The organism is Micromonospora sp. URMC 107, from assembly GCF_051386315.1.
Lineage (GTDB): Bacteria > Actinomycetota > Actinomycetes > Mycobacteriales > Micromonosporaceae > Micromonospora.
The window spans coordinates 1-54,765 of sequence record NZ_JBPQTK010000032.1 but is presented as its reverse complement, the minus strand read 5'-3'; the positions used below and the strand labels follow the sequence as shown (position 1 = coordinate 54,765).

The 54,765-nt window shown below is 74.3% G+C and carries 44 protein-coding genes and 4 pseudogenes; 13 read left to right on the top strand and 35 right to left on the bottom strand.

Annotated features, from left to right (window positions below):
* The first annotated feature begins 138 nt into the window (after window positions 1-138).
* On the top strand, window positions 139-1,734 hold the full coding sequence (locus tag ACSNN9_RS10535) for a phytoene desaturase family protein (RefSeq protein WP_436672848.1): 1,596 nt from the start codon (window positions 139-141) through the stop codon (window positions 1,732-1,734).
* 158 nt (window positions 1,735-1,892) lie between these two features.
* Here ACSNN9_RS10535 and ACSNN9_RS10530 read toward each other — a convergent pair whose 3' ends face one another.
* Window positions 1,893-3,485 (bottom strand): Rieske 2Fe-2S domain-containing protein, encoded by a 1,593-nt coding sequence (locus ACSNN9_RS10530; RefSeq protein WP_436672847.1) that lies wholly within the window; start codon window positions 3,483-3,485, stop codon window positions 1,893-1,895.
* Window positions 3,486-3,754: 269 nt separating this feature from the next.
* Here ACSNN9_RS10530 and ACSNN9_RS10525 point away from each other — a divergent pair, with 269 nt between their 5' ends.
* Window positions 3,755-3,976 carry a DUF2631 domain-containing protein gene (locus ACSNN9_RS10525; RefSeq protein WP_357872096.1) on the top strand — a complete coding sequence of 74 codons (222 nt, stop codon included), beginning with the start codon at window positions 3,755-3,757 and terminating at the stop codon, window positions 3,974-3,976.
* Between the two features lie 100 nt (window positions 3,977-4,076).
* On the opposite strand, the gene ACSNN9_RS10520 is transcribed toward ACSNN9_RS10525, so the two are convergent.
* The 8 genes from ACSNN9_RS10520 to ACSNN9_RS10485 form a co-directional block, all read right to left on the bottom strand.
* On the bottom strand, window positions 4,077-5,456 hold the full coding sequence (locus tag ACSNN9_RS10520; RefSeq protein ID WP_436672846.1) for a DivIVA domain-containing protein: 1,380 nt from the start codon (window positions 5,454-5,456) through the stop codon (window positions 4,077-4,079).
* A 31-nt stretch (window positions 5,457-5,487) separates the two neighbouring features.
* Window positions 5,488-6,639, bottom strand: coding sequence for a 23S rRNA (adenine(2503)-C(2))-methyltransferase RlmN (gene rlmN / locus ACSNN9_RS10515; protein ID WP_358084409.1), 1,152 nt, complete (start codon window positions 6,637-6,639; stop codon window positions 5,488-5,490).
* A 104-nt stretch (window positions 6,640-6,743) separates the two neighbouring features.
* Window positions 6,744-7,946, bottom strand: coding sequence for a phosphatidate cytidylyltransferase (locus ACSNN9_RS10510; RefSeq protein ID WP_436672845.1), 1,203 nt, complete (start codon window positions 7,944-7,946; stop codon window positions 6,744-6,746).
* Between the two features lie 294 nt (window positions 7,947-8,240).
* Window positions 8,241-8,798, bottom strand: coding sequence for a ribosome recycling factor (gene frr / locus ACSNN9_RS10505; protein ID WP_089001534.1), 558 nt, complete (start codon window positions 8,796-8,798; stop codon window positions 8,241-8,243).
* A 79-nt stretch (window positions 8,799-8,877) separates the two neighbouring features.
* On the bottom strand, window positions 8,878-9,645 hold the full coding sequence (gene pyrH, locus ACSNN9_RS10500; protein WP_091096741.1) for a UMP kinase: 768 nt from the start codon (window positions 9,643-9,645) through the stop codon (window positions 8,878-8,880).
* A gap of 161 nt (window positions 9,646-9,806) precedes the next feature.
* The gene (gene tsf / locus ACSNN9_RS10495; protein ID WP_436672844.1) at window positions 9,807-10,637 is read right to left on the bottom strand and encodes a translation elongation factor Ts; all 831 of its coding nucleotides are present in this window, start codon (window positions 10,635-10,637) and stop codon (window positions 9,807-9,809) included.
* A 134-nt stretch (window positions 10,638-10,771) separates the two neighbouring features.
* The gene (gene rpsB, locus ACSNN9_RS10490; RefSeq protein WP_436672843.1) at window positions 10,772-11,650 is read right to left on the bottom strand and encodes a 30S ribosomal protein S2; all 879 of its coding nucleotides are present in this window, start codon (window positions 11,648-11,650) and stop codon (window positions 10,772-10,774) included.
* A gap of 268 nt (window positions 11,651-11,918) precedes the next feature.
* Window positions 11,919-12,929 carry a hypothetical protein gene (locus ACSNN9_RS10485; RefSeq protein ID WP_436672851.1) on the bottom strand — a complete coding sequence of 337 codons (1,011 nt, stop codon included), beginning with the start codon at window positions 12,927-12,929 and terminating at the stop codon, window positions 11,919-11,921.
* A gap of 713 nt (window positions 12,930-13,642) precedes the next feature.
* Here ACSNN9_RS10485 and ACSNN9_RS10480 point away from each other — a divergent pair.
* The 3 genes from ACSNN9_RS10480 to ACSNN9_RS10470 are packed head-to-tail and all read left to right on the top strand — an operon-like array spanning window position 13,643 to window position 16,780.
* Window positions 13,643-14,002, top strand: a complete 360-nt coding sequence (locus ACSNN9_RS10480) for a YraN family protein (protein ID WP_358084421.1) — start codon at window positions 13,643-13,645, stop codon at window positions 14,000-14,002.
* Between the two features lie 52 nt (window positions 14,003-14,054).
* Window positions 14,055-15,575, top strand: a complete 1,521-nt coding sequence (locus ACSNN9_RS10475) for a YifB family Mg chelatase-like AAA ATPase (protein ID WP_436672842.1) — start codon at window positions 14,055-14,057, stop codon at window positions 15,573-15,575.
* Window positions 15,572-16,780, top strand: a complete 1,209-nt coding sequence (locus ACSNN9_RS10470; protein WP_436672841.1) for a DNA-processing protein DprA — start codon at window positions 15,572-15,574, stop codon at window positions 16,778-16,780. Before ACSNN9_RS10475 ends, ACSNN9_RS10470 begins: the two co-directional genes overlap by 4 nt.
* Window positions 16,781-16,786: 6 nt before the next feature.
* Here the strand turns inward: ACSNN9_RS10470 and ACSNN9_RS10465 are convergent, their stop codons facing one another.
* Window positions 16,787-17,122 (bottom strand): hypothetical protein, encoded by a 336-nt coding sequence (locus ACSNN9_RS10465; RefSeq protein WP_436672840.1) that lies wholly within the window; start codon window positions 17,120-17,122, stop codon window positions 16,787-16,789.
* 611 nt (window positions 17,123-17,733) lie between these two features.
* Between ACSNN9_RS10465 and ACSNN9_RS10460 the strand changes: the two genes are divergently transcribed.
* Entirely contained in the window at window positions 17,734-18,879 is a 1,146-nt protein-coding gene (locus ACSNN9_RS10460; protein ID WP_436672850.1) for a tyrosine-type recombinase/integrase, read from the top strand.
* 356 nt (window positions 18,880-19,235) lie between these two features.
* Here ACSNN9_RS10460 and ACSNN9_RS10455 read toward each other — a convergent pair whose 3' ends face one another.
* Window positions 19,236-19,820: a GNAT family N-acetyltransferase gene (locus tag ACSNN9_RS10455; RefSeq protein WP_357872119.1), complete on the bottom strand. Its 585-nt coding sequence runs from the start codon at window positions 19,818-19,820 to the stop codon at window positions 19,236-19,238.
* A gap of 147 nt (window positions 19,821-19,967) precedes the next feature.
* Here ACSNN9_RS10455 and ACSNN9_RS10450 point away from each other — a divergent pair, with 147 nt between their 5' ends.
* Entirely contained in the window at window positions 19,968-21,149 is a 1,182-nt protein-coding gene (locus ACSNN9_RS10450; protein WP_436672839.1) for an aminotransferase class V-fold PLP-dependent enzyme, read from the top strand.
* Window positions 21,150-21,392: 243 nt separating this feature from the next.
* Here the strand turns inward: ACSNN9_RS10450 and ACSNN9_RS10445 are convergent.
* Window positions 21,393-22,097, bottom strand: a pseudogene (locus tag ACSNN9_RS10445) (murein hydrolase activator EnvC family protein); the annotation flags it as partial.
* A 328-nt stretch (window positions 22,098-22,425) separates the two neighbouring features.
* Here ACSNN9_RS10445 and ACSNN9_RS10440 point away from each other — a divergent pair.
* A complete protein-coding gene (locus tag ACSNN9_RS10440; protein WP_436672838.1) occupies window positions 22,426-23,532 on the top strand; it encodes a sulfite oxidase in 1,107 nt (368 codons plus the stop codon).
* A gap of 106 nt (window positions 23,533-23,638) precedes the next feature.
* Here the strand turns inward: ACSNN9_RS10440 and ACSNN9_RS10435 are convergent, their stop codons facing one another.
* The 12 genes and pseudogenes from ACSNN9_RS10435 to proS form a co-directional block, all read right to left on the bottom strand.
* Window positions 23,639-23,962: a DUF2469 domain-containing protein gene (locus ACSNN9_RS10435; protein WP_007075222.1), complete on the bottom strand. Its 324-nt coding sequence runs from the start codon at window positions 23,960-23,962 to the stop codon at window positions 23,639-23,641.
* Entirely contained in the window at window positions 23,959-24,771 is an 813-nt protein-coding gene (locus tag ACSNN9_RS10430; RefSeq protein ID WP_436672837.1) for a ribonuclease HII, read from the bottom strand. Before ACSNN9_RS10430 ends, ACSNN9_RS10435 begins: the two co-directional genes overlap by 4 nt.
* Complete coding sequence (locus tag ACSNN9_RS10425) at window positions 24,765-25,259, bottom strand: NUDIX hydrolase (protein ID WP_436672836.1); 495 nt, start codon at window positions 25,257-25,259, stop codon at window positions 24,765-24,767. The genes ACSNN9_RS10430 and ACSNN9_RS10425 overlap by 7 nt, the downstream gene beginning before the upstream one ends.
* A 48-nt stretch (window positions 25,260-25,307) precedes the next feature.
* Complete coding sequence (gene lepB / locus ACSNN9_RS10420) at window positions 25,308-25,928, bottom strand: signal peptidase I (RefSeq protein WP_436672835.1); 621 nt, start codon at window positions 25,926-25,928, stop codon at window positions 25,308-25,310.
* A gap of 9 nt (window positions 25,929-25,937) precedes the next feature.
* Window positions 25,938-26,812: pseudogene (gene lepB, locus ACSNN9_RS10415) on the bottom strand (signal peptidase I).
* A 184-nt stretch (window positions 26,813-26,996) separates the two neighbouring features.
* Entirely contained in the window at window positions 26,997-27,353 is a 357-nt protein-coding gene (rplS, locus tag ACSNN9_RS10410; RefSeq protein WP_089001547.1) for a 50S ribosomal protein L19, read from the bottom strand.
* 142 nt (window positions 27,354-27,495) lie between these two features.
* Window positions 27,496-28,269, bottom strand: coding sequence for a tRNA (guanosine(37)-N1)-methyltransferase TrmD (gene trmD / locus ACSNN9_RS10405; protein ID WP_436672834.1), 774 nt, complete (start codon window positions 28,267-28,269; stop codon window positions 27,496-27,498).
* Between the two features lie 20 nt (window positions 28,270-28,289).
* Entirely contained in the window at window positions 28,290-28,895 is a 606-nt protein-coding gene (rimM, locus tag ACSNN9_RS10400; RefSeq protein WP_436672849.1) for a ribosome maturation factor RimM, read from the bottom strand.
* 2 nt (window positions 28,896-28,897) lie between these two features.
* The gene (locus ACSNN9_RS10395) at window positions 28,898-29,158 is read right to left on the bottom strand and encodes an RNA-binding protein (protein ID WP_172862164.1); all 261 of its coding nucleotides are present in this window, start codon (window positions 29,156-29,158) and stop codon (window positions 28,898-28,900) included.
* Window positions 29,133-29,600 carry a 30S ribosomal protein S16 gene (rpsP, locus tag ACSNN9_RS10390; RefSeq protein WP_357872139.1) on the bottom strand — a complete coding sequence of 156 codons (468 nt, stop codon included), beginning with the start codon at window positions 29,598-29,600 and terminating at the stop codon, window positions 29,133-29,135. The genes ACSNN9_RS10395 and rpsP overlap by 26 nt, the downstream gene beginning before the upstream one ends.
* 272 nt (window positions 29,601-29,872) lie before the next feature.
* The gene (locus ACSNN9_RS10385) at window positions 29,873-30,520 is read right to left on the bottom strand and encodes a DUF402 domain-containing protein (RefSeq protein ID WP_436672832.1); all 648 of its coding nucleotides are present in this window, start codon (window positions 30,518-30,520) and stop codon (window positions 29,873-29,875) included.
* A 115-nt stretch (window positions 30,521-30,635) separates the two neighbouring features.
* Window positions 30,636-32,042 carry a proline--tRNA ligase gene (proS, locus tag ACSNN9_RS10380; protein WP_436672831.1) on the bottom strand — a complete coding sequence of 469 codons (1,407 nt, stop codon included), beginning with the start codon at window positions 32,040-32,042 and terminating at the stop codon, window positions 30,636-30,638.
* 104 nt (window positions 32,043-32,146) lie between these two features.
* Here proS and ACSNN9_RS10375 point away from each other — a divergent pair, with 104 nt between their 5' ends.
* Complete coding sequence (locus ACSNN9_RS10375; protein ID WP_436672830.1) at window positions 32,147-32,752, top strand: TetR family transcriptional regulator; 606 nt, start codon at window positions 32,147-32,149, stop codon at window positions 32,750-32,752.
* 141 nt (window positions 32,753-32,893) lie between these two features.
* On the opposite strand, the gene ACSNN9_RS10370 is transcribed toward ACSNN9_RS10375, so the two are convergent.
* A complete protein-coding gene (locus ACSNN9_RS10370) occupies window positions 32,894-33,973 on the bottom strand; it encodes an amidohydrolase family protein (protein WP_436672829.1) in 1,080 nt (359 codons plus the stop codon).
* Window positions 33,974-34,250: 277 nt separating this feature from the next.
* On the opposite strand from ACSNN9_RS10370, the gene ACSNN9_RS10365 reads away from it, so the two are divergent.
* Window positions 34,251-37,796, top strand: a complete 3,546-nt coding sequence (locus tag ACSNN9_RS10365) for a S8 family serine peptidase (RefSeq protein WP_436672828.1) — start codon at window positions 34,251-34,253, stop codon at window positions 37,794-37,796.
* A 69-nt stretch (window positions 37,797-37,865) separates the two neighbouring features.
* On the opposite strand, the gene ACSNN9_RS10360 is transcribed toward ACSNN9_RS10365, so the two are convergent.
* The 7 genes and pseudogenes from ACSNN9_RS10360 to ftsY all read right to left on the bottom strand — a co-directional run bounded on the left by ACSNN9_RS10360 (window position 37,866) and on the right by ftsY (window position 46,652).
* On the bottom strand, window positions 37,866-38,444 hold the full coding sequence (locus ACSNN9_RS10360) for a Uma2 family endonuclease (RefSeq protein WP_436672827.1): 579 nt from the start codon (window positions 38,442-38,444) through the stop codon (window positions 37,866-37,868).
* A 67-nt stretch (window positions 38,445-38,511) separates the two neighbouring features.
* On the bottom strand, window positions 38,512-40,071 hold the full coding sequence (ffh, locus tag ACSNN9_RS10355; protein WP_358084464.1) for a signal recognition particle protein: 1,560 nt from the start codon (window positions 40,069-40,071) through the stop codon (window positions 38,512-38,514).
* Window positions 40,072-40,209: 138 nt separating this feature from the next.
* Window positions 40,210-42,519: pseudogene (locus ACSNN9_RS10350) on the bottom strand ([protein-PII] uridylyltransferase); the annotation flags it as partial.
* 82 nt (window positions 42,520-42,601) lie between these two features.
* Window positions 42,602-42,940 carry a P-II family nitrogen regulator gene (locus ACSNN9_RS10345; protein ID WP_176733926.1) on the bottom strand — a complete coding sequence of 113 codons (339 nt, stop codon included), beginning with the start codon at window positions 42,938-42,940 and terminating at the stop codon, window positions 42,602-42,604.
* Window positions 42,941-42,965: 25 nt separating this feature from the next.
* Window positions 42,966-44,396 (bottom strand): ammonium transporter, encoded by a 1,431-nt coding sequence (locus ACSNN9_RS10340; RefSeq protein WP_436672826.1) that lies wholly within the window; start codon window positions 44,394-44,396, stop codon window positions 42,966-42,968.
* Window positions 44,397-44,593: 197 nt separating this feature from the next.
* The gene (locus ACSNN9_RS10335) at window positions 44,594-45,457 is read right to left on the bottom strand and encodes an aminoglycoside phosphotransferase family protein (RefSeq protein WP_172896564.1); all 864 of its coding nucleotides are present in this window, start codon (window positions 45,455-45,457) and stop codon (window positions 44,594-44,596) included.
* Between the two features lie 7 nt (window positions 45,458-45,464).
* Entirely contained in the window at window positions 45,465-46,652 is a 1,188-nt protein-coding gene (gene ftsY / locus ACSNN9_RS10330; RefSeq protein ID WP_358084472.1) for a signal recognition particle-docking protein FtsY, read from the bottom strand.
* A 150-nt stretch (window positions 46,653-46,802) separates the two neighbouring features.
* Between ftsY and ACSNN9_RS10325 the strand changes: the two genes are divergently transcribed.
* Together ACSNN9_RS10325 and ACSNN9_RS10320 are read left to right on the top strand one after the other, a co-directional pair.
* Window positions 46,803-48,515 (top strand): alkaline phosphatase D family protein, encoded by a 1,713-nt coding sequence (locus ACSNN9_RS10325; RefSeq protein ID WP_436672825.1) that lies wholly within the window; start codon window positions 46,803-46,805, stop codon window positions 48,513-48,515.
* Between the two features lie 99 nt (window positions 48,516-48,614).
* Window positions 48,615-49,136, top strand: coding sequence for a DinB family protein (locus tag ACSNN9_RS10320; RefSeq protein ID WP_436672823.1), 522 nt, complete (start codon window positions 48,615-48,617; stop codon window positions 49,134-49,136).
* A gap of 13 nt (window positions 49,137-49,149) precedes the next feature.
* Here the strand turns inward: ACSNN9_RS10320 and ACSNN9_RS10315 are convergent, their stop codons facing one another.
* The 3 genes from ACSNN9_RS10315 to ACSNN9_RS10305 all read right to left on the bottom strand — a co-directional run bounded on the left by ACSNN9_RS10315 (window position 49,150) and on the right by ACSNN9_RS10305 (window position 53,911).
* Window positions 49,150-49,770, bottom strand: coding sequence for an HAD family hydrolase (locus ACSNN9_RS10315; protein ID WP_436672822.1), 621 nt, complete (start codon window positions 49,768-49,770; stop codon window positions 49,150-49,152).
* Window positions 49,770-53,381, bottom strand: a complete 3,612-nt coding sequence (gene smc, locus ACSNN9_RS10310) for a chromosome segregation protein SMC (protein ID WP_436672820.1) — start codon at window positions 53,379-53,381, stop codon at window positions 49,770-49,772. Before smc ends, ACSNN9_RS10315 begins: the two co-directional genes overlap by 1 nt.
* Window positions 53,382-53,716: 335 nt before the next feature.
* Window positions 53,717-53,911: a hypothetical protein gene (locus tag ACSNN9_RS10305; protein WP_091096806.1), complete on the bottom strand. Its 195-nt coding sequence runs from the start codon at window positions 53,909-53,911 to the stop codon at window positions 53,717-53,719.
* A 375-nt stretch (window positions 53,912-54,286) separates the two neighbouring features.
* On the opposite strand from ACSNN9_RS10305, the pseudogene ACSNN9_RS10300 reads away from it, so the two are divergent.
* Window positions 54,287-54,765, top strand: a pseudogene (locus tag ACSNN9_RS10300) (CAP domain-containing protein); the annotation flags it as partial.

The following is a 54,765-nucleotide window of genomic DNA, read 5'->3' as shown; positions in this document are numbered from 1 at the left end:
CACCTACGCGCTGGTCCAGCTGCGGGCCGCCGACAAGGACGACAAGGCCGCCGCGTACGAGGAGCTGCGGCCCGCCCCCGGCGTTCGGAGCGGCGAAGGGCTGACCGCCGGCGCCCACGGGCAGTAGGCTCCCCCGGCATGGGTGACGAGCTGCCGACCCGGGCCGACGTGGTGATCGTCGGCGCCGGGCACAACGGTCTGGTGTCCGCGATCCTGCTCGCCCGCGCCGGGCTCGACGTGCTGGTGCTGGAGGCGGCGGACGTGATCGGCGGGGCCACCCGCACCGAGGCCCCGTTCCGCAGGGTGCCCGGGCTTCGCCACTCCACCGGGTCGTACCTGCTCGGGCTGATGCCGCCGGAACTGCTCGCCACGCTGGACGTGCGCATCCCGGTGCTGCGCCGCGACCCGCACTACTTCCTGCCCACCCCGGGCGGCCCCGGCTCGCCGTACCTGCTCTTCGGCAGCGACACGGCGGCCACCCGGGCGCAGCTCGCGGAGTTCTTCTCCCCCGCCGACGTGGCCGCCGACGACGCCCTCCAGGCCGAGCTGGCCGCGCTGCGCGACGACCTCGCCCCGGCCTGGCTCGCCGAGCCGCTGCCCGTCGAGGAGACCGCCGAGCGGCACGTCCGACCGGCGCTGCGGCGGGTCTTCGTCGACCTCGTCCGCGGCTCGGTCGCCGACCACCTGGCCCGCTTCGACTTCCGCTCCGAACTGCTGGTCAGCATGTACGCGGTCACCGACGGCCTCTCCGGGCTGAACGCCGGCCCCGACGACCCGGGCACCGGGCACAACTTCCTCGTGCACAACATGTGCCGGCTGCCCGGCTCCGACGGCACGTGGATGATCGCCGAGGGCGGGATGGGCACCGTGTCGCGCGTCTTCGCCGACGCCGCCCGTGCCGCCGGCGCGACGATCCGCACCGGCACGCCGGTCAGCGCGATCACCCTGGACGGCGGCGCGGCCGGCGGGGTGGTGCTCGCCGACGGGCGGGAGGTCGCCGCCCGGGTGGTGCTCGGCGCCTGCGACCCGTACCGGCTGATGGACCTGCTGCCCGACGGCGCGCTCCCGGCGCCGCTGGCCGATCGGATGGCGGCGGTCCGCCGCCCCGGCACCACGCTCAAGCTCAACCTGGCGCTCACCGGCCTGCCCCGCTTCTCCTGCCTGCCCGGCGACGCGCCGAGCCCGTTCGGCTCGACGATCCACCTGCTGCCCGGCTCGGACTCGCTGACCGGCTCCGGCGGCGAGCCGCCGATGGCGGCGCTGCGCGCCATGTGGGCGGACGTGCAGGCGGGGCGACTGCCCGACGAGCCGACCATCGAGTGGTACCTGCACACCACCGTCGACCCCTCGCTGTCCGACGGCCGGGGGCACCACTCGTCCGCGCTCTTCGTCCAGTCGGTGCCGTACGAGCTGGCCGGCACCACCTGGGACGAGGCGCTGCCCGGCTACGTCGACCGCCTCATCGCGATCTGCGAGCGGTACGCCCCCGGCACCGGGGACCTGGCCGCCGACGCGGTGCCGCTGCCGCCGCCCGGCATCGAGGCGCACTTCGGCATCACCGGCGGGCACATCCACCACGTCGACAACACCGTCTCGTTCACCGACCGGATGCCGTACGCCACCGGCGTCGACGGCGTCTACGCCGGCAGCGCCGGCTGCCACCCGGCCGGCAGCGTCATCGGCGCCGCCGGCCACAACGCGGCCCGCCGCATCCTCACCGACCTCTCCCGCTGACCACCCGCTCCCCTGCTCGCCCGCCGCCCCCTCGGAGCGCCGATCATGCAGTTGTGGTGCCCGATTCGGGCCGCTCAGGGGGTTTTGTCACCCACCACAACTGCATGATCGACGCGGGAGTGGGGCGGGAGTGGGGCGGGGGCACCGGGGAACCGCCGTCAGCTGGGCGTCTCGCCCGCCGGGGCGGGGGTCTGCTGCTCGCCGGCCCGGTGGGCGCGGACCTTGTGGCCCACGCTGGTCAGGCAGCGGCCGCTGGCCAGGTCGAACTTCCAGCCGTGCAGCTGGCAGGTGAGCTGGTCGCCCTCGACGATGCCGAACCGGGTCAGGTCCGCCTTCAGGTGCGGGCAGCGCCGCTGCACCACCCAGTCGCCGAGGGTGATGTCCTCGGCGTCGCTGGTCCGCTCGTGCTCGTCGTACCAGCCCTCGGCGTACTGGAGGCGCTCGGTGGAGAGGCACTTGAAAAAGGCGTAGACGAACTCGTTGTACTGTCCGATCCGGGCCGCCGAGAAGCGGCAGGAGAGGAAGAGGGAGTTGACCCAGTCCACCTCGCCGATGTGCAGCAGGTGCTCGATCAGCGCCCGCTCGGTACGGAACCGGTAGCGCACCTTCTCGTCGGCGTACGGCCGGACCTGCTTGCCCGGGAAGTCCACCACGATCGACTCAATCGTCTCGCCGCCCGAGTCGTCGGTGCCCACCAGGTCGAAGCGGACGGGGCCGCCGACCCCCTTGGCCAGGTAGATCGACTCCTCCAGCAGGGGCTCGACCCGGCGCTGCATCTCCTTGAGCACGTCCACCTCGGGGTGCCGCCAGGACGCCTTCTCGGCCTCGATGACCGGCCGCTTGCGCTCGCGCATCTCCTCCAGGTGGGCCACCTTGTTGGCGAAGAACTCCTCGACCGGCACCGGGTGGCTGGTCTGGCAGCTCTCGGTGGTGATCTCGGCGACGCTGCCCGGGAGCAGCACCACGCCGTTGGTGCCGCCGACCTTGGCGTACTCGCTCAGGAACACCGACTGGTCGGGGAAGATGTTGCCCTCGTCGCCGTGGATGTCGTTGAACTGCCACAGCTCGTCGTCGAGGAAGCAGGGCGGGCCGGCGATCGGAAAGACGTGGTCGGCCTTCAGGTCGTCGATGTAGCGCCAGGTGCGGTCGAACTGCCGGTCCCGCTTCTGCTTGCCGAACGCCGTCTTCGCCGCCTGCGGCAGCTCGTAGACCATCGGGTACCAGATCGCGCCGGAGAACTGGAGCAGGTGCGCGTGCACGTGGCCCAGCTCGGCGAAGACGCCCAGATCGGTGGGGCGGGCGTCGTTCTGGTTGAGCAGCCGGACCCCGTCGTACTCCACCCACAGCGAGGAGTCGCCGATCGGGCCGTCGGTCGGGCTGGTCAGCGCCTGGATCATGATCTTCAGGCCGCCGTCCAGCTCCACGACCTGCTCGTTCGGCGCCTTCAGGAACTTGGTGAAGCCCAGCTCCCGCAGCTCGTCCTCCATCTCGGAGGTGGGGAACGCGGGCAGCAGCACGGTGGCCGACTTCGACACGAAGCGCTTCAGGTGCGCCGCGTCGAAGTGGTCCCGGTGCAGGTGGGAGACGTAGAGGTAGTCGACGTCGCCGAGGGTCTCCCAGTCGAGCAGGGAGTTGTCGGGAAACGGAAACCACGAGGCGAAATAGGCCGGATTGACCCACGGGTCGCACAGGATACTGCCCGCGGCCGTGTCGATCCGCATGCTGGCGTGCCCCGTACCGGTCACTCGCACCGCAGTTCCCCCTCAAAACGACAGACAAGGTGTACGCCAGAAACGCTACCGGAGGGAGTCTGGCCACCCACCCGCGACGCCGGTAGTGCCGATGCGCCCGAACGGATCCGGGACCTTGGTCCCCGCTGCGGCCCTCGTACGTCCTCCGACCGACGCCCGCCCCGCCCGGGCGGATCGTGCGGTCCGCCCCACCGGTCGGACCCAGCGCCGGGCCCGGCACGGGGCGTGCCAGACTAACCGGAGATCCGATCGCGAGGGAAGGACCGACAGTGGCAGGAAGCGAGCCGGTAACGTCGCCAGACCAGCACAAGCCCGGGCACCGCAAGTCCGGGCGCATCGGCGCGGTGGTCTCCGCGCTGGCCCTGCTGGCGATGCTCTGCGGCAACCACGAGGGCAGGGTCGAGAACATCTGGCTGGTCGGCCTGGCCGTGCTGCTGCTGCTCATCGTCATCGGCGACACCGTGCTGCGGCGCAACGGCCTGCGGTCCTGACCCCACCCGCGTCAACCGGCGTCGCACCGGTCCGCGCGCCGGAGGTCACACGCACGAGGGCCCGCCCCCGACCGGGGAGCGGGCCCTCGCCGTACGCGGATCAGCGGCCGAACAGGATGTCCTGCACGTCCTTGAGCGCGGCGTCGACCTCGGCCTCGAAGTAGCCGCCGGGCACCAGCCCGAAGCGCAGCGTGTCCAGCTCCTTCGGGTTCACCGGCATCGGGTTGCGCCCCTGCATGCCGCCCAGCAGGGTGTCGAAGAACCGGTCGACCTGGTCCGGGTCGTACCCGCTGCCGAACCGGCGCACCTGGAAGCTGCGACGGATCTGGTCGACGCGGTAGAGGTCGCTGCCGGGCGGGCCGGCCATCGGGGGGCCGGCCATCGGGGGGCCGGCCATCGGCGGCGGACCCCCGACCGGCGGACCCCCGACCGGCGGACCTCCCACCGGCGGGCCGGCGTTCGGTGGGCCGCCGAAGCCCTGCTGCGGAGGCGGCCCGGCCGGGCCCCGGCCCCGCAGTTCACGCAGCTCCCGCTCGGGCATCCGGATCTCGGCGGTCATGTCGGCGCGGGCCCGCCGGCCGGCCTCGAACCCGTCGAAGCGCGGCTCGTCGCCGTAGCCACCGGGGCCGTCGTAGTTGCCCGGACCGTCGCCGTAACCGCCGCCCGGGCCGTCGCCGTACTTGCCCGGGCCGTCGCCGTAGTTGCCGGGACCGTCGCCGTAGCCGCCCGGGCGGTCGCCGTAGGTGCCGGGACCGTCGCCGTAGCCGCCGGGGCCGGCGGGCAGGCCGCGCGGCGGCGGGGCCCCGTGGCCACCCGGGGCGCCCGGGCCCATCGGGCCGGGGCCGCCCGGGCCGCGCGGCGGCTCGTAGCCGCCCCGGGGGGCGTCGTAACCACCGGCGAAGGCGCCGGTGGGCTCGTCGTAGCGGCCGTAGCGGTCGGCGGGCGGGCCGGCCTGCGCCGGCATCGCCCGGGGCGGCATCGGCTGCGCGACCGGCGACATGCCGCGGTCGTCGCGCATCGGCGGGCCCATGCGGTCGGGCGGACCCATCCGGTCCGGCGGACCCATCCGGTCCGGCGGACCCATCCGGTCCGGCGGGCCCATCCGGTCCGGCGGGCCCATCCGGTCCGGCGGGCCCATCCGGTCCGGCGGGCCCATCCGGTCGGGAGGGCCCATCCGGTCGGGGGGGCCGAGGCGGTCGGCGTCCCGGGGGTCGCCGCCGCGGCCGCCAGCGCCACCGCGCTCCTCCAGCTCGGCCAGCTGCCGCTCGACCCGGTCGAGGTGCAGGTCGACCTGCCACTCGTCGTAGCCGTTGAAGCGGACCCGGAAGACGACGTCGTGGACCTCCTGGGAGGCGACGGGGGCACCCACCGGCCGGCCGTCGAGCGTCGCCTCGACCCGGTCCAGGAAGGCGTCGACCTCGTCGACCTTGTATCCCCGGCGGAGCGCCTTACGCCGGAAACGCTGACCCTGACTCGCCACTATGTCTCCTGGTCTCGTTCGCTACGCCCGGTCACGCCTTCTCCCCGGCCCGGTCGGTGTCGGTGTCCATGTCCTCGGCGGCGGCGAGCTGCCCACACGCTCCGTCGATCTCGCGACCCCGGGTGTCCCGCACGGTCGTCGACACCCCGGCCTCGCGCAGCCGCCGGACGAACTCGCGCTCGACCGGCTTCGGGCTGGCGTCCCAACGGCTGCCCGGAGTCGGGTTGAGGGGGATGAGGTTCACGTGGGTCAGCTTCCCGGCCAGCAGCCGCCCGAGCAGATCGGCTCTCCACGGCTGGTCGTTCACGTCCCTGATCATCGCGTACTCGATCGACACGCGACGCCCCGTGCGGGCCGCGTAGTCCCACGCCGCGTCCAGCACCTCGGACACCTTCCAGCGCTGGTTGACCGGCACGAGTTCGTCGCGCAGCTCATCATCGGGGGCGTGCAGCGACAGCGCAAGGGTCACCGAGAGGTCTTCGCTGGCCAGTCGGCGGATGGCCGGGACCAGCCCCACCGTGGAGACCGTGATGTGGCGCTGTGACAGCCCGAGCCCCTCGGGCGCCGGGGCGACCAGCCGACGGATCGCCGCGACCACCCGGGAGTAGTTGGCCAGTGGCTCGCCCATGCCCATGAAGACCACGTGCGACAGCCGCGGCGGCGAACCCGCCACCGCGCCGGAGGCGGCCACGCCGGCCAGGTAGACCGCCTGGTCGACGATCTCGGCGGTGGAGAGGTTGCGGGTCAGCCCCGCCTGACCCGTGGCGCAGAACGGGCAGGCCATGCCGCAGCCGGCCTGGCTGGAGATGCAGACGGTGACGCGGTCCGGGTAGCCCATCAGCACGCTCTCCACCAGCGAGCCGTCGTGCAGCCGCCAGAGCGCCTTGCGGGTCGCGCCGTCGTCGCAGGCCAGCTCACGGACCGGGGTGAGCAGCCGGGGCAGGAGCCGGTCGGCGAGCTTCTCCCGGGTGGCGGCCGGCAGGTCGGTCATCTGCCCCGGATCGCGCACCAGTCGACCGAAGTAGTGGGTGGAGACCTGCTTGGCGCGGAACGCCGGCTCCCCCAGCTCGGTGACCAGGGCCCGGCGGCCGGCGAGGTCGAGATCGGCGAGGTGGCGGGGAGGCATCGCGGGCCGCCGCCCGGGGGCGTCGGGGTCTGCGGGAATCAGGGGCAGGCTCGTCATGGCGCGTCCAGTCTGTCACGCCGGATGGTCGACACACCCGTCCGGAGGTGCCGAATCGCCCCCCGCCGCCCGGGCGGAACCGCTGACGACGGGTGATTCACGCCTCACTCCAGAACCGGGACGAAGACCGCCAGGAGCAGGTACGCGGTCGGCAGCGCGAAGAGGATCGAGTCCAACCGGTCCATCAGGCCGCCGTGCCCCGGGAGCAGGTTGCTCATGTCCTTCACCCCGAGGTCCCGCTTGATCATCGACTCGGCGAGGTCACCGAGGACCGCGGCGCCGGAGACGGCCAGCCCGAAGAGCGCGCCCCACCACGGGGCCACGTCGAGGAGCAGCCAGAGCAGCAGGGCGCTGCCCAGCGCCGCGGCGGTGACCGAGCCGGCGAAGCCCTCCCAGGACTTCTTCGGGCTCACCGAGGGGGCCATCGGGTGCTTGCCGAAGCTGACGCCGGCCGCGTACCCGCCGGTGTCGGAGAGGACCACCGCGGCCAGCGTCACCAGCACCCGCAACTCGCCGTCCTCGGGCACCGCCGCCAGCAGCGCGGCGAACCCACCGAGGAACGGCACGTACACGGCGATGAGGGTGGCGGCGGTCAGGTCCCGCTGGAAGCCGCCCGGCCCGTCGCCGAGCCGCCAGACCATGGTGCCCAGCACGGTCACCAGCAGGCCGAGGCTGAGCGCGTCGGGGCCGGAGAACCAGGCCAGCCCGACGGTGAGCACCCCGCCGGCGACCAACGGCACCAGCGGCGGATGGGCGCCGCTGCGGCGTACCGCCCGGGCCATCTCCCAGATGCCGACGCCGACCGCCGCGGCCACCACCACCAGGAAGGCGGGCGGATAGAAGAACAGCGGCACCACGATCAGGGCGCCGAGACCCACGCCGACGGCGATGGCCGCCGGCAGGTTGCGCCCGGCCCGGCTCGGGACGGGCTGCTGGGTCGGGGGCCGGTCGACGCCGGCCCGGCGCCGGCCGCGCTGCCGGCGGCCCAGCGGCCGCGCGGGCGCGGGCTCCGGCTCGACGTCCCGGACCGGTTCGAGCTGGGTGGTCGGGTACTCGGAGTCGTCGGGCTGGCCGCGGTGGCCGTTCATCGCGGCCGGGTCACCGCCGGTCACCACGTCGGCGGGCGGGCGGGGCTGCGCCGGCGCCTCGGCGTACGCGTCGGGGAGAACGGCGGGACGGCGGTGCCACTGGCCCGGATCGATCTCGGGCTCCGGCCAGGGGAGGCCGGGCGCCGGTGCGGGAGTGGGGGCGTCGGGGCGGTCCCAGCCGCGGGGCTCGGCGCTGCCGTGGGGATCGAGGTGGGCCATCACGCACCGAGCGGGACCGGCACGAGATCCATCAGATGACGCACAACCACAACCATTCCCCTACCCGCGCGACTGTTCCGTCCGGTTGACCCGCCCGACGGCCGGCCGATCCCCACCGTTCACCGCAGGGTGGCCGGGAATCCTGCCGAGCCTACTGCACCCACCGGTCCCTCACGTCGGACCGGCCCCGCGCCGCCCTCCGACGACGGTGGCACCGGACCCTGCCGCCCGGAAGCGGACGGCGGAGCGCCGGTGCCACGATGCCGTCGTCACCGGTGGAGGCCGGCGTACGGCTCACACCTCGAGAAGCTCGTTCTCCTTGTGCTTGACCAGGTCGTCGACGGCGGCGACGAAGCGCTGGGTCAGGTCGTCGAGTTCCTTCTCGGCGCGGCGGCCGTCGTCCTCGCCGACCTCGCCGTCCTTGACGAGCCGGTCCAGCTCCTCCTTGCCCTTGCGGCGGATGTTGCGGATGGCCACCTTGGCCTCCTCACCCTTGTGCCGGGCGACCTTGATCATTTCTCGGCGGCGCTCCTCGGTCATCTGCGGCAGCAGGATGCGGAGCTGGTTGCCCTCGTTGTTCGGGTTGGCGCCGAGGTCGGAGTCGCGGATCGCCTTCTCCATGGCGTTGATCTGCGAGTTGTCGTACGGCTTGATGATCACCATGCGCGGCTCGGGCACCCCGATGGACGCCATCTGGGGCAGCGGGGTGGGGCTGCCGTAGTAGTCAATGATGATCTTGGAGAACATGGCGGCGTTGGCGCGACCGGTGCGGATCGCGCCGAACTCCTCCTTGGCGTGCTCGATGGCACGCTCCATCTTCTCCTCGGCCTCGAGGAGGGTGTCGTCGATCACCGGTCTCCTCGCCTCCTTCTGTGCTCGTCGTGGGCTTGTCGTGTCGGAGGGACCGCTGAGGTCGGGGTCACGCGACCGCTCAGGCGGTGATCAGGGTGCCGATCTTGTCGCCACCCACGGCCCGGATGATGGTGTCGTCGCCCTGCGCGCCGAAGACCAGCATCGGCAGGCCGTTCTCCATGCACAGGCTGAACGCGGCGGCGTCGGCGACCCGCAGGTTGCGCCGCAGCACCTCGGAGAAGGTGATCGAGTCGAACTTGCTGGCGGTCGGGTCGACCCGCGGGTCGGCGGTGTAGACGCCGTCCACGCCGTTCTTGCTCATCAGCACCACGTCGGCGCGGATCTCCAGGGCCCGCTGGGCGGCCACGGTGTCGGTGGAGAAGTACGGCATGCCGGCGCCCGCGCCGAAGATCACCACGCGGCCCTTCTCCAGGTGCCGGATGGCGCGCAGCGGAATGTACGGCTCGGCGACCTGGGCCATCGTGATCGCGCTCTGCACGCGCGTCTCGATGCCCTCCTTCTCCAGGAAGTCCTGCAACGCGAGGCAGTTCATCACGGTGCCGAGCATGCCCATGTAGTCGGCCCGGGCCCGGTCCATGCCGCGCTTCTGCAGCTCGGCGCCCCGGAAGAAGTTGCCGCCGCCGACCACCACCGAGACCTGCACGCCGCGGCGGACCACGGTGGCGATCTGCCGGGCGATGGCCTGCACGACGTCCGGGTCGACCCCGATCGCGCCCCCGCCGAACACCTCACCGGAGAGCTTCAGCACCACCCGGCGGGCCCGACCGGGGGGTGGCGCCGTCGGATCGTCCGCCGCCAGACTCCGGTCACTCACAACCTGCGTCATCCGCCCCGCCCTTCCCCATGCGCACGTCCCGTACGCCCCGTACCGCGAAACTGCCGTAGCCGACCCTATGTGACGAGGAGGCCGCGGTGCCTGTCACGTACACCGGCGGCCTCCTCGTCGACGTTTCCCTGCCCGCGGCGCGCGAAGCGCCCGGGGGCGGCTCAGGCCTGGCCGACCTCGAACCGCACGAAGCGGGTGACCTCGATGCCGGCCTCGGCCAGCAGCTGCTTCACCGTCTTCTTGTTGTCGGCGACCGACGCCTGCTCGAGCAGGACGTAGTCTTTGAAGAACGCGTTCACCCGGCCCTCGACGATCTTCGGCAGGGCGGCCTCGGGCTTGTTCTCCTCGCGGGCGGTCTGCTCGGCGATGCGCCGCTCGGACTCGACGACGTCGGCCGGCACCTCGTCCCGGGTGAGGTACTTCGGCCGCATGGCGGCGATCTGCATCGCGACGCCCCGGGCGTCCGAGTCGGACGCCTCGTCGCTGGCCGTGCCGGTGTACTGCACCAGCACGCCGACCGCCGGGGGCAGGTCCTGGCTCTTGCGGTGCAGGTAGACGGCGGTGGTGCCGTCGAGCTTGGCGAACCGGTTGAGGACGAGCTTCTCGCCGATCTTGGCGGACTGCTCCTGCACCAGGTCGGCGACGGTCTTGCCGTCCAGCTCGGTGGCGAGCAGCTCCTCGGCGGTGCCGACGCCGCTGCGCTCGCCGTGCTCCACCAGCTGCTGGGCCAGCTCGATGAAGGCGTCGGTCTTGGCGACGAAGTCGGTCTCGCAGTTGAGCTCGAGCAGCGCCTTGCCGGAGTGGGCGATCAGACCGTTGGCGGCCGTACGGCCGGCCCGCTTGCCGACGTCCTTGGCGCCCTTGACGCGCAGGATCTCGACGGCCTTGTCGAAGTCGCCCTCGGCCTCGGTCAGCGCCTTCTTGCAGTCCATCATGCCGGCGCCGGTGAGGTCGCGGAGCTTCTTGACGTCCGCGGCGGTGAAGTTGGACATGGCTCTCTCTTCGGTGTTGAGACTGCGGGTGGGTTGGTCCTGGTGCCGGTTACCCGGATCCGGGCGCGACGTGCCCGGCGTACCTGCCGCTCCCCGCCGCCCGGGAGACCGGGCGGCGGGGAGCGGCGGTGCGGTCACTCCGCGGCGGCGGTCGCCGGCTGCTCGACCGGCTGGGCCGGCTCGGCCTGCGGGGCCTGCTCGGCCTGCGGGGCCTGCTCGTCGGCCTTCTTCGGCTCCTCGAGCAGCTCGCGCTCCCACTCGGCCAGCGGCTCGTCGGAGGCGACGCCCGGCTCCGGCTTCTCGTCGCTGCCGCGACGACGGCCGGAACGGGCGATCAGGCCGTCGGCGACGGCGGCGGCCACGACCCTGGTCAGCAGCTCGGCCGAGCGGATCGCGTCGTCGTTGCCCGGGATCGGGAAGTCGACCTCGTCCGGGTCGCAGTTGGTGTCGAGCACCGCGATCACCGGAATGCCCAGCTTGCGGGCCTCGTCGACGGCGATGTGCTCCTTCTTGGTGTCGACCACCCAGATCGCGGCCGGAAGCTTCTGCATGTCCCGCAGACCACCGAGGGTGCGGGTCAGCTTGATCTTCTCGCGGGAGAGCTGCAGGGTCTCCTTCTTGGTGTACCCGGCGGCGGTACCGCTCAGGTCACCCAGGGCCTCCAGCTCCTTCATCCGCTGGAGCCGCTTGTAGACCGTCTGGAAGTTGGTCAGCATGCCACCGAGCCAGCGGTGGTTGACGTACGGCTGACCGACCCGGGTCGCCTGCTCGGCGATGGCCTCCTGGGCCTGCTTCTTGGTGCCGACGAAGAGGATGCTGCCACCCTCGGCGACGGTCCCGCGCACGAACTCGTAGGCCTTCTCGATGTAGTCGAGGGTCTGGCGCAGGTCGATGATGTAGATACCGTTGCGCTCGGTGAAGATGAAGCGCTTCATCTTCGGGTTCCAGCGCCGGGTCTGGTGCCCGAAGTGGACACCGCTCTCCAGCAGCTGACGCATGGTCACGACGGCCATGGTGGGGTACTCCTCGTGGTCCCTGGTTGTCCCGCCCGGCCAGGCGGCCGAGCGTCCTGGCGCCCGGTCGGCGGCCATGGCGGGCCCGACCAAGATCGGGACCAGGGAGGCCGTCGCCCCACGACGGCTCGTGGAGAGGGCGCGCGAGGTCGACCGCGCAAGGCGGTCGCCAGTCGACCAGTGTACGCCCCTTCCCCGCCCCCGATGTCTCGGGTGCGGGGAAGGGGTCGGAACGCCCATTTCCGGCGCCACACGCGCCGGTCGAGGGTCAGCCGACGGCGAGGGCGGCGGCGACGAAGAGCACCAGGCCGACGGTCAGATACGCCGTCGGCGGGCGCAGCCAGCCCCGGCTCCCCTCCGCCAGCGACAGCCCGCCGGTGCGCAGCCCGTACAGGCCGATGGCGAAGATCGGCAGGCCGCAGACCAGGAAGATCCCCACCACCACGTCGGCGGCCGAGACCGGATCGCCGGTCACGCCGCTGAACAGCACCCGCATCGCGGGCACCTCGAACACCACGACCAGCAGGGTGAAGAGCGCGGCCAGCGCCGGCCGCCGGGTCCGGTAGACCCCGTCGCCCACCGGCGGTCCCGGTTGCGGGGCGACCACCGTTGGGTACGCCGGCAGTTCCCCCGGCGGGAGGTCGGCGCGGGGCCCGATCGGCGGCATCGGCCCGGTCGGCATCTCCAGCGCGTTCGGGGTCTCGACCGGCCGGGCGGGCTCGTCGGCCGGCTTCTCCGCCGGGTTCGTGGGCTCGGCGGCCCGACCGGGCGCGACGATCGGGTACCCGCCCAGCGGGGCCGGGCGGGGCGGCTCCACGGTCCGCTCGACGGGCCCCGCCCCGGCCAGGGCGTCGACCCCCGACGTCGACAGCGCGTCGCGGGCCCCCCTCGATTCCCGGGCGGCGCGTCGGCCCGGACGGTCGGTGGGCAGTTCCCCGGAGACGTCCGGATCCGCCTCGGCCCGGCGCGAGCGGCTCGCCCGGTATCCCTCCGTCTCCGACCGGGCGTCCCCGAGCGGCGACACCGCGGCGAAGCGCCCCGAGTCGCCCTCCCCGAACCTCGCGGGCTCCGAGCCGGTGGCAGCGAACCGGCCCGAGTCCTCCGGACCCGTCACCGAGAACCGGCCCGAGTCCTCCGGACCCGTCACGGCGAACCGACCCGAGTCCTCCGGCCCGGTGACGGCGAACCGGCCGGAGTCCTCCGATCCCGTCACGGCGAACCGACCCGAGTCCTCCGATCCCGTCACGGCGAACCGACCCGAGTCCTCCGGTCCCGTCACGGCGAACCTGCCGGAGTCCTCCGGTCCGGCGAAGCGGGCCCGATCGGCCTCGACCGTCCCGAAGCGCCCGGAGTCGGGCTCGACGGACCCGAAGCGTCCCGAGTCGGGCTCCGTCGACGGGCCGAAGCGTCCTGCTTCGCCGCGCCGGGTCCCCACGGAATCGCCGTAGCGGCCGTCCTCCGCGGCCCGGCGCGGCTCGGGGGCGCTCAGGTCGTCGTCCCGGTACCGGGTCTCGGCCTGGCCGCGCCAGTCCGCCTCCCCGTAGCCGCTCTCACGGTCACGGTCGCGGTCGCGATCGGCCGGATACCAGCGCGACTCCTGATCTTCGACAAAGTTCCGTCGTCCGTCCACGTCCGGCACCGTATGCGACCGGCTCCACGGACGCCATTCGCCCCCTGGGCGCCCGCGTGCACCGGGTCACCGCGCGGCGACGGTCGGGCACGGCGGCGGGCGAGCCGGCCCGGCTGTGCGGTGCGGTGCGGTGCGGTGCGCGGGTCGTCGCAGGCGGTGCGGTGCGCCGGTTCGTCGCGGGCGGTGCGGTGCGCGGGTCGTCGCGGGCGGTGCGGTGCGGCGGTTCGTGGGGGCGGTCCACCGGCGCCGACCGCATAGCACGCCGAGGGCATGATCGTCCGTTCGTCCACAGCGCGTCCGCCGTCCACAGCTTCCGCGGCGCGGGGCGGCGGCTCCCCGCCCGTCGGGTGCACCGTGCCGGCATGACGAAGCAGAACCAGGCGGTCGGCGCGTACGGGGAGCGGTGCGCCGTCCGGCACCTGATCGGGGCGGGACTGCGCCCGGTGGCCCGGAACTGGCGCTGCCCGGCCGGGGAGATCGACATCATCGCGTGGGACGGGCCGGTGCTCGCCTTCTGCGAGGTGAAGACCCGCCGCACCGACGAGTTCGGCCCGCCGGCGGAGGCGGTCGTACCGGCCAAGGCCCGCCGGCTGCGCGGGCTCGCCGCCCGGTGGCTCGCCGACACCGGCACCACCGCCGACGAGGTGCGTTTCGACGTCGTCTCGGTACGCCTCACCGGGGCCGGCGCCGCCCGGGTCGAGCACCTCAAGGGGGCGTTCTGATGGGCGGGCCCGACCGGACGGGGGCCGGCGGCGCGGGCCGGCGGGTGGCGTCGTGAGCTACGCGAAGGTGCTCTGCGTGGGCCTGGTCGGCGTCACCGGGCACCTGGTGGAGGTCGAGGCCGACCTGGCCGCCGGACTGCCGGCGGTGGTCATCTCGGGGCTGCCGGACACCGCTCTGCACGAGGCCCGGGACCGGGTCCGCGCGGCAGTGGTCAACTCCGGTCAGCGATGGCCCAACCGGCGGATCACCCTCAACCTGCTGCCGGCCGACCTGCCGAAGTTCGGCTCCGCGTTCGACCTGGCGATAGCGGCGGCCCTGCTGGGCGGCTCCGGCGAGTTGCCGCTGCTGCCGCTCGAACACGTGGTGGTCCTGGGCGAGCTGGGCCTCGACGGCACGGTCCGCCCGGTGCGCGGCGTGCTGCCGATGGTCGCCGCGGCGGCCCGGGCCGGCGTCGGAAAGGTGATCGTCCCAGCCGGCAACGCCGCCGAGGCGGCGGTCGTCCCCGGGGTCCGGGTCCGGGCGGTCGACACGCTGCACCGGTTGGTCAGCTTCATCCGCGACGGCTCGCCCCTGATCGAGCCGGAGCCGGACGGGCCGCCGACAACCGGCGGCGGGCCCGACCTGGCCGAGATCGCCGGGCAGGGGCTGGGCCGAAGGGCGCTGGAGGTGGCCGCGGCGGGTGGGCACCACCTGGCGCTGGTCGGGCCGCCGGGCGCCGGCAAGACCATGCTCGCCGAGCGCCTTCCGTCGATCCTGCCGGAGCTGGACGACGAGGCCGCGCTGGAGGTCACCGCGCTGCACTCGATCGCCGGGCTGCTGCCCCCGGGCGGGCGGTTGCTGCGCCGCCCGCCGTTCCAGGCGCCGCACCACACGGCGACGGTGCCGTCGCTGGTCGGCGGCGGTTCCGGGCTGGCCCGTCCCGGCGCGATCTCGCTCGCCCACCGGGGCGTGCTCTTCCTCGACGAGGCGCCCGAGTTCAGCCGGGGCGCGCTGGAGGCGCTGCGCCAGCCGCTGGAGAACGGCCGGGTCCGGCTGGCCCGCAGCCGGGGCGGCGCCGAGTACCCGGCCCGTACGCAGCTGGTGCTGGCGGCCAACCCGTGCCCGTGCGCCAAGCCGGCCGGGGACGCGTACTGCGAATGCCCGCCGCAGGCCCGGCGGCGCTACCTGAGCCGGCTCTCCGGGCCGTTGCTGGACCGGATCGACGTGCAGGTGCGGCTGCCGCCCGTCCGGGCGGCCGAGCTGATGGCGACCACCGTCGACAGCGAGGCCTCCGCCACCGTCGCCGCGCGGGTGGCGGCGGCCCGGCGGGCGGCGGCCGCGCGCTGGGCGGTGCTCGGCCACCGGCTCAACGCTGAGATACCCGGCCCGTACCTGCGCCGCCCGCCCTGGCGCCTGCCCGGGCCGGACACGGCCGAGCTGCGGGCCCGGCTGGACTCCGGGTCGCTGTCGGCCCGGGGCTTCGACCGGATCATCCGCCTGGCCTGGACGATCGCGGACCTGGACGGTCGGGACCGTCCCGACCGGGAGGACGTCCGGGAGGCCATCCAACTGAGGACGGGGGATACGACGTGAGCACCGACGAGGACACGCTGGCCAGGGTGGCGCTCACCTGGCTCGCCGAGCCGGGCACCTGGTCGGTGCACCGGCTGGTCGACCGGCTGGGCCCGGTGGCGGCGCTCGACCTGCTGCTCGACGGGGGCGCGCCGGAGGAGACGCTGCGCAACGCCGTGGCGGCCCGTTGCGCGGCCGGCGACGCCAGGGCCGTCGCGGCCGAGGCGCTGGCCCGCACGGACCGGCTCGGCGCCCGGATCGTCGTCCCCGACGACGACGAGTGGCCCGTACGCACCGACGACCTGCGCCGGCTCCGGCTGCCCGGCGCCTACCGGCGGGTCGACGTCGAGACCGCTCCCCCGCTCTGCTTCTGGGTACGCGGCTCGTGGCCGCTCGGTGAGGCGTTCGACCGCTCCGTCGCGGTCGTCGGTGCCCGCGCCGCCACCGGGTACGGCACGCACGTCGCCACGGACCTCGGCTACGGGCTGGCCGACCGGGACTGGACCGTCGTCTCGGGCGGCGCCTTCGGCATCGACGCCGCGGCCCACCGGGGCGCGCTCAACGCCGGTGGCCGCACCGTGGCGGTGCTCGCCTGCGGCGTGGACCGCCCGTACCCGATGGGCAACGCGGCGCTGTTCGACCGGATCGCCGAGACCGGGCTGCTGGTCAGCGAGTGGATGCCGGGCGCCGATCCGCTCCGGCCCCGGTTCCTCATCCGCAACCGGGTGATCGCGGCGGGCACCCTCGGCACGGTGCTGGTGGAGGCGGCTGCCCGCAGCGGCGCCACACAGACCACCCACCGGGCGCTCGCCCTGGGCAGACCCAGCATGGTGGTGCCCGGCCCGGTCACGTCGGCGATGTCCGTCGGCGCCCACGAGACGCTGCGGGACCATCCGAGGGCCCGGCTGGTGACCGGCGTCGCGCAGGTGCTGGAGGAGGTCGGACGGATCGGCGACCTGGCGCCCGTACCGCGCGGCCCGCAGCGGCCGGTCGACCTGCTCGACGACGACGCGCGGGCCGTCGTCGAGGCGTTGCCCCGCCGGGGGGCGATGGGCGTGGATGTCCTCGCCGCGCGGGCCGGGCTGCCCGTCCGTACCGCGCTGCGGAAGCTGTCGATGCTCGAGGAGCTGGCCCTGGTGCTCCGCCGCGACGACGGGTACGCCCTCGCGCCGCCGGCAGCCAGAAGCGCGACCACCGCGCGACCGGCGACGCCGGAGGGACCGTGAGCCCGGTCAGTCACCCTCGAAACGGATCTCCATCGCGCGGTCCTGCCGGCAGCGCCGCGCCAGCCGGTCCAGCTGGCGCACGTGCGTCATCTCCGGCGTCGACCGGGCCACCTCGGCGAGGCAGCGCACCTCGGCGAGGAGCTGCGGCGCCTGGCCGGCGGGGACCACCAGCTCGCCGACCGGATCCACCCGGTCGAGCAGCGGGGTACGCCCGCCACCCCGGACCCGCCTGACGAGACTCAGCAGCACGTCGTCGGGATCGGGCAGCACCTCGGCCGGCACGACGCGGCGCCGGTCGGAGCCCGCCCCGACCGCCCGGTAGAGGACGACGTCCACCCCCATGTCCGGCCCCCTTCGTCGAGCCTGGTCCCGTCGCGCGGCGACCACGACCAGGGCCCACCTCCGCTGGTACGACCAGTCTGCTCGCACCGGCCGGCGCAATCCACCACCCGGGCCGCGCGCCCGTGGCGGGACCACCCGCGAGCCGGCTCGCCGGGTCTCTCGGCGGGCCCCGGCGGCCCAGCGGCCCCGGCGGCCCCGGCGGCCCGGCGGCCCCGGCGGCCCGGCGGCCCAGCGGCCCGGCGGCCCAGCGGCCCGGCGGCCCAGCGGCCCAGCGGCCGGGCGGCCGGGCGGCCGGGCGGCTCTCGGCGGTTCGGCTGTCCTGCCGGCGCCGCCGGTCGACCGTAGGCTGGTCGTGTGCCGTCCGAGGATCCGCCGCCCACCGCCGCCACGGCCTCGCCCCGCACGACCGCACCCGCAGCTCGGTCCAACGGGGCGGGGACGCGCCCGCGAGGGACGCCGACCGCCCGGGCTCGGCGGCCGGCGGGTCCGCGCCGCCGCGCACACGCGGGTGGTCGCGAGGGAGCCGCCGTACGGTGCGTGGTCGCGAGGGAGTCGTGGTGAGGCGGGAGGCGAACGGCACCCGGGCGACCCACGCGGCCCTCCCACCGGCGATGCGGGAGGCGGTGGACGACTTCGCCGGGCACCTGGCCGGTGTGCGCAACCGGTCCGCCCACACCGTCCGGGCGTACGTCGGTGACGTGGTGTCCCTGTTGGACCACGCCCACCGGATGGGCTGCGCCGAACTACCGGAGCTGGACCTCGCCGTGCTGCGCAGTTGGCTGGCGAAGCAGCGGACGATGGGGGCCGCCCGCACGTCACTCGCCCGCCGGGCCGCCTCGGCGCGGACGTTCAGCGCCTGGGCGCACCGCTGCGGGCTGCTCCCCGCCGACGTGGCGGGCGCCCTGGCCAGCCCGCGCGCCCACCGGGACCTGCCGACCGTGCTGCGCGCCGACCAGGCGGCCGCCCTGGTCGAGGCGCCGGGCCGGCTCGCCCCGGGCGTGCCGCCGCCGCCCGCCGAGAGCGACTTCCGGCCATCGTCGTCCGGTCAGGGCGGCTCCCGACCGACGCCGTCCGCCGAGGACGGCTCCCCGGCCACGCCGTCCGTGGCCGGTGACTCCCCGATGTCGCCTCCGGAAGACGGCTCACGGCCGACGTCGACCCTAGAGGATGGCTCACGGCCGACGTCGCCTCCCGAGGACGGCTCACGGCCGGGGTCGTCGGATCCGTCCCGGGCGGCCGACGGGGTCGCCGAGGCGGTGTCGCTGCGGGACCGGGCGCTGCTGGAGCTGCTCTACGGCACGGGGGTGCGGATCAGCGAGGCGTGCGGCCTCGACGTCGCCGACGTCGACCACGCGCGACGGGTGGTGCGGGTGTTCGGCAAGGGCGGCCGGGAACGCGCCGTCCCGTACGGGGTGCCGGCCCAGCGGGCGCTCGACGAGTGGCTGCGCCACGGCCGGCCGACACTGGCCGCACCGCACTCCCGCGACGCGCTGCTGCTCGGCGCCCGCGGCGGACGGCTCAACCCGACGACGGCACGGCGGATCGTCAGCGGGTACGCGGACGCCGCCGGCCTGCCTCCGGTCAGCCCGCACGGGCTGCGGCACTCGGCGGCCACCCACCTGCTCGAGGGCGGCGCCGACCTGCGGGCGGTGCAGGAGCTGCTGGGCCACTCGTCCCTGGCGAGCACCCAGATCTACACCCACGTCTCCGTGGAGCGGCTCCGCGCCGCCTACCGCCAGGCCCACCCCCGCGCCTGAGTCCCGCCGTCACCGGCCGCCCCGCGCCCGGGCTCCCCCGCCTGCGGCCCCTGCCTCAACGCCTGCGCACCGCCCCGGCCGGGTCGCGACCCGGTTCCGAGCGACCGCACCGACCAGCCCGGGCACGACGGACCGGGATCGGCCAGCCCAGGCACGACGGACCGGGATCGGCCAGCCCAGGCACGACGGACCGGCACCGACCAGCCCGGCGCGACGGGCAAGCTGGCCTCCGACCAGGACGGCAGGACGGCCTCCGACCAATCCGGGCACGACGGGCAAGAGGGCCGATCACCGACCAGGACGGACAGGACCGACCAGGACGGACAGGACGGCGGCCCGGCAGGACGGGCTGACGGTCAGGATCGGCGCGGCGACGAGCCCGGCCCGTCGGGGGCCGAACCCCGGAGCACGACGTGCGGCTCCCGCCCGAGGTCCAGGCACATCCGCACGTCGTCGTAGCGTTCGTCGCCCACCTCGATGACGTTCGGCAGCCGCCCCCACTCGCGGAAGCCGAGGCGCTCGTAGAGCTCGATGGCACCGTGGTTGTTGCCGCGCACGCCCAGCGCGAGGGTCTCGATGCCGGCCTTGCGGGCGTCGTCGACCAGCGCGCCGGTGACGAGGCGACCGATCCCACGGCCACGGGCGGCGGGGTGTGCGGTGATCTTCTCCAGGTCGGCGTAGTGGGCGAAGATCGGCTTCGGACCGCGCCGCCACGTCCCGGTGCCCACCACCCGGTCGTCCAGCACGGCGAGGACCAGCGCGGCGTCGCCGGCCTCGACCAGGCCGAGCACCCCGTCCAGCCAGGCGTCGGTCTCGGCGCGGCCGGGCGGGACCGCGTACCCGATCGCACCGCCGCGCTCGGCGACCGCGTGCAGCACCCGGTGCACCTCGGCCCGGAGCTGCCGGTCGGCCGCGGTCGGCCAGCGCAGTTCGACGTCCATGACCAGCGATTCTCCGGGATCGAGGAGGGTCGACCGACACGGGCACCCGACGCGACGGCGCTTCGGACGGGCGCCCGGCGGCGGTGCCCGACGGGCCGTACCCGGCGGAGCGGCGGCGGGACATCGACCGGTCGCTACGATCGTCGGGTGAGCCTCCCGCAGCCGCCCGAGCCGATCGCGGCAGCCCGCCTGCTCTTCTCGCTCGACCCGGCGGTCAGCCACCTGAACCACGGCTCGTTCGGCGCGGTGCCGATCGCCGTGCAGCGGTCCCAGCAGCGGCTGCGCGACGAGATGGAGGCCAATCCGCTGCGTTTCTTCACGCAGGGCCTGGTCGACCGGATCACCCACACCCGCCGGCACCTGGCCGGCTTCCTGGGCGCCGACCCGGACGGCACCGCGCTGGTCCCGAACGCCACCACCGGCGTGGCCGTGGTGCTCCAGTCGCTCGGCCTGCGCCCCGGCGACGAGGTGCTCACCACCGACCACGGCTACGGCGCGGTCGGGCTCTCCATCGCCCGGGAGTGCCGGCGTACGGGGGCGGTCAGCCGGGCGTTGCCCGTCCCGTTGGCCGCGTCGGACGGGGAGATCCTCCAGATCGTCCGCGCCGGGCTGCGCCCCGGCCGGACCCGGCTGCTCGTCGTGGACCAGCTCACCTCGGCCACCGCCCGGCTCTTCCCCGTCGCCGCGATCGTCGGCGTGGCCCGGGAGCACGGGATACCGGTCCTCGTCGACGCCGCGCACGCGCCGGGCATGCTTCCGACGCCGGTGGGCGACGTCGGCGCCGACTTCTGGGTGGGCAACCTGCACAAGTGGGCGTACGCGCCGCGCGGCACCGCCGTGCTGGTGGTCGCCCCACCGTGGCGGGAGCGGATCGAACCGCTGACCGTCTCCTGGGAGCAGGAGTCGGGGTTCCCCGGCCGGGTCGAGTGGGCGGCGACCCAGGACTACACGGGCTGGCTGGCCGCGCCGGGGGGCCTGTTCACGCTGCGCAGCCTCGGCGTCGACCGGGTACGCGGGCACAACGCCGCGCTGGCGGCGTACGGCCAGCGGGTGCTGGGGGACGCGCTCGGGGTGGCCCCCGCCGACCTGCCGGACCCCGGCGGACCCGGGATCGCCATGCGGATCGTCCCGCTGCCGGCGGGCCTGGCCACCACGCTCGACGCGGCGCGGGCGCTGCGGGAACGCATCGCCGAGCGACTCGCCACCGAGGTCGCGGTCATGGCGTGGAACGGGCGGGGCTGGCTGCGGCTCTGTGCCCAGGTCTACAACACCCGGGACGAGTACGAGCGGCTCTCGCTGCGGCTCCCCCCGCTGCTCGCCCAGCGCTGAGGCGCGAGGAAGGGCCCTTCCTGACTTTCCGCCGCGCAGGAAGGGCCGGCCTGACCGGCACCCCCACCACCGCAGCTCCCCACGTTCACCGGCAGACGGACGAACGGCGCGGACGAACGACCCGACGAGCGGCGGGGACCAACAACGCGGACGAACGGCACGAGCGGCGCGGACGAACGGCGCCCGGATGGTCGGCGCGCCGGCGAACGGCGCGCGGGCGGACGGGGTCGGCCCGGGGTCGACGCCGTCGAGCGGCAGCAGCCGCACGGGTCCCAGGCCGAGCAGGGCCAGCGGATCCAGGTAGTCGGCGCCACGCCGCAGCCCCCAGTGCAGGCAGGCGGGAGCGGGGCATCCCGGATGGCCGGCGAGCAGGGCGCCCAAGGGTGTTCCGGCAACCAGGCGGTCGCCGGGGCGCACCGCCGGCGACACCGGCTCGTGGGTGGTCCGCAGTCCGTCGGCGTGCCCGACCGTGACGACGGGCCGGCCGGCCACCAGGCCGGCGAAGAGCACCGTGCCGGCACCGGCGGCCCGCACGGTCGCGCCCGGCGCGGCGGCCAGGTCGACGCCCCGGTGGCCGGGCAGCCACGGCCGTGGCGGCGGGTCGAACCGGCGGACCGGGCGCGGGACGCCGTCGAGCGGCCACCGGAACCGCGCCGCCCGGAACGCCGGAGCCCGGGACGCCACGGCCCTGAACGACGGGACCCCGGACGACCCGGCCCAGGGCGGCACGGCCCCAGGCGACCCGGCCCAGGGTGGCACGGCCACAGGCGACCCGGCCACGGGCACCACGACGCCGGGCGGTCCCGACCCGGACGTCGACGCGGCGGCACCCCCGACGGCGGGCGGCCGGAGCACCGCCGGCACCGGCGAGGGGACGGGCGCGGCCGGCCCCGGGGACAGCAGGGCGGCGCAGAGCGCGGCGGCACCGGTACGCGTGGCTGGTCGCATGGGGCGCAGCCTGCCCGGCGGGCGTTCGCCACCGCCACCCGCGACGCCCGCTCCTGTGGACGGCGGGTGTCCTGTGGACGGACGCCCGGAAGGCGAATCGATCTGCTACGGGGCCGGCGGCCGACCCACGAGGCCGCAGCGCCACGAGGCCACGACGCCGCGAGGCGTCAGATCACGAAGCCGCGACGCCACGAGGCAGCGCGGCCACGACCGCCGCCGGGCGGCCGGCCCGTCGGGCGGGCCCGAGGGCGGCGGCCGGCGCCCGCGAGGCCCTAGGCTGGCTCGGACGAACGGCGGAGCCGCCGCCGTCCGGCCCGGGGAGGCCTCGATGACCACACTGGACGACGTCAGCGGGCCCTCCCGTGTGGCGGAGCCGGGCGAGGGGATCACCGCCGAGGAGTTGCAGCTCGCCGCCCGCAACCACGGCATCCCGCTGGAGGCGCTGCGCTACGACGTGACCCCGGCCGGCCTGCACTACCTGCTCATCCACTACGACATCCCGGACCTCGACCCGGCCACGCACGCGCTGACCGTGGCCGGCGCGGTGGACCGGCCGCTCACCCTCGACCTGGCCGCGCTGCGCGAGCGGCCCCGGGTCACCCGCCGCGTGACGCTGGAGTGCGCCGGCAACGGGCGCGCCCTGCTGCACCCCAGGCCGGTGAGCCAGCCGTGGCTGGTGGAGGCGGTCGGCAACGCGGAGTGGACCGGCACCCCGCTGGCGCCGCTGCTGCGCGAGGCGGGGATCGCCGCCGACGCCGTGGACGTGGTGTTCACGGGCGCCGACCACGGCGTGGAACGCGGCGTCGAGCAGGACTACCAGCGGGCGCTGCCGGCCGCCGACGCGCTGCGCGAGGAGGTGCTGCTGGCGTACGAGATGAACGGCGCCCCCCTGCTGCCGCAGCACGGCGCCCCGCTGCGGCTGATCGTGCCCGGCTGGTACGGCATGGCGCACGTCAAGTGGCTGCGCGCGATCGACGTACGCACCGAGGCGTTCGACGGCTACCAGAACGCGGTCGCCTACCGGCTGCGGCGGGACGCGGACGACCCCGGGGTGCCGGTGACCCGGATCGAGCCGCGGGCGCTGGTCCGGCCGCCCGGCTTCCCCGACTTCATGTCCCGCACCCGCGTGCTGCGGCCCGGTCCGTGCACGCTGGACGGTCGCGCCTGGTCCGGTCACGCCCCCGTCGTCTCGGTGGAGGTGACCACCGACGGCGGGGCCAGTTGGCGACCGGCCATCCTGGACGAGCAGGCCGGCGGGGAGTTCGCCTGGCGTCGGTGGCGCTACGAGTGGACGGCGTCGCCGGGGAGGCACGTCCTCGGGGCCCGCGCCACCGACGCCTCCGGCCGCTGCCAGCCGGTGGAGCAGCCGTGGAACCGGGGCGGTTTCGCCAACAACCTCGTCCAGCGGGTCGAGGTCGTGGTGCTGTCGGCCTGAGGCCGGTCACCGGGGAGGAGGGGGACGACGGCCTCGCGGCGGTGGGGGCGCCGACGGGGCCGTACGCCCGGCGTCGCGGGCGACCGGGCGGTGGACCGGCGGTGGATCAGCCGCCGAAGCCGGAGTCGGCGGGCAGCGAGATGTCGGGCTTCTCCAGCTCCTCGACGTTGACGTCCTTGAAGGTCATCACCCGGACGTTCTTCACGAACCGCGCCGGGCGGTACATGTCCCACACCCAGGCGTCGTGCATCTCGACCTCGAAGTAGACCTCGCCGTCGGAGTTGCGCACGTGCAGGTCTACCTGGTTGGCCAGGTAGAACCGACGCTCCGTCTCCACCACGTAGGAGAACTGGCGGACAATGTCGCGGTACTCCCGGTAGAGCTGCAGCTCCATCTCGGTCTCGTACTTCTCGAGGTCTTCCGCGCTCATCGCACTCCGCCTTCCATGACCACATCTTCCCCCACCGACGCCGGAGGCTGAGGCTGCTCGCCCAACGCCACGCCGACGGTACCCCCTGGCGGGCAGGAGCGCTCCATCGGCTCGTCCCGCCTCGCCTCCGCCGGCCGACGCGACCGGGGCGGGGCGCCGTCGCGACCGGACACCGTCGCCACGTTGACGTACGAGAACCGGTGCTCCCGGCACGGCCCCCGGTCGCGCAGCGCCGCGGTGTGTTCCGCGGTGATGTAACCCTTGTGCTCGGCGAACCCGTAGCCCGGGAACGCCCCGTCCAGCTCGACCATGATCCGGTCCCGGGTGACCTTGGCTAGCACGCTCGCCGCCGCCACGCAGGCGGCCACCCGGTCGCCCTTCCACACCGCCAGCCCCGGCACGTCGAGGCCGTCCACTCCGAAGCCGTCGGTCAGCACGTAGTCGGGGCGGGTCGTCAGCGACGCCAGGGCGCGACGCATCGCGGCCAGGTTGCACACGTGCAGGCCCCGCTCGTCGACCTCCTCGGCCGGAATGACCACCACGGCGTACGCCAGCGCGCGGGCCACGACCTCGTCGTGGATCCGCTCCCGGCTGGCGGGGGTGAGCAGCTTGGAGTCGGCCAGCCCGTCGATCTCGCCGCGGCGCCCCTCGGGCAGGATCGCGGCGGCGGCGACCAGCGGCCCGGCGCAGGCGCCGCGACCCGCCTCGTCGGCGCCGGCGACGTGCCGGAAGCCGCGCCGCTGCAACGCGCGCTCCAGTGCGTAGAGCCCGCCCTCGCGGCGCACGACCGTGCGCGGCGGCGTCAGCACGGCGCGCCCTCCCCGGCCGTCGGCGTCGCCGAGGCGGCCAGCGCCCGGGCCAGCACCGCCGGCAGATCCGGCGGGTAGTAGCGCTCCCCGCTGGCGGCCAGCTCGTCCGGCTGCCACCACCGGTGGGCGGCGACGCTGGCCCGCTCGATTGCGTTGAAGCCCGCGGTGTCGACCTCGTGACTCGTCACCCGCACCAGGAAGAACTCCTGTTCCTGCCGGTACCACACGCCGTCGAAGGGGAACTCCGTCACGTCGCGGTGCACGGGCGCGCCGAACGCCGGGGCCGGCAGCCGCAGCCCGGTCTCCTCGGCCAGCTCCCGCGCGGCGCACTCGGGGTAGGTCTCCCCCGGGTCCAGGCCGCCGCCGGGGGTGAACCACCAGCGGCCGTGCTCGGGGCGGGCCGGGTCGGAGCCGCTGAAGAGCAGCACCCGACCCGCCGCGTCGACGAGCAGGACGCGCGCCGCACGCCGGGGGGTGTAGACGGTCACCGCACCAGCCTGCCAGACGCCGCCGACAACGCACACGCCCGGCGACCCCTACGGCTCGGGGATGGCCTCGTACTGCTCGGGGACGCTCAGCCAGGTGGCCCGGCCGACGGGCCAGAAGACGGTGAAGGCCCGCCCCACGACGTCGCCCTCGGGGATGGTGGCGACGGTGATGTCCTGACCGGACTGCTGCCAGTGCTCCAGCGAGTCGCCCGACGCCTCGCGGTGGTCGCCCATCACCCAGAGCCGGCCCTTCGGGACGGTGATGTCGAACTCCTCGGCGGTCTTGTCCCCCGGGAAGATGTAGGGCTCCTCCAGCGACTTGCCGTTGATCACCAGCCGCTCCTGCGCGTCGCAGCAGACCACGTGGTCGCCGCCCACGCCGATGACGCGCTTGATGAAGTCCTCGCCGTCGGGGTTGGCGCTCCACTCCAGGGGGGCCTTGAAGACGATCACCTCGCCCCGGTGCGGGGACCGGAAGTCGTAGACCAGCTTGTTGACCAGCACCCGATCGTCGATCTGGAGGGTGTTCTCCATCGACGGGGAGGGAATGAAGAAGGTCTGCAGCACGAAGGCGCGCACCAGCACCGCGACCAGGATCGCCACACCCAGGAGGATGGGCAGCTCCTTCCAGAAGGAGCTGCGCGGCTTGTCGGTCTGCTCGTCAATCACGGCAAGAGCCTACGTTGCCCGGCCGGACGCCACCGTCCGGAACGCGCGAGAACGGCGAGCACGGCAGCGATCGGGACGAACAGCACCGGATCGCCCTCCGGCGTGGAGCGGACCGGGGGCGGAGCGCCGGTGGAGGCGGCCGGCGGGCCGGCGACGTCGTCGAAGGTCGCGGGCACCGACAGGGTGCTCCAGCGCGACGACGGCCAGACCACCGTGAACGCCCGGCCCACCACGTTCTCGATCGGCACCGACCCCTGGCAGCGGGCGTCCTGGGAGACCATGCGGTGGTCGCCCATGACGAAGATCTGCCTGGGCGGGACCACGACCTCCTCGAAGCGCCGGGACCGGCATTCGCGGGCGTTGGGCGGGATGTCGAGCGGCGAGTCCCGCAGGACGTACGACGACTCGTCGAGCGGCGTGCCGTTGACCAGCACCCGCCCCTCGGCGTCGCAGCACTTCACCCGGTCGCCGGGCAGGCCGATGACCCGCTTGATGAAGTCCTTCTCGCCGGGGCGGCTGACGCCGACGAGGTCGCCGATGGTCCGGCTGAGCTTGCCCGCGAACCCGGGCTCCGGTCCCTCGTCGACCTGCGAGGCCCACCGGTCGGTGCCCCGGAAGACGACGACCTCGCCCCGCACCGGGTCGCGCACGTCGTAGACGACCTTGTTGACCAGGACCCGGTCGCCGACGAGGAGGGTGTCCTCCATCGAGCCGGAGGGGATGAAGAACGCCTGGAGCAGGAAGGTGCGGATCAGCACCGCGAGACAGAACGCGACGACGAGCAGCAGTGGCAGCTCCTGCCAGAGGGGCATCTGACGGCGGGGCCGGCGGGCCCGACGGCGCCACGGGTCGACGGCGCCGTCCTCGTCAAGCGTCTGTACCACGCCACTCTCCGGTCAGCAGAAATGACACTACCGCCCGGGAACCCCGTCGGGGCTCCCCGGGCGGTAGTGGCCGTCGCTCCGCCGTGGAGGCGGGACGTCGCCCGGCTGCGCCCGTAGCGACCAGGGTAGTGCGCTCCGGTCGGTACGACATACGCGCAGCTCGGGCGGCGTGGCGAGCGCGAGGTCAGCTGGGCTGCTTCTCGCGCTTCTCCTTGATCTTGGCCTTCTTGCCCCGCAGCTCGCGCAGGTAGTAGAGCTTGGCGCGGCGGACGTCACCGCGGGTCACGACCTCGATCCGGTCGATCGCCGGGCTGTTGATCGGGTAGGTGCGCTCGACACCGACACCGAAGCTGATCTTGCGCACCGAGAAGGTCTCGCGCAGACCGTCACCCTGGCGGCGGATGACGACGCCCTGGAAGATCTGGACACGGGACCGGTTGCCCTCGACGACCCGGGCGTGCACCTTGACGGTGTCACCGGCACGGAAGTCGGGGAGGTCGGTGCGCTTCGACTGGGCGTCAAGGGCGTCCAGGATGTTCATCGCTGCGTCCTCGTGAGGCTCACGGCGCACCGTCAATCGGTGCGCGGGTGGGTGATTCTGATCCCCGGGTGGCGGTCGGTGACCCGACCCCGGTCGGGGATCCTCGCAGCCGTCCGCGGCGCGGCCGGTTGCGGCAACCCCTCTACTTTGCCACATCCCCCGACGGCACCTGAAATCCGGCCCGGTCCAGCGCGGCGACGTCCCGTTTGTCCAGGCGGTCCGGGTGCAGCGCGGCGAGCATGTCGGGACGGCGCGTCGCGGTGCGGGTCAGCGCCTCGTCCCGCCGCCAGCGGGCGATCCTGCCGTGGTCGCCGGAGCGGAGCACCTCCGGCACCTCCAGCCCGCGCCAGGTCGCCGGCTTCGTGTACATGGGGGCCTCCAGCAGCCCGTGGGCGTGCGACTCCTCGGCCAGCGAGCCCGCGTTGCCGAGCACGCCGGGCAGCAGCCGGGTGACCGCCTCCAGGATCACCAGCACGGCCACCTCCCCGCCGAAGAGGACGTAGTCGCCCAGCGAGACCTCGGTCACCGGCATCCGGGTGGCGGCGTGGTCGAGCACCCGCTGGTCGATGCCCTCGTACCGGCCGCAGGCGAAGAGCAGGTGCGGCTCGGCGGCCAGCTCGTGCGCCGTGGCCTGGGTGAAGGGGGCGCCGGTCGGGGCCGGCACCACCAGCCGGGGCGGGGTCACCTCCGCCGGGGCGAGGGCGTCGAGCGCCTCGCCCCACGGCTCCGGCCGCATCACCATGCCGGGACCGCCGCCGTAGGGCGTGTCGTCGACCGTGCGGTGCACGTCGTGGGTCCAGATCCGCAGGTCGTGTACGGCCAGCCGCAACGTGCCGTTCGCCCGCGCCCTGCCGATCAGCGACAGGTCCAGCGGGGCGAAGTACTCCGGGAAGATCGACACGATGTCGACGCGCATGCGGGGCTGCTCCAGCGGTTCTACAGATCGAGCAGACCGGCCGGCGGGTCGACGACGACGCGACCGCCGGCGAGGTCTACCTCGGGGACGATCGCCTTGACGAACGGGATGAGCGCGGTGCCGCCCTCGGCACGGCGCAGCACCAGCAGGTCGGAGGCGGGGGCGTGGTCGATCCGGGCCACCTCGCCCAGCCGGTCGCCGTCGGGGGTGACCACGGCCAGCCCGACGAGCTGGTGGTCGTGGAACTCCTCCGGGTCCTCGGGCGGGGCGACGCCAGCGCTGTCGACCCCGAGCAGGGTGCCACGCAGCGCCTCGGCGACGTCCCGGTCTGCGACGCCCTCGAACGCGACCAGCATCCGCCCCTGGTGCCAGCGGGCGGACTCCACGACCAGTTCGGCGGGCACCCGGAAGGGCTGGCCCTGCTCGGGCGCGGCCGGCGGCGGCGGGACCGCCCCGGGCTCGGTGCGCGGCGCCCGGTCGCCGGACGCGGAGCGGGGCGGCGCCCCGGGCACGGTGTTCAGCACCATGCCCGGGGCGAACCGCGCTTCGGGCTCGTCGGTCCGCACCTCCACGGTGACCTCACCGCGGATGCCGTGCGGCTTGCCGATCCTGCCGACGATGAGCAGCATCAGTACGAGTCGACGATGTCGACGCGTACGCCGCGCCCGCCGATGGAGCCGATCACCTGGCGCAGCGCCTTGGCGGTCCGGCCGGACCGCCCGATCACCGTGCCGAGGTCCTCCGGGTGCACGCGGACTTCCAGCCGCTTGCCCCGGCGGGAGTCGACCATCCGGACGCGTACGTCATCGGGGTGGTCGACGATGCCCTTGACCAGGTGCTCCAACGCCGGACGCAGAGGCATGTCAGGCCTGCTCACCGGCGTCGGCAGCGGCGGCCGGGGCCTCGGCCGGAGCCTCGGTCTTCGGCGCCTCGGCCGGAGCCTCGGTCTTGGCGGCCTTCTTGGCCGGCTTGGCCGGGGTCTCGGCCAGCCCGGCGGCGGCCTTCGCCTCGGCCTCGTACGCCGCGGTGCGGTCGACCCGCTCCGGGGCGACCTTCAGCGGCGGCGGGGCCGGCAGGCCCTTGAACTTCTGCCAGTCACCGGTCAGCTCCAGCAGCCGCTGCACCGCCTCGCTCGGCTGGGCGCCGACGGACAGCCAGTACTGGACCCGCTCCGACTTGACCTCGATGACCGAAGGGTCTTCCTTCGGCTGGTAGACCCCGACGAACTCGATCGCCCGGCCGTCGCGCTTGGTGCGCGAGTCGGCGATGACGATGCGGTACTGCGGGTTGCGGATCTTGCCCATCCGCAGGAGCCGGATCTTTACGGCCACAGTTGTTTCGCTCCTGTTGCGATCTCACCTGCCCGAACGGGCGGTGCACGGGTGAGTGTCGACCGGCACAGTGGGGTTGGGCCGGAGACTGCTCGGTGGACTGGCGACGTGCCCGGGTTAGAGGGCGCCGGACACACGCCGGATACCAGCCAGCCATTCTGCCAGATCGGGCCCGGATCTCTCACACCGGACCGCCCCGGGTCACCCGCCGGGCGGCGGAAGTGACCGAAAGCACACCGGCGGAGGCTGGTCCGGCTTCTCGCGCGGCGGGGTCAGCGCGCCGGGGGGCGGTCCCAGCCGGGCGGCAACTCGTCGGGGGTGACCCAGTCGGGCGGCGGGGTGAAGTCGCACCAGGTGCCGTCGAACGGGAACTCCCCCGCCTCGGCGAGCGCGATCACCCGCTTCCCCTCGGCCCGGACCGCGTCCGGGTCGGCCACCCAGTAGTGCTCGGGGAAGGCCAGCCGCTCGACGAACTCCTCCTCGTCCTTCCACTCCCAGCGCAGGTCCGGGCGGACGACCACGTCGAGGTCCTGGTCCACCATGTCGACGCCGGCGAGCGCGCCGTCGTCCCAGCGCACCCCGTGCTCCTCCAGGTTGACGTACCAGTTGGCGAAGCGGTCGTGCGCGTCGCGGAACCACCACACCGAGTGGGCGGCCCCGGCGGGCAGGAACTTGAGCACGGACGGGCCGTTCCACCGGCCGGGGGCCAGGCGGTACGACGAGGAGATCCACTCGGTGAACGGCACCGCCCGCATGCCCAGCCCGGCAGCGGTGACCTCGCTCGCGACCGGGGAGTTGCGGGCCACCCAGAGCAGCAGGCCCCGGTCGTCGTCGCTGACCACCCGCGCGGTGCGCACCCAGCCGATCCGGCCCCGGCGTACGTTGCGGTGCACGATCAGTCGCCCAGGTTCGAATCTCACGCCCCGACCCTACCGACGCCGCCCGGTGCACCTGCCGCCGCCGCGCGCCCCGGATGCGCGCAAGGGCCCCCTCCACCGCCTGGGGCGGCAGGAGGGGACCCTTCCCGGAGCGGGTTCAGTAGGCGCGGGCCAGAATGGCGACCAGGTCGGGCTCGTCCTCGGAGTCGGGCACCGAGCCGTCGGCGCGCAGCAGGCAGCGCACGGTGACGCCCTGGCCGTTCGCCTCCGCCTCGCCCTGGACGCCGACCGCCGACCACGGCACCATGGCCCAGCCGGTGGCCGCCGCCTCGATCGCCTCGGCGAGGGTCGACACCTCGACCGTGCGGGACTTCCGGTGGGCCAGCGCCTGGTCGTGCAGGGCCCGCTGGTCGGCGTCGAGGGCGGCCAGCACGGCGGTCACCACGTCGGCCACCGGCGTCGGGGACTTCGAGCCGTCCGTACGGCGCACCACGACCGCGTTGCCGGCGGCCAGGTCGCGGGGGCCGACCTCGACGCGTACCGGATAGCCCCGCAGCTCGGCGTCGACGGCCCGGCGGCCGAACGGGGTGTCCGTGCGGTCGTCGAGCGCGACCCGGACCCCGGCGTCGCGCAGCGCGTCGCAGAGCTTCTTCGCCGCCTCGCCGACGCCCTCGCCGTCCTTGACCACCATGACGTACGCCTGCACCGGCGCCAGCCTCGGCGGCACGCGCAGGCCGTTGTCGTCGCCGTGGCACATGATCAGGCCGCCGAGCATCCGGGTCGAGGTGCCCCAGGAGGTCGTCCAGGCGTGCTCCCGGCCGCCCTCGGCCGACGAGTAGCTGATGTCGAAGGCCTTGGCGAAGTTCTGCCCCAGCTCGTGGCTGGTGCCGAGCTGGAGGGCCTTGCCGTCACCCATCATGCCTTCGCAGGTGTAGGTGGCGGTGGCCCCGGCGAAGCGCTCGCGGGCCGTCTTCAGGCCCACGACCACCGGGATGCCGAGCACGTTGACCATCAGGTCCTCGTACGCCTCGTGCAGGATCCGGCGGGCGTAGGCGCGGGCGTCGTCGCGGGTGGCGTGCGCCGTGTGCCCCTCCTGCCAGAGGAACTCGCTGGTGCGCAGGAAGATGCGGGGGCGCAGCTCCCAGCGGACCACGTTGGCCCACTGGTTGAGCAGCAGGGGCAGGTCCCGGTACGAGTCGATCCACTTGGCCATGAACTCGCCGATGACGGTCTCGCTGGTGGGGCGCACCACCACCGGCTCGGCGAGCTGCTTGCCACCGCCGTGCGTCACCACCGCGAGCTCCGGCGAGAAGCCCTCGACGTGCTCCGCCTCGCGCTTGAGGTAGCTCTCCGGGATGAAGAGCGGGAAGTACGCGTTCTCCGCGCCCGCCGCCTTGATCCGGGCGTCCATCTCGGCCTGCATCCGTTCCCAGATGGCGTAGCCGGCCGGTCGGATGACCATGGTCCCCCGGACCGGGCCGTTGTCGGCCAGCTTCGCCTTGGCGATCAGGTCCTGGTACCAGCGGGGAAAGTCCTCCGCACGGGGAGTGAGCACGCGTGCCATGACCGCACATCCTATGCGTCGGCCGAAGGGACGACGCCATCGGGCGCGACGTCGCCGGTGTCCGCCGTGCCGGCCGGTGCGGCGGGCCGTAGGATGCGACCACCATGGGTGAGGTGAGGGACGGCACCCGTTCACGGGAGGCGATCGTCGAGGCCGCCCGGGCGTTGACCATCGCGACCGGCTGGGACGGCGTCCGGATGGGCGCTGTCGCGCGCGCGGCGGGGGTCAGCCGGCAGACGGTCTACAACGAGTTCGGCACCAAGGCGGGGCTGGCCGAGGCGCTCGCCCGGCGCGAGGTCGACCGGTTCGTCGGCGACGTGCGCGCCCTCCTGCACGCGCACGGCGACGACGTCCGGGCCGCCGCGCACGCCACCATCTCGCACACCCTCAACCAGGCCGTCGGCGATCCGTTGATCAAGGCCGTCCTGACCAGTTCCCGGGGCGGCTCGGACGATCTGCTGCCCTACCTCACCACCCGCTCGGAGCTGGTGCTGACCGAGGCCACCGAGGTACTGCTCGAGTGGGCCGACGGCGTGCTGCCGGGCGCCGACCGGGCCGCGGTCGCCTTCGCGACGGACTCGGTCGTCCGGTTGGTGATCAGCCACATCGTCCTGCCCGGCGCCCCCGTCGCACAGACCGCCGCCGCCCTCGCCGACCTGGCGGTGTACCTGCTCCTGCACGCGGTCACCCAGGGCACCCACTCCGACTGACCGGGCGTCGCCCGGGCGGCAGCGCCGCAGGTGGCCGAGCGACACACCGGCGGAGGCGTCGCACCGGACGGCAGCGTCGCACCGGCCGGGAGCCACCGGGCCCGACCGGGGGTGCCCCGCCTGCGGCCCGGGGCGCGGGGGTCAGCGGACGACGCGACCGCGCAGCACGATGCGGGCGGGGCTGCGCACCGCGCGCAGGTCGGCGCGCGGGTCCTCGGGATAGACGACGAGGTCCGCCAAACCGCCCTCGACCAGTCCGGGGAAGCCGAGCCACTCGCGCGCCCGCCAGGACGCGGCGGCGAGCACGTCGGTGGTGGACATGCCGGCCTGCTCGTGCAGCAGCAGCATCTCCTCCGCCGCGAGGCCGTGGTCGATGCCGCCGCCCGCGTCCGTGCCCACGTAGATCGGCACCCCGGCCTCGTACGCCGAACGCACCACCTCGGGGAAACGGTCGCGCAGGGCGAGCATGTGGTCGGCGTAACCGGGGAACTTGGCGCGCGCCTGCTCGGCGATGCCGCCGAAGGTCCGAATGTTGATCATCGTGGGGACGAGGGCGGTGCCCCGCCGGGCCATCTCGTCGACCAGGTCCAGGCTGAGGCCCGTGCCGTGCTCCACCGAGTCCACCCCGGCGCGCACCATGATCTCGACGGCCGACTCGGAGAAGGTGTGCACGGCGGCGCGCACCCCGGCGGCGTGCGCGGCCCGGACGGCGGCGGTCATGGTGTCGGCGTCCCAGGCCGGGGCGAGGTCGCCGACACCCCGGTCGATCCAGTCGCCGACCAGCTTCACCCAGCCGTTGCCGGCGCGCGCCTGCGCGGCCACCGTGGCGGCCACCTCCGCCGCGCCGACCTCGACGCCGATGTCGCGCAGGTAGCGCTTCGGCGGCGCGACGTGCCGGCCGGCGCGGGCCAGCCGCGGCAGGTCGGGCTCGTCGTCGAGCTCCGGGTACGGGTACGGCGAGCCGGCGTCGCGGATCGCGAGGACCCCGGCGTCCCGGTCGACTCGGGCCAGCTCGCGGGCCTGGTCGAGCGAGGTGATCGGGGCGCCGCCCCGGGCGATGCCGATGTGGCAGTGCGCGTCGATCAGGCCGGGCAGCACGAAGCCGCCGTCGGCGATGGTCTCCGCCCCGGGGACCGGGGTGAAGGTCACCCGGTCCCCGACCAGCCACAGGTCACGGACCTCGTCGTCGGGCAGCACCACGCCGCGTACGTGCCAGGCCATGCGTCCTCCGTCTGCGCGCGAAAGGGCGGTCCGCCCGCCATTCTTCCCCGTCGGCGCGGGCCGGAGCCGGCCGGGGCGGCGCGCCGCGACTGCGGTGCGTAGCCTGGCGAACACCGGGCGGCACGAACGGTCGATTGACAGATTTCTTTATTTACGCATGTCTTGATGAAGGGAATCTCCATCGCCAGGATGCTCCGCAAGCGCCCGCGCAGCGGGCGCGCACAGGTGTCGCCTCACCCCAAAGGAGCGTCGGGACGTGTCACCACGACGATGGCGAATGGCAGTGGTCGGCCTGGCGGTCGGCCTCACCCTCCCGATCGGCGCCGGCGCTCCGGCCGCCGCCGCACCGGACCCCGCCCAGGCAGAGGCCAGGGCGGTGGCCGCGAAGGTCGACAAGAAGGTCACCAACCGGCTCGCCGGCCAGGGCAAGGCCAGCTACTGGGTCTTCCTGGACAGCAAGGCCGACCTGTCCGGCGCGGCCAGGCTGCGCGGCAAGACGGAGAAGGCCGCGCACGTCCACCGCACCAAGACCGCCCACGCCGAGCGCAGCCAGGCGGGCCTGCGCGCCATGCTGACCCGCAAGGGCGCGGAGTTCACCCCCTTCTGGCTGGTCAACGCCATCAAGGTGACCGGCGACGCCGACCTGCTCGGCGACCTCGCCGTACGCTCCGACGTCTCCGAGATCCTCGCCGACGACCCGGTCGAGATCCCGAAGCCGCTGCCCGGCGAGACCCTCCCCACCACCAACGCCACCGAGTGGAACATCGACCGGATCAACGCGCCGCGGGTCTGGAACGAGCTGGGCGTACGCGGTGAGGGCATCGTGGTCGCCAACATCGACAGCGGCGTCGACGTCACCCACCCCGCCGTGGCCGCCAGCTACCGGGGCCGCAACGGCGACGGCACCCTCGACCACAACTACAACTGGTTCGACCCGGCCCAGATCTGCCCCACCGCCGCGCCGTGCGACAACAACGACCACGGCACGCACACCATGGGCACGATGGTCGGCGCGGACGGCGCGAACGTCGTCGGCGTGGCCCCGGGCGCGCGCTGGATCGCCGCCAAGGGCTGCGAGACCAGCGGCTGCTCGCGGGCGTCGCTGCTCGCCTCCGGCCAGTGGATCGTGGCCCCCACCGACCTGGACGGCGCGAACCCGCGCCCCGACCTCGCCCCGGACGTGGTCAACAACTCCTGGGGCTCCAACGCCTACGACCCGTGGTACACGGAGATCGTCTCGTCGTGGGTGGCCGCCGGCATCTTCCCGGCCTTCTCCAACGGCAACAGCGGCCCGAGCTGCAACACCTCCGGCAGCCCCGGGTCGTACACGATCAGCTACAGCTCCGGCGCGTTCGACGTGAACAACGCGATCGCCAGCTTCTCCAGCCGGGGCACCGGCGAGAACGGCGACATCAAGCCGAACATCGCCGCGCCGGGCGCCAACGTCCGCTCCTCGGTCCCGGGCGGCTACGCGGCGTTCAGCGGCACGTCGATGGCCTCCCCGCACACCGCGGCGACGGTGGCGCTGATGTGGTCGGCCTCGCCGGCCATCCAGGGTGACGTCGCCGAGACCAAGCGCATCCTCGACGACACCGCGGTCGACGTCAACGCGCTCACCTGCGGCGGCACCGTCGACGACAACAACGTCTTCGGCGAGGGGCGGCTCGACGCGTACGCGGCGGTCGACGCCACCCCCCGGGGCGCCCTCGGCGCGCTGGGCGGTCAGGTCACCTCCGGCGGCGCCCCGCTGGCCGGGGCGGACGTGCGGGTCAGCGGCCCGATGACGCGCGCCACCACCACCGCCGCCGACGGCTCGTACGGGCTCGACCGGCTGATGGTCGGCAGCTACACCGTCTCGGTGAGCAAGTTCGGCTACGTCACGGCGACCGCCTCGGTGACGGTCACCGAGAACCAGACGGTCGAGGCGGACGTCGTCGTCGCGCGGGCCCCGTCGGCCACGCTGAGCGGCACGGTGCGCACCTCGACCGGCCCGGCCGGCGGCGCCACCGTCACCGTCCTGGGCACCCCGCTCGCCGTCACCGCCGACGCCCAGGGCCACTACTCCGTGACGGTGCCGCACGGCACGTACGACGTCCGCTTCGGGCACGCGTACCGCTGCTCGGACGTGGTGACCAGGCCGGCCCAGGTCGGCGCGGACACCGTCCTCGACGTCACCCTGCCCGACCGGGTCGACGCCTTCGGGTACGCCTGCGGCCCCGCCGGCGGCTCCTTCGTCGCCGGCACGGAGCTGCTGGCGCTGACCGGTGACGACCGCAGCGTGCCCGTCACGCTGCCCTTCCGGGTCCCGCTCTACGGCCGGTCCTACCGGCAGGCGTGGGTGAGCACCAACGGCGTGCTCGGCTTCGACGTCGCGTCGACCAGCCGCCTGAACACCGCCCTGCCCAACACCACCAACCCCGACCTGGCGCTCTTCCCGTTCTGGGACGACCTCTACGTGGAGGCCGACTCGGGCGTCTACACCGCCGTGACCGGCGCCAAGCCGCACCGCACCTTCGTCGTGGAGTGGCGCAACGTGTCGATCTTCGCCGACCGGTCGATGCGACTGACCTTCAGCGCCGCCATCGGCGAGGACGGCTCGATCACCTACCGGTACGCCGACGTCGACGGCACCGGCGCGGAGACCGGCACCGGCGCGACGATCGGCCTGGAGAACGCCGACGGCAGCGTCGGCTTCGAGTACTCGTACAACGCCCAGGCGGTCGCCGACGGCACGGCGATCGCGTTCCGCAGCACCCGCACCGGGGTGCTCTCCGGCGTGGTCACCGACGCCAACGACGGGCGGCCGGTCGCCGGGGCCACCGTGAGCGCCCGGGTGGGCGACGCGACGGCCACGGAGACCACCGAGGCCGACGGCACGTACCTGATCCAGGCACCGGCCGGCGCGGTCGGGTTCGCCATCGACAAGGAGCACTACGAGGCGGCGTCGGGCGCGGTGGCGTTGCCGGCCGGCGGGGCCGAGGTCCGGTCGGCGGCGCTGCGCACCGCGCGGGTCGGCACCCCGACGGGCGAGCTGACCGTCGTCGCCCCCACCGACCAGACCCGGGGCGGGCAGCTCACCCTGAGCAACACGGGGGCGCTCGGCACCGACGTCACGGTCACCGAACTGAACGAGGACGGCGCGCCGCAGGACGTCGGCTGGCTCGGCCTGAGCGGCGCCACCGGCACCCTGGCCAGCGGCGGCCGGCACACCGTCGGCGTGGCTACCAGCACCGCCGGCCTGGCCCCCGGCAGCCACCACCGGGCCAAGCTGCGGATCGCCTCGGCCAGCGGTCGGCAGCCCGTCCTCGTCGTCCCGGTCACCCTGGTGGTGCCGCGCCACGCCGTCGCGATCAACGCCGGCGCGACGTCGCCCCGGGCCGACGTCGAGGGCCAGACCTGGTCGCCGGACCGGGCCTGGACCGCCGGCGGCGCCGGCTACCTCGGCACCTCCAGCCGACGGACGACCAGCACCCCGATCACCGGCACCAACGATCCGGCCCGCTTCGCGGACCAGCGGGAGGGGATGTACGAGTACCGCGTCGACGGTCTCGCGGACGGCCACTACACGGTGGAGCTGGACTTCGCCGAGGTGAAGCGGCAGTACCCGGACAAGCGGGTCTTCGACGTGCTGCTCGAGGGCCAGGAGGTGCTGCCGTCGCTGGACGTGGCCGGTGAGGTGGGCAGCTACGCCGCACTGAACCGGACCTACACGGTGCGGGTGACGGACGGCCAGCTCAACGTACGGTTCGTGACGCACAAGGGCTACGGGTTGCCGATCGTGAACGCGCTGCGGGTCACCGACCGGCCGGACCTGCCGTCCTGACCGGTCGCACGAGAAGCGGGGGCCGGCCGGTGACGGCCGGGCCCCGCCCGTGTGGACCCGTCGGCGGTGTCAGTCCCCGCCGCCCGCGAGCAGCCCGGCCCGCCGCGTCGTCAGCGCGGGCAGGTCGACGGAGACCTTCCACGGCCGCTCGGTGACGAAGAGGTCCTCGGCGTGCGTCACCACCTCGTACTCGCCGGTGGGGCCGAGCGTGTACTCCGTCAGGGTCATCCGCTCGTGCAGCGGGTCGACCACCCAGTACGTCCGCACCCCGGCGTGCGCGTAGACCTTCGCCTTGTCGTAGAGGTCGCGGAACGTGGAGGTCGGCGAGAGGACCTCGACGGCCAGCAGGGCGTCCTGGACGGGCACGGGCGACCGGTCGGCGTGCTCGCGACGGATGGCGACCACGTCGGGACGCGGCTCGTTGCGGCGGTCGATGCGCATCGACAGGTCGATGCTGACCAGGTACTCGGCGGGGCAGTTGACCTCGAGAGCGAGCAGCAGTCGCACGCAGAGGTCCTGATGCACGGCGGTGGGGGACGGCACGATCAACCTTCCGTCGACCAATTCGTACGGAAGGTCCTTCGGCAGGTCACCGAGGTCGTCAACCGTCCACTCCGACCGCTCGGGCAGGATGGGTGCCACGGTCATGACTCCTCCTTCCAGGGGCGACATCACCCTAGGCAAGGATCACGTCACCCACTGCCAACGACACGCCTCAGCGGGGCCGGCCGTCGCCGCCCTTGCCGAGCTTGTTGAAGTCGATCTTCGGCAGCTTGAAGCCCGGCGGCAGGCCCTGGCCGGCGGCCAGGTCGTTCGGGTCCATGCCCGGCGGGAGCTGCGGCATGCCGCCCGGGAAACCGCCCGGCATCCCGGCGCCCGCCCCGGCGCGCGGCCGGTTGCCGCCCTTGGTGCCCTTGCGCTTGTTCTTCGGCGACTTGGTCGCCTTGCGCCGGCCGCCGCCGGGCAGGCCCATCATGCCGCCCATCTGCTTCATCATCTTCTGCGCGTCGGCGAAGCGGTTGAGCAGCTGGTTGACGTCCATCACGGCGACCCCGGAGCCGTTGGCGATGCGGGCCCGGCGGGAGCCGTTGATGATCTTCGGGTTGCTGCGCTCGGCGGGGGTCATCGACCGGATGATCGCGGTGACCCGGTCGAAGTGCTTGTCGTCCAGCTCGGCGAGCTGGTCCTTCATCTGCCCCATGCCCGGCATCATGGCCAGCACGTTGGCGATCGGGCCCATCCGCCGGACCGCGATGAGCTGGTCGAGGAAGTCCTCCAGGGTGAACTGCTCGCCGCCCATCAGCTTGGCGGTCATCTTCTCCTTCTGATCGGTGTCGAAGGCCTGCTCGGCCTGCTCGATCAGAGTGAGGACGTCGCCCATGCCGAGGATCCGGCTGGCCATCCGGTCGGGGTGGAAGACGTCGAAGTCCTCCAGCTTCTCGCCGGTGGAGGCGAAGAGGATCGGCTGCCCGGTGACCTCCCGCACCGACAGCGCGGCGCCACCGCGGGCGTCGCCGTCGAGCTTGGAGAGGACCACGCCGGTGATGCCCACGCCGTCGCGGAACGCCTCGGCGGTGCGCACCGCGTCCTGGCCGACCATGGCGTCGATGACGAAGATGACCTCGTCGGGGTCGACCGCGTCGCGGATGTCGGCGGCCTGCTGCATCATCTCGGCGTCGATGCCGAGCCGGCCGGCGGTGTCGACGATGACGATGTCCCGGGCGGCCCGCTTCGCGTGCTCGATCGAGGCCCGGGCCACCTGCACGGGGTCGCCGGTGCCGTTGCCGGGCTCGGGGGCGTACACCTCGACGCCGGCGCGACCACCGAGCACCTGGAGCTGCCCGACGGCGTTGGGGCGCTGGAGGTCGGCGGCGACCAGCAGCGGCTGGTGGCCCTGGGCCTTGAGCCAGCGGGCCAGCTTGCCGGCGAGCGTGGTCTTACCGGAACCCTGGAGGCCGGCCAGCATGATCACCGTCGGCGGCTGCTTGGCGAACTGGAGTCGCCGCCCCTCGCCGCCGAGGACGGTGATCAGCTCCTCGTTGACGATCTTGATGATCTGCTGCGCCGGGTTGAGCGCCTGGGAGACCTCGGCGCCGCGCGAGCGCTCCTTGACGTTGGCGATGAAGCCCTTGACCACCGGCAGCGCGACGTCCGCCTCCAGCAGCGCGAGGCGGATCTCGCGCGCGGTGGCGTCGATGTCGGCGTCGGTGAGCCGACCCTTGCCGCGGAGCTTGGTGAAGATCCCGGACAGGCGGTCACTCAAGGTGTCAAACACGCGAACATCCCGTTTGTCAGTGTTCCGGCGGGCAGATCGACGGCCGGGCGAGGTGTCCGGCCACCGCTAGGGTAGCCGGCCGGCCGCACCGCCGCTCCGGGCCGGGCACAGCCGGGGCGGCGTCGGCCGGGCGCTCGCTCACACCGCGGCCAGCACCGCGGCCTCCAGCCGGGCCCGGGTCGCCTCGCCCGGCCAGCCGCCGACGAGGTAGAAGGCGTCGACCACGTCCCCGCCGAGGGTGGAGATGCGGGCCGCGCGCACCTGGGCGCCAGCCTCGTCGAGGGCGCAGGTGACCCGGTAGAGCAGGCCCGCCGCGTCGGCGGCGCGCAGCTCCAGCAGCACGGCGTCGGTGGCCGCCTCGCGGTGCCAGACCACCCGCGGCGCGGCACCCCCGGCCCGCGCCGCCAGGGCCCGGCCGCGCAGCCGCTGGGTGACCGAGACGTCGCCGTTCACCGCGCGCCGCAGGTCGGCGCCGAGCGCGATCGGGTCGGGCTCGAGCCCGTACCGGGGCTGCACCCGGCACTCCACCAGGGCCCGGCCGTCGACGGTGGAGGCGTCGGCGGAGAGCACCTCCAGCCGGTGCAGCGCCAGGCAGCCGGCCACCGTCGCGAGCAGGCCGCGCCGGTCCGCGGCGGCCACCGCCACCCGGTCCCCCGTCAGGTGTACGACCGGCAGGGGTCCCGCCAGCAGGGCCGGGTCGGGGTCGGGCGGGGCGGGCAGCGCGCCCGTGTCCAGCGCGGTCCGCACCCGGGCGACCAGCTCGGCGACCAACCGGCCCTTCCAGTCCGACCAGGCGCCCGGCCCGGTGGCGGCGGCGTCGGCGCGGACCAGGGCGTGCAGCAGGTCCAGCGTGCTCGGGTCGCCCACCCGCTCGGCCACGCCGGCGATGGTGACGGGGTCGGCGAGGTCGCGCCGGGTGGCCACGTCGGGCAGGAGCAGGTGCAGCCGGACCACCGTGCCGATCAGCGCCACCTCCGGCCCGGGCAGGCCGATCCGGGCGGCCACCGCCTCGGCCAGCGGCGCCCCGACCGTGCTGTGGTCGCCCGGTAGTCCCTTGCCGATGTCGTGCAGGAGACCGCCGAGCAGCAGCAGGTCGGGGCGGTCCACCTCGCGGCTGTGCCGGCTGGCCTCGTACGCGGTCTGCACGAGGTGCCGGTCGAGGGTGAACCGGTGCACCGGGTGGTGCTGCGGGAGACTGCGCAGCCGGGTCCACTCGGGCAGCCAGCCCTCGATCAGCCCGTACCGGTCGCAGGTCTCCCAGGCCGGCACCAGGCCGGGGCCGGCGCCGAGCAGGGTGATCAGCGCGGCCCGGGCCTCGGCCGGCCACGGCGCCGGCAGCGGCGGGCAGTACGCGGCCAGCCACTCGCAGGTGGCCCGGGCGATCGGCAGCCGGGTGACGGCCGCGGCGGCGGCGACCCGCAGCGACAGGCTCGGGTCGGGCCGGGCCCCGATCGCGGTGCGGGCCAGCACCAGCTCGCCGTCGTGCTCGACGACGTCCCGGGCGACCGGTCGGCGCAGCGGACGCCCGTCGGCGCCCCGGCGGCGGCCCGCACGGAGCCGGTCGGCGGCGCGGAAGGCGTCGTCGAGGGCGTGGCTGACGGTCCGGGCGTCCCCGGCGACCCGGCGCAGCAGCGCGTCGCCGTCGCCGACGAGTTCGACCCGCTGCGACGCCTCGGCCGCGCCGGGCGGGAGCTGCCGGGGCGGCGGGGCGCCGGGCGGGAGCTGTCGAGGCTGGGCCGGGTCGGCCGCGCCCGGCGGGGACTGCCGCAGCCCGAGCAGCGCGGCGACCCCGTCGCGCTCCTGGGCGATGAGCCGGTCGACCCGGCGGCCGACCTGCCGGTGCAGCGCGTCCCGGGTGTCGAGCAGCCGCAGGTGCGCGGCGCGGACGGCGGGGCGCAGCGCGTCGGTGATCCCGGCGGCGGCGACGGCCCGCAGGATGCCCACGTCGCGCAGCCCGCCGGCCGCCTCCTTCAGGTCGCCCTCCAGCAGGAACGCCAGCTCGCCGTGGGCCGCCCAGCGGACGGCGGTGAGCTCGCGCAGCGCCGGGAGCTGCCGCACGGCCGTACGCCGCCAGTGGTCGGCGGCGGTGCGCACGAGCGTCTCCGCGAGCGCGGCGTCCCCGGCGACCAGGCGCGCGTCGAGCAGCCCGAGGGCCACCTTCACGTCGTCCTGGGCGACGGAGAGCGCCTCGGCGACGGTCCGGACGGAGTGGTCCAGCCGCAGGCCGGCGTCCCACACCGGGTACCAGACGGAGGCGGCCAGCTCGTCCACGCCGGGCACCCCGGCGTGCAGCAGGACGAGGTCGAGGTCGCCGTGCGGCGCGCACTGCCGGCGGCCCAGCCCGCCGACGGCGACCAGCGCCACCCCGGGCCGCCGCGGCAGCAGCTCGCGCAACCACCGGTCGTACGCGTCGGCCCGCGCCGCCCGCGCCGCCTCCCCGACGCCGCCGACCTCGTCGACCGGGAGCTGCGCGGCGCCGTTGCCGGTGTGGCCCGGCGCGTCACTCCCGGTCGACGAGGTCATGGCGGTGTCAGAGCGCGTCGAGGCCGCGCTCGCCGGTGCGGACCCGGACGACCTCCTCGACCGCGGTCACCCAGACCTTCCCGTCGCCGATCTTGCCGGTCCGGGCGGCGCCGACGACGGCGTCAACGATCTTGTCGACGTCGATCTCGTCCGTGAGCACCTCGACCCGGATCTTGGGCAGGAACTCGACCGTGTACTCGGCACCCCGGTAGACCTCGGTGTGCCCCTTCTGCCGCCCGTAGCCCTGGACCTCGCTGACGGTCAGCCCGGCCACGCCGAGGGCGTGCAGGGCCTCCTTCACCGCGTCCAGTTGGTACGGCTTGATGACCGCGGTCACCAGCTTCATGTCCAACCCCTCCATCCCAGGAACGTTAACGGGCGACCTTCTCGGCGGCCGGCTCGGTAGGCGCGGTCGGCTCGGCGGGCGCGGCGGGTGCGTCCGCCGGCTCCGTCGCCGGCCTGGCGCCGGTCAGCCCGGCCATGGCGAACGCGCTGCCCCCGCCACTGCCGGCGGCCGGCGACAGGTCGTAGCCGCTCTCGGCGTGCTCGGCGATGTCGATGCCGCCGACCTCGTCCTCGGCCCGCAGGCGGAAGCCGATCGTCTTCTCGATGGCGAAGGCGAGCACCCAGGCCACCGCGAAGGACCAGGCGGTGACGATCAGGCCGGCCAGGGCCTGCCGGCCGAGCTGGGTCGCGCCGCCGCCGTAGAAGAGCCCGTCGGAGGCGCCGATCACGTCGGTGATCGCCCCGTTGACCGAGTTGGTGGCGAAGAGGCCGAGCCAGAGCGAGCCGATCCAGCCGCCGACGAAGTGCACGCCGACCACGTCGAGCGAGTCGTCGTAGCCGAGCTTGTACTTGAGGCTGATCGCCAGCGCGCAGACCGCGCCGGCGACCAGGCCGAGCAGCACCGCCGCCCAGGGCGCGACGAAGCCGCAGGCCGGGGTGATGGCGACCAGGCCGGCGACGGCGCCGGACGAGGCGCCGACCAGAGTCGGCCTCCTGTCCTTGACCCATTCGACGACGATCCAGCCGAGCACCGCGGCGGCCGTGGCGAGCTGCGTGTTGATGAAAGCCAGGCCGGCGACCGAGTCGACGGTGAGCTCGGAACCGGCGTTGAAGCCGAACCAGCCGAACCAGAGCAGCCCGGCGCCGAGCGCGACGAGCGGGATGTTGTGCGGCTTCATGCCCTCCCGGGGCCAACCGAGCCGCTTGCCCAGCACCAGCGCCAGGGCCAGGGCCGCCGCGCCGGCGTTGATGTGCACCGCGGTGCCGCCGGCGAAGTCGAGCGCGTGCAGGTCGGCGCCGATGATGCCGCCGCCCCACACCCAGTGCGCGACCGGGAAGTAGACCAGCGTCGCCCAGCCGAACGCGAACAGCAGCCAGCCGGCGAACTTCGCCCGGTCGGAGACCGCGCCGCTGATCAGCGCGACGGTAATCACGGCGAACATCATCTGGAAGGCCATGAACACGTAGAGCGGGACGCCGATGCCGCTCGGGTTCTCCGCCGTCGCGCCCCAGAGGTCGGTCTCGGCGAGGAAGGTCTTGGTGCCGAGGTAGGCGCCCGGGTCGCCCCAGAGGCCGTTGACATCGCTGCCGAACGCGATGCTGAAACCGTAGAACCACCACAGAACGGAGATGAGCCCGATCGCGGAGAAGCTCATCATCATCATGTTCAGTACACCCTTGGCCCGGTTCAGGCCGCCGTAGAACAGCGCCAGTCCGGGCGTCATGAGCAGCACGAGCGCCGTCGACACCAGCAACCACACGGTGTTGCCGGAATCGATCGTGGGTGCCTCGGGCACGCTGGCCTCCTAAAGGTGAAGTTCCCTCCTTCCCGGCTTCCGGGGCAGCGTCGCCCGTACGCCGGATGCGCGGAAGCCTGCTCGCTCCCTGTTTCCCCCAGCGTCACCCGTCGATTTCCGGACGGTGACGCCTTGTTTCGGACGTGTGAAGAGAACCTCACCGTCGTCGCGGGGCGGCATCCGGCGGTACGGACCGCTCAGCGCAGCGCGTACTCCAGGGCGTTGCGCTCGTAGTCGAGCAGCCGCAGGTCCCGCATCGGCCGGCGCAGGTGCCCCTTGTGCACGATCCGGACGAAGGCGGGCTCACCGGCGGCGGCCATCCGGCGGATGCCCTCCACGTGGTCCACGATCCGCTTGCGGATGGTCCGGATCAGCCGGTGCCGGTCCCGGGGGATCAGCCCGTACGCGTCGGCGAAGAGGCGCAGCCGGCGCGGCCGGTCGGGGTGCTTCCAGCCGAGCGTGATCGAGTCCCGGTCGGAGAAGATCGGCACCCAGGTCCAGGCCGCGTACGCCACGTCGTAGATCCGGGCGCCGGGCGAGGCGAGGTCGAAGTCGATCAGCCCGAGGGTGCCGTCGGGCCGCCAGATGACGTTGTGCGGGGCGGCGTCGTGGTGGCAGATGACCTCGGTGTCCGGCGGCGGCGGGCCGAACGAGCGCCACACCGCCCCGGGCGGCGGGACGAAGCCGTACTGGGCGTCGTGGAACATCCGGAGCATGGTGGCGACGGTCACCAGCGCCTCGTCGGTGACCCAGTGCGGGGCCAGCGGGTACTCCCCGCACTCCCCCTCCAGGTACGACAGGACCTCCCGGTTGCGCTCGTCCATGCCGAGGGCGCGGGGAGCGCCGGTGAACCCGACGTACTCCAGGTGGCGCAGCAGGGCGTGCACGGAGGGCGTCCACGGCCCGGCGTTGCGCCGGACCGTGTCGCCGACGCGGACCACGGTGCTGACGTTCCCGCCGTGCAGCGGGATCTCCTGCGAAGTCACGTACGGTCTCCCGAGGCGCGGCGACGGGTGGCTGGGGTCGCGCCACCCGGCGTAGGCGCGATCGTCGGTCGTCACTGCGAGGTTACGCGTCCCGGGCGAGCGGCTCGGTACCGAGCAGCGCGTCGACGAACTGTGCGGGGTCGAACGGGGCCAGGTCGTCCTTGCCCTCGCCGAGCCCGACCAGCTTGACCGGAATGCCCAGCTTGCGCTGCACGGAGATCACGATGCCGCCCTTGGCGGTGCCGTCGAGCTTGGTGAGCACGACGCCGGTCACGTTGACCACCTCGGTGAAGACGCGGGCCTGCTCCAGCCCGTTCTGCCCGGTGGTGGCGTCGAGGATCAGCAGTGTCTCGTCGATCGGGCCGTGCTTCTCCACCACCCGCTTGACCTTGCCCAGCTCGTCCATCAGGCCGACCTTGTTCTGCAGCCGGCCGGCGGTGTCGATCAGCACGGTGTCCACGCCGGTGTCGATGCCCCGCTTGACGGCGTCGAAGGCCACGCTGGCCGGGTCGGCGGCCTCGGGCCCGCGGACGGTCTCCGCGCCGACCCGCCCGCCCCAGGTCTCGAGCTGGTCCGCGGCGGCGGCCCGGAAGGTGTCCGCGGCGCCGAGCAGCACGCTGCGGCCGTCGGCGACGAGCACCCGGGCGATCTTGCCGCAGGTGGTGGTCTTGCCCGCGCCGTTGACGCCGACGACCAGCAGCACCGCCGGCACGCCCGCCTTGGGCGCGGTCCGCAGCGACCGGTCCAGGGTCGGGTCGAGCGCGTTGACCAGCTCGGCGGCGAGCAGGGCGCGCAGCTCGTTCGCGGAACGGGTGCCGAGGACCCGGGTGCGCTCGCGCAGCCGGTCGACGATCTCCCGGGTGGCGTCGATGCCGACGTCGGCGGTGATCAGGCCGTCCTCGATCTCCTCCCAGGCGTCCTCGTCGAGGTGGTCGCGGCTGAGCAGGCCGAGCAGGCTCTTGCCGAAGACGTTCTGCGAGCGCGACAGCCGCGAGCGCAGCCGGACCAGCCGCCCGGCGGTCGGCTCGGGCACCTCCAGCACCGGGGCCGGGGCCTCCACGACCGGCGGTTCCACCAGGATCCCGGTGGACAGTTCGGCCTCCGGCGCCTCCACCGGCGGGCCGGCCAGGTCCTCCTCGGCCCGGGTCTCGACCTCCGTCTCGGGCAGCGGCGGCTCCGGTCGCCGGCGCAGCCGCGGCACGACCAGCCCGATGCCGCCAAGGATCAGCACGCCGAGCAGGGCGAGCGCGATGAGGAGGTATTCGGTCATGCCGGAATCCTGTCAGATGCCGGCGAAGCTGTCCCAGCCACCGCTCCCGACCGCGCCCGCGAGAGCCGACGGTAGGCTCGGTCACAGCCAGCAGTGGTGCGACCGCCGGCCGGGTAGTAAAGATGAAGTCCGCTCATCTGGAGGTCGACCATGCCCGCGGCACACCTGCTCATCGGCCCGTTGCTACGCAGGGTGGTCGGCACGCGGGCCACCATCTGGGTCGAGACCAGCGCGCCCGCCGTGGTCACCGTCCGCACCGCCGACGGCGCCGGCGGCACCGCCCCCACCTTCTCGGCGTACGACCACCACTACGCCCTCGTCGTGGTGGAGGGGCTCACCCCGGACAGCGCCACCAGCTACGAGGTGCTGATCGACGACGAGGTCGCCTGGCCGGTGCCGAAGAGCAAGTTCCCGCCCAGCGTGATCCGCACCCGGGCGGCCGACGACCTCGACCAGCCGGTCCGGTTGGTCTTCGGCTCCTGCCGGGAGACCACCCAGCACGCCACCACCCGGCGGCTGCCCCCGGACGCCCTCGACGCGTACGCCCGCCGGCTGATGGCCGACCCCGAGCCGACCGACCTGCCCGACCTGCTGGTGCTCCTCGGCGACCAGGTCTACGCCGACGTGACCTCCCCCACGGTCCGGCGGCTGCTGAAGCGGCGCCGCAGGCGGCCCGAGGGCGCGCCGGGCGACCAGGTGGTGAGCTTCGACGAGTACACGAAGCTCTACCTGGAGTCCTGGCGGGACCCGGAGATCCGCTGGCTCTTCTCCACCGTCCCGAGCGTGATGATCTTCGACGACCACGAGGTCATCGACGACTGGAACACCTCGGCCACCTGGCGCGACGACATGCGCGACCAGCCCTGGTGGGCGGAGCGGATCGCCAGCGGCCTCGCCTCGTACTGGGTCTACCAGCACCTGGGCAACCTCTCCCCCGACGAGATCGCCGCCGACCCGGTCTACGCCAAGGTCAGCGCGGCGGAGGACGCCACCGGGGTGCTGCGCGAGTTCGGCCAGCGGGTCGACACCGAGGCCGACCTCGCGCACGACACCGAGCGGTGGCGGGCCGTGCAGTACCAGTGGAGCTACGCGCTGGACCTGGGCCGGACCCGGCTGGTCATGCTCGACAACCGGTGCAGCCGGGTGCTGGAGCCGGGCCAGCGGGCGATGCTGCCCCCGGGCGAGTGGTCGTGGTTCCTCGACCGCGCCCACGGCGTCTACGACCACCTCGTGGTCGGCGCGTCCCTGCCCTGGCTGCTCCCGCCGGGCATCCACCACGTGGAGGCGTGGAACGAGAAGCTCGCCGACTCCCGGCGGCGCTGGGTCGCCCGGCTGGCGGAGAAGCTGCGCCGCGGGCTGGACCTGGAGCACTGGGCCGCGTTCCACCGCTCGTTCGACGCGCTCGGGGCGCTCTTCGCCCGCCTCGGCAGCGGCACGCCCGGCGAGCCCGGCGAGCGGATCGGGGCCGGCCCCGCGTACGCGCCACCGGCGTCGATCAGCGTGCTCTCCGGCGACGTGCACCACTCGTACGTGGCGCGGGCGCGGTTCGCCGACCGGGGCGTGGTCACCCCGGTGCACCAGCTCACCTGCTCGCCCATCCACAACCAGGTTCCCGCCGGGATGCGCCCGCTGATGAGGCTGGGCTGGTCGGCCGGACCGGCCGGGGCCACCCGGGCGCTGGCCCGCACCGCCGGGGTGCGCCGCCCACCCTTCCGCTGGAAGCGGCTGGCCGGACCGTACTTCGGCAACGCGGTCGCCACGCTGGTGCACGCCGGCCGCGCGGCCGAGGTGACCATCGAGGGCACCACCAGCGACGGGCACCTGCGCGAGGTGATGCGGCAGCGCCTGACGCCCGGTGGGTGAACCGCCCACCCGCGACGGGCGGGCAACCGGCACCCGCGCAGCCGGTGGCGCCCGGATAACCGCTCGCGGGTTGTCGGGGGTGCCGGCCAGGATGACCGCATGACCTGGCGAGCACCGGAGATCACCCGGACCCCCGAGCCCTACGTCGGCGACGAGCGCACCATGCTGGAAGGCTGGCTGGACTACCACCGGCAGACCCTGCTGCTCAAGTGCGCCGGGCTGACGGCCGAACAGCTGAAGACGCCGAGCGTCGAGCCCTCGGGGCTCACCCTGCTCGGCCTGGTCAGGCACCTGGCCGAGGTGGAGGCCTGGTGGTTCCGGGAGAACTTCGCCGGCCAGCGGGTCGACTACCCCTACTTCACGCCCGACGACCCGGACGCCGACCACGACGTCAGCGCCGCCGACGCCGAGGCCGACTTCGCCACCTTCCACCGGGAGGTCGCGCTGGCCCGCGCCGCCGCGGCGGGCCGCTCGCTCGACGACACCTTCACCGAGGTCGGCCCGAAGCGCCGGACGTTCAACCTGCGGTGGGTCTACGTGCACATGATCGAGGAGTACGCCCGGCACAACGGCCACGCCGACCTGATCCGCGAACGCATCGACGGCGTCACGGGCGAGTAGCCCACGCCGCGCGTCAGTACGCCAGGGCGGCCCGCGCGTAGCGCAGGTCGGCCGGGCCGCTCCAGCGCAGCGCCGACAGGCCGGCGACGCGGGCGCCCCGGATCGCCCAGTCCTCGTCGTCGACGAAGAGCACCCGGGCCGCCGGGGTCTCCAGGGCCTCGCAGGCCGCCTGGAAGTACTCCTTCGCCGGCTTGTTGACCCCGATCTTGGACGAGTTGACCACCGCGTCGAACTCGCCCACCAGGCCGAGGGCGGCGAGGTCGGCGTCGAGCAGGTCGGTGGCGTTCGTGCCGAGCCCGACCCGGATGCCGCCGGCCCGCGCCTCGCGGACGAAGGCGAGCACCTCGGGGTCCACCTCGCCCCGGTAGCGCTGCCACTGCTCCACGGCGGCCCGGGCCCGCTCGGGGCCGCCCACGGAGTCGGCCAGCGCGTCGGCCACGCTGGTCATCCAGTCGGCGTGGCTGACCCTGCCGGTCAGCACCGGCTGGAGCCGCCCCCACTGCATGGCGATCTCGGTGAGCACGCCCTCGGACAGGCCGTACTCCCGCTCCACCCCGGCGGCCACCGTCGGGTCCCACCGCCGCAGGACGCCGTCGAAGTCCACCAGGAGCGCCGTCGCCCGTTCCCGACCCACTACTCGTTCTCCTCGCCGCGGCCACGCCGCTCGTCTCCGTCGGCCCGGTTGAGCCGCTGGCTGATCACCTGGGTCACCCCGTTGCGCATGGTCACGCCGTACAGGGCGTCGGCGACCTCCATCGTCCGCTTCTGGTGCGTGATGACGATGAGCTGGCTCTTCTCCCGCAACTGTGCCAGCAGCGTGATCAGCCGGCCCAGGTTGACGTCGTCGAGCGCCGCCTCCACCTCGTCCATGATGTAGAACGGGCTGGGCCGGGCCCGGAAGATCGCCACCAGCATCGCCACCGCGGTCAGCGAACGCTCGCCGCCGGAGAGCAGCGACAGCCGCTTGATCTTCTTGCCCGGCGGGCGGGCCTCGACCTCGACGCCGGTGGTGAGCAGGTCGTCCGGGTCGGTGAGCACCAGCCGTCCCTCCCCACCGGGGAAGAGGACGTTGAAGACCTGCTGGAACTCCCGGGCGGTGTCGGCGAACGCGCTGGCGAAGACCTCCAGGATCCGGTCGTCGACGTCCTTGACCACGGTGAGCAGGTCGCGGCGGGTGGCCTTGAGGTCCTCCAGCTGCTCGGAGAGGAACTTGTAGCGCTCCTCCAGCGCGGCGAACTCCTCCAGGGCCAGCGGGTTGACCTTGCCGAGCAGGGCCAGTTCCCGTTCCGCCTTGGCGGCGCGCTTCTCCTGCACCGGCCGCTCGTAGCGGACGGGCTCGGGCACCGGCAGGCCGTCACGTTCGGCCGCCGCCACGTCGGCCTGGGTGGGCGGGACGGGCTGGGTCGGGCCGTACTCGGCGACGAGGGCCTCCACGTCCAGCCCGAAGTCCTCGGCGGCCTTCGCCTCCAACTGCTCGATGCGCAGCCGCTGCTCGGCGCGGGCCACCTCGTCCCGGTGCACCTGACTGGTCAGCCGCTCCAGCTCCGCGCCGAGCCGCTTGGCCGCGCCGCGTACCTCCTGGAGCTCGGCCTCGCGGGCGGCGCGCTCGCGCGCCACGGCGTCGCGGTGCTCCTCGGCCGCGGCGATGGAGGTGGCCAGCCGGGTGAGGGCCTCCCGGGCCCCGCCCGCCACGGCCCGGGCGATGCCCGCGCCCCGGGTGCGCGCCGCCCGCCGCGCCGCCGCGCGTTCCCGCGCGGCCCGCTCGGCGGTGGCCTGCCGGCGCAGCGAGTCCGCGCGGCCGGCGATCGAGGAGACCCGCTCCTCGGCGGTACGCACCGCGAGCCGCACCTCCATCTCGTTCTGCCGCGCCTGCGGCACCATCGCGGCGAGCTGGTCGCGGTCCTCGCTGGAGGGTTCCGCGTCGACCGGGGTCTCCTCGGCCAGCCGCAGCCGCTCCTCCAGCTCGGCCAGGGTGAGCAGGTCCCGCTCCCGGGCCGCCTCCGCGCGGGCCCGGGACTCGCCCAGCCGGTCGGTCTCCGCCTTCGCCGAGCGGGCCGCCGCGCCCAGCTCGGCCAGCCGGCGGGCGGCGGCGTTGCGGTGGCTCTCCGCCTCCCGCTTGGCGGCGGCGGCGTGCTGCACAGTCTCCTTGGCGGCGGCCACCTCGGCGCGGGCGTCGACGAGCTGCTCGCGCAGCTCCGCGCCGGTGCGCTCGGCGGCGAGCCGGTTCGACCGGGCCTCCTCGACGGCGGCCTGCACCTCGATGAAGCTGGGCGCCTTGGCCGACCCGCCGGCCGCCGCGTACGCGCCGACCACGTCCCCGTCCGGGGTCACCGCGCGCAGCTCCGGGTTGCCGGCGACCACCTCGGCCGCCGCCGCGAGGTCGTCGACCAGCACCACGTCGCGCAGCGCCCGGTGCACCGCCGGACGGATCTGCGGGGAGCACTCCACCAGGTCGGGCGCCCAGCGGGCGCCGTCGGGCAGCTTCGGCCGCAGCGCATCGACCGGGGCGTCCATGCCCGGCCCGGCGGGGCTGCCGACCAGCAGGCCGGCGCGGCCCGCGTCGGAGATCTTCAACAGCCGCATGGCCTCGACCGCCTCGTCGACGCCGCTGACCGCGACCGCGTCGGCGAGCCCGCCGAGCGCGGCGGCGAGTGCGGCCTCCTGCCCGGGGGCGACGGTGAGCAGCCCGGCCAGGCTGCCCAGCAGGCCGGGCACCTCGTCGGCGCGGGCCAGCAGCGCGCCGGCGCCGTCCTTGCGACGCAGACCGAGGGCGAGCGCCTCCTCCCGGGCCTTCCAGGTGGCGGCGTCCTTCTCCGCCGCGCGTTCGGCGTCGGTCAGCGACCGCACGGTGGCCTGCGCCCGCTCCTGGGCGGCGACCGCCTCGGCGTGCCGGGCGTCGAGGTCGGCGTTGTCCCGGTCCGCCTCGGTGGACTGCTCGGCGACCGCGTCGAGCTCGGCCTGGGCCTGGTCGGCCCGGGCCAGCGCGTCGGCGTGCGCGGTGGCGAGCCGTTCGATCTCCTCGCCGGCGCTGGTGGTCCGGGCGCGGGCGGAGTTGACCTGGCCGGTCAGCCGGGCCAGGCCCTCCCGCCGGTCGGCGATCGCCTTGGCCGCGGCGACCAGCTCGCGTTCGGCGGCGGCGAGCTGCCGTTCCAGCTCCTGGCGGTGCTCGACGGCCTCGGCCAGCCGGACCTGGTCGTCGGTGAGCGCGCCGCGCAGCTCCTCCTCCTGCTCGCGGATCCGCTCGGCCTCGGCCTCCAACTGGTCGGGGTCGCGGCCGGGGCGCTCGTCGTCCGGGACGGCGCTGAGGTGCCGCAGCCGCTCCCGGGCGAGCTGCTCGATGGAGCGGAACCGCTCGGCGAGCGCGGAGAGCTTGTACCAGGTGTCCTGGGCGGCGGCCAGCAGTGGCGCGTCCTCGGCGAGGGCCGCCTCCAGCTCGGCCAGCCGCGCCTGCACCTCGGTGTGCTCGGCCTCGACCTGCTCGCGCCGCTCGCGCACCGCGGTCTCGTCGGCGATCTCCCGGTCCAGGGTGGCCCGCAGGGTGGCCAGGTCGTCGGCGAGCAGCCGCAGCCGCGCGTCGCGCAGGTTGGCCTGGATGGCGGCGGCGCGGCGGGCCACCTCCGCCTGCCGGCCCAGCGGCTTGAGCTGGCGGCGCAGCTCGGCCGTGAGGTCGGTGAGCCGGTTGAGGTTCGTCTGCATCGCGTCGAGCTTCCGCAGCGCCTTCTCCTTGCGCTTGCGGTGCTTGAGGACGCCGGCCGCCTCCTCGATGAACGACCGCCGGTCCTCCGGCTTGGCGTGCAGCATCCCGTCGAGTCGCCCCTGGCCGACGATGATGTGCATCTCCCGGCCGATGCCGGAGTCCGACAGCAGCTCCTGGATGTCGAGCAGCCGGCAGGTGTCGCCGTTGATCTCGTACTCGCTCTCGCCGGAGCGGAACATCCGGCGGGTGATCGACACCTCGGTGTACTCGATCGGCAGCGCGCCGTCGGTGTTGTCGATCGTGAGGGTCACCTCGGCCCGGCCCAGCGGGGCCCGGCCGGCGGTGCCGGCGAAGATGACGTCCTCCATCTTGCCGCCGCGCAGCGCCTTGGCGCCCTGCTCGCCGAGCACCCAGGCGATGGCGTCGACGACGTTGGACTTGCCGGAGCCGTTCGGGCCGACCACGCAGGTGATCCCCGGCTCCAGCTTCAGCGTCGTCGCGGAGGCGAAGGACTTGAAGCCCTTCACCGTCAGGCTCTTGAGATGCACCGTCTCGATCCTCGTCCGGTGGCCGCCGTACCGTCGCCGGCTGCGCGGACCTGGGTGAACCCGCAGACTAACCCGGGACCGGGGACCGCCGGGCACGCGACCCGCCTGGCGAGCGCCCAGGGTGGCGCAGGCCGCCTGGCGAGCGCCCCGGGTGGCGCGGGCCGGCCCGCCGCCGCGCCCCTCCGTCGGGGGAGCCGCCCGGGACGCGTTCCGGCGGGCCGCACAAGATCAGGAATTGGCGCCGGCGAAAAGGGGCGCGGACAGAGCTGCGCGCCGGCACGGAAAGTGTCGGCGCGCTCTTTTGCGTGGTGCGATTCAGTTTTCCGATCCGGAGATCAGGTCAGCGCGGGCTCGGCCAGACGGAGCAGGTCGTCTGCCTCCGCCGCAGCCGCCGCGAGCCGATCGTTCTCGGCACGCAACCGCGTGATCTCGAACTCCAGAGCCCGAACCGTGGCACGCAGTCGGGTGACCTCGTCGAGGAGGCGCCGATCGGGCGCCGCACCTACGTGGCCGTACAGGGCCTTAGCCATGTTGACTCCTTGATATGCGCTGCCGGAAGGGCCGGCCAACGCGCGCCCAAATGTGTACGCGGCTGTCATCCCAGACGATTCTGGGCATGACCGGGCGCGACTGGCGACACCTACATATTGAGCCGACACCCCCTCCTTAGTCAAGTTCTCGCAGGCCGTAGATCATTTCCACGTCGACCTGTCCACTTGCCGGGGGCTGCCACAAGGCGCGGACACACTCTGTCCGGACACCTTGACTCTACGCCCCGGATCCCGCGAAGTCGCCACCCTGCCGTCCGGGTTCCCCTTAACTCTTCCTTAGCCACGTTGCCGCTGTTCGCGGCCGCCACGTAGCGTCACCCCGGCCCCCGCAAGCGACCCCTTGGAGGCAGAGGCGTGTACGGCTGGACCGACCCGAAGGACCCGGACGGCGCGCCCCGACGCCACCAGCAGCCGCCGGGCGAGGAGCCGCCGGCCTGGCTGACCGACCGTCCGGAGCCGAGGTCGGCCTACCTGTTCGGGGACGACCCGGAGCAGCCAGCCGACGAGTGGCACCGCGACCAGCCGACCGCCCGCTGGCAGCCCGAGTCCGCCGGGCCGACCGGGACCTGGCAGCCGCGGTCCACCGACCCGACCGCGACCTGGCGGCCCGAGCCGGGCGACCGGTGGCAGGCCGGCCCCCACGACCGGTGGCAGGCCGAGGCGGGCGACCGCTGGCAGGCCGGACCAGGCGACCGGTGGCAGGCCGAGGCGGGCGACCGCTGGGGCGCCGGGGTCGACAGCCCGGCGGACGAGCCGTACCGGGCGGAGTCCGCCCCCGTCGGCGACCGGACCGCCGGCGCCTGGCCGGTCGACGGGGGCGGTCGGGTCGTCGA

Bases quoted from the DNA above. Each gene is read 5' to 3' on its own strand.
- ACSNN9_RS10535 (WP_436672848.1), top strand. From the start codon at position 139: ATGGGTGACGAGCTGCCGACCCGGGCCGACGTGGTGATCGTCGGCGCC.
- rlmN (WP_358084409.1), bottom strand. From the start codon at position 6,639: ATGACGAGCCTGCCCCTGATTCCCGCAGACCCCGACGCCCCCGGGCGG.
- ACSNN9_RS10510 (WP_436672845.1), bottom strand. From the start codon at position 7,946: ATGGCCCACCTCGATCCCCACGGCAGCGCCGAGCCCCGCGGCTGGGAC.
- pyrH (WP_091096741.1), bottom strand. From the start codon at position 9,645: ATGACGCAGGTTGTGAGTGACCGGAGTCTGGCGGCGGACGATCCGACG.
- tsf (WP_436672844.1), bottom strand. From the start codon at position 10,637: ATGTCCAACTTCACCGCCGCGGACGTCAAGAAGCTCCGCGACCTCACC.
- rpsB (WP_436672843.1), bottom strand. From the start codon at position 11,650: ATGGCCGTCGTGACCATGCGTCAGCTGCTGGAGAGCGGTGTCCACTTC.
- ACSNN9_RS10480 (WP_358084421.1), top strand. From the start codon at position 13,643: ATGACGAAGCAGAACCAGGCGGTCGGCGCGTACGGGGAGCGGTGCGCC.
- ACSNN9_RS10465 (WP_436672840.1), bottom strand. From the start codon at position 17,122: ATGGGGGTGGACGTCGTCCTCTACCGGGCGGTCGGGGCGGGCTCCGAC.
- ACSNN9_RS10460 (WP_436672850.1), top strand. From the start codon at position 17,734: ATGCGGGAGGCGGTGGACGACTTCGCCGGGCACCTGGCCGGTGTGCGC.
- ACSNN9_RS10455 (WP_357872119.1), bottom strand. From the start codon at position 19,820: ATGGACGTCGAACTGCGCTGGCCGACCGCGGCCGACCGGCAGCTCCGG.
- ACSNN9_RS10440 (WP_436672838.1), top strand. From the start codon at position 22,426: ATGACCACACTGGACGACGTCAGCGGGCCCTCCCGTGTGGCGGAGCCG.
- ACSNN9_RS10435 (WP_007075222.1), bottom strand. From the start codon at position 23,962: ATGAGCGCGGAAGACCTCGAGAAGTACGAGACCGAGATGGAGCTGCAG.
- rplS (WP_089001547.1), bottom strand. From the start codon at position 27,353: ATGAACATCCTGGACGCCCTTGACGCCCAGTCGAAGCGCACCGACCTC.
- trmD (WP_436672834.1), bottom strand. From the start codon at position 28,269: ATGCGCGTCGACATCGTGTCGATCTTCCCGGAGTACTTCGCCCCGCTG.
- proS (WP_436672831.1), bottom strand. From the start codon at position 32,042: ATGGCACGCGTGCTCACTCCCCGTGCGGAGGACTTTCCCCGCTGGTAC.
- ACSNN9_RS10375 (WP_436672830.1), top strand. From the start codon at position 32,147: ATGGGTGAGGTGAGGGACGGCACCCGTTCACGGGAGGCGATCGTCGAG.
- ACSNN9_RS10370 (WP_436672829.1), bottom strand. From the start codon at position 33,973: ATGGCCTGGCACGTACGCGGCGTGGTGCTGCCCGACGACGAGGTCCGT.
- ACSNN9_RS10365 (WP_436672828.1), top strand. From the start codon at position 34,251: ATGGCAGTGGTCGGCCTGGCGGTCGGCCTCACCCTCCCGATCGGCGCC.
- ACSNN9_RS10360 (WP_436672827.1), bottom strand. From the start codon at position 38,444: ATGACCGTGGCACCCATCCTGCCCGAGCGGTCGGAGTGGACGGTTGAC.
- ACSNN9_RS10345 (WP_176733926.1), bottom strand. From the start codon at position 42,940: ATGAAGCTGGTGACCGCGGTCATCAAGCCGTACCAACTGGACGCGGTG.
- ftsY (WP_358084472.1), bottom strand. From the start codon at position 46,652: ATGACCGAATACCTCCTCATCGCGCTCGCCCTGCTCGGCGTGCTGATC.
- ACSNN9_RS10325 (WP_436672825.1), top strand. From the start codon at position 46,803: ATGCCCGCGGCACACCTGCTCATCGGCCCGTTGCTACGCAGGGTGGTC.
- ACSNN9_RS10320 (WP_436672823.1), top strand. From the start codon at position 48,615: ATGACCTGGCGAGCACCGGAGATCACCCGGACCCCCGAGCCCTACGTC.
- ACSNN9_RS10305 (WP_091096806.1), bottom strand. From the start codon at position 53,911: ATGGCTAAGGCCCTGTACGGCCACGTAGGTGCGGCGCCCGATCGGCGC.